53 protein-coding genes (2 of these 53 only partly in view) are annotated in these 57,283 nt (G+C 69.3%); 25 read left to right on the top strand and 28 right to left on the bottom strand.

Going from position 1 to position 57,283, the window contains the following annotated elements; genetic code table 11:
* Positions 1-1,081, bottom strand: partial view of an FAD-dependent oxidoreductase gene (locus IG98_RS0114405; RefSeq protein ID WP_030911423.1) — the 5' portion only. 293 nt of this gene lie to the left of the window's left edge; 1,081 of the gene's 1,374 nt are visible here — the first part of the coding sequence; the start codon lies at positions 1,079-1,081; its stop codon lies off the left edge, out of view.
* Between the two features lie 885 nt (positions 1,082-1,966).
* On the opposite strand from IG98_RS0114405, the gene IG98_RS0114400 reads away from it, so the two are divergent.
* The 4 genes from IG98_RS0114400 to IG98_RS0114385 all read left to right on the top strand — a co-directional run bounded on the left by IG98_RS0114400 (position 1,967) and on the right by IG98_RS0114385 (position 6,961).
* On the top strand, positions 1,967-3,340 hold the full coding sequence (locus IG98_RS0114400; RefSeq protein ID WP_030911420.1) for an ABC transporter substrate-binding protein: 1,374 nt from the start codon (positions 1,967-1,969) through the stop codon (positions 3,338-3,340).
* A gap of 72 nt (positions 3,341-3,412) precedes the next feature.
* On the top strand, positions 3,413-4,330 hold the full coding sequence (locus tag IG98_RS0114395) for a carbohydrate ABC transporter permease (protein WP_030911417.1): 918 nt from the start codon (positions 3,413-3,415) through the stop codon (positions 4,328-4,330).
* Between the two features lie 15 nt (positions 4,331-4,345).
* Entirely contained in the window at positions 4,346-5,326 is a 981-nt protein-coding gene (locus IG98_RS0114390) for a carbohydrate ABC transporter permease (protein ID WP_084195350.1), read from the top strand.
* Between the two features lie 39 nt (positions 5,327-5,365).
* Positions 5,366-6,961: a glycoside hydrolase family 13 protein gene (locus IG98_RS0114385; RefSeq protein WP_030911411.1), complete on the top strand. Its 1,596-nt coding sequence runs from the start codon at positions 5,366-5,368 to the stop codon at positions 6,959-6,961.
* 87 nt (positions 6,962-7,048) lie between these two features.
* Here IG98_RS0114385 and IG98_RS0114380 read toward each other — a convergent pair whose 3' ends face one another.
* A complete protein-coding gene (locus IG98_RS0114380) occupies positions 7,049-8,218 on the bottom strand; it encodes an MFS transporter (protein ID WP_030911408.1) in 1,170 nt (389 codons plus the stop codon).
* Between the two features lie 29 nt (positions 8,219-8,247).
* Positions 8,248-9,006 carry a DeoR/GlpR family DNA-binding transcription regulator gene (locus tag IG98_RS0114375; protein ID WP_157594321.1) on the bottom strand — a complete coding sequence of 253 codons (759 nt, stop codon included), beginning with the start codon at positions 9,004-9,006 and terminating at the stop codon, positions 8,248-8,250.
* 57 nt (positions 9,007-9,063) lie between these two features.
* Between IG98_RS0114375 and IG98_RS0114370 the strand changes: the two genes are divergently transcribed.
* Positions 9,064-10,047 (top strand): helix-turn-helix transcriptional regulator, encoded by a 984-nt coding sequence (locus IG98_RS0114370; protein WP_030911401.1) that lies wholly within the window; start codon positions 9,064-9,066, stop codon positions 10,045-10,047.
* A gap of 116 nt (positions 10,048-10,163) precedes the next feature.
* Here the strand turns inward: IG98_RS0114370 and IG98_RS0114365 are convergent, their stop codons facing one another.
* Complete coding sequence (locus IG98_RS0114365) at positions 10,164-10,373, bottom strand: hypothetical protein (RefSeq protein WP_030911397.1); 210 nt, start codon at positions 10,371-10,373, stop codon at positions 10,164-10,166.
* 186 nt (positions 10,374-10,559) lie between these two features.
* On the opposite strand from IG98_RS0114365, the gene IG98_RS0114360 reads away from it, so the two are divergent.
* Together IG98_RS0114360 and IG98_RS0114355 are read left to right on the top strand one after the other, a co-directional pair.
* Positions 10,560-13,271: a helix-turn-helix transcriptional regulator gene (locus tag IG98_RS0114360; RefSeq protein ID WP_030911394.1), complete on the top strand. Its 2,712-nt coding sequence runs from the start codon at positions 10,560-10,562 to the stop codon at positions 13,269-13,271.
* A gap of 3 nt (positions 13,272-13,274) precedes the next feature.
* Positions 13,275-14,156 (top strand): alpha/beta hydrolase, encoded by an 882-nt coding sequence (locus IG98_RS0114355; RefSeq protein WP_030911391.1) that lies wholly within the window; start codon positions 13,275-13,277, stop codon positions 14,154-14,156.
* A gap of 161 nt (positions 14,157-14,317) precedes the next feature.
* On the opposite strand, the gene IG98_RS0114350 is transcribed toward IG98_RS0114355, so the two are convergent.
* Positions 14,318-15,463, bottom strand: a complete 1,146-nt coding sequence (locus IG98_RS0114350) for an RNA polymerase sigma factor (protein WP_030911388.1) — start codon at positions 15,461-15,463, stop codon at positions 14,318-14,320.
* Positions 15,460-15,867 carry a YciI family protein gene (locus IG98_RS0114345; protein WP_030911385.1) on the bottom strand — a complete coding sequence of 136 codons (408 nt, stop codon included), beginning with the start codon at positions 15,865-15,867 and terminating at the stop codon, positions 15,460-15,462. The genes IG98_RS0114350 and IG98_RS0114345 overlap by 4 nt, the downstream gene beginning before the upstream one ends.
* Before the next feature lie 530 nt (positions 15,868-16,397).
* Between IG98_RS0114345 and IG98_RS0114340 the strand changes: the two genes are divergently transcribed.
* The gene (locus IG98_RS0114340) at positions 16,398-17,192 is read left to right on the top strand and encodes an MOSC domain-containing protein (protein WP_030911382.1); all 795 of its coding nucleotides are present in this window, start codon (positions 16,398-16,400) and stop codon (positions 17,190-17,192) included.
* A 150-nt stretch (positions 17,193-17,342) separates the two neighbouring features.
* Here IG98_RS0114340 and IG98_RS0114335 read toward each other — a convergent pair whose 3' ends face one another.
* The gene (locus IG98_RS0114335) at positions 17,343-18,503 is read right to left on the bottom strand and encodes an MFS transporter (RefSeq protein WP_030911379.1); all 1,161 of its coding nucleotides are present in this window, start codon (positions 18,501-18,503) and stop codon (positions 17,343-17,345) included.
* A gap of 272 nt (positions 18,504-18,775) precedes the next feature.
* On the opposite strand from IG98_RS0114335, the gene IG98_RS0114330 reads away from it, so the two are divergent.
* Entirely contained in the window at positions 18,776-19,924 is a 1,149-nt protein-coding gene (locus IG98_RS0114330) for a macrolide family glycosyltransferase (protein WP_030911377.1), read from the top strand.
* A gap of 18 nt (positions 19,925-19,942) precedes the next feature.
* Here the strand turns inward: IG98_RS0114330 and IG98_RS0114325 are convergent, their stop codons facing one another.
* The gene (locus tag IG98_RS0114325) at positions 19,943-20,716 is read right to left on the bottom strand and encodes an SDR family NAD(P)-dependent oxidoreductase (RefSeq protein WP_030911374.1); all 774 of its coding nucleotides are present in this window, start codon (positions 20,714-20,716) and stop codon (positions 19,943-19,945) included.
* Between the two features lie 14 nt (positions 20,717-20,730).
* Positions 20,731-21,210 carry a MarR family winged helix-turn-helix transcriptional regulator gene (locus IG98_RS0114320; protein WP_037970280.1) on the bottom strand — a complete coding sequence of 160 codons (480 nt, stop codon included), beginning with the start codon at positions 21,208-21,210 and terminating at the stop codon, positions 20,731-20,733.
* A 116-nt stretch (positions 21,211-21,326) separates the two neighbouring features.
* Between IG98_RS0114320 and IG98_RS0114315 the strand changes: the two genes are divergently transcribed.
* The 4 genes from IG98_RS0114315 to IG98_RS54270 all read left to right on the top strand — a co-directional run bounded on the left by IG98_RS0114315 (position 21,327) and on the right by IG98_RS54270 (position 28,064).
* Complete coding sequence (locus tag IG98_RS0114315; protein WP_030911368.1) at positions 21,327-24,572, top strand: efflux RND transporter permease subunit; 3,246 nt, start codon at positions 21,327-21,329, stop codon at positions 24,570-24,572.
* 182 nt (positions 24,573-24,754) lie between these two features.
* A complete protein-coding gene (gene purB / locus IG98_RS0114310; RefSeq protein WP_030911354.1) occupies positions 24,755-26,185 on the top strand; it encodes an adenylosuccinate lyase in 1,431 nt (476 codons plus the stop codon).
* Between the two features lie 35 nt (positions 26,186-26,220).
* Positions 26,221-26,970, top strand: a complete 750-nt coding sequence (locus IG98_RS0114305) for a GNAT family N-acetyltransferase (protein WP_030911352.1) — start codon at positions 26,221-26,223, stop codon at positions 26,968-26,970.
* A 125-nt stretch (positions 26,971-27,095) separates the two neighbouring features.
* Positions 27,096-28,064 carry a DUF4037 domain-containing protein gene (locus IG98_RS54270; protein ID WP_281178478.1) on the top strand — a complete coding sequence of 323 codons (969 nt, stop codon included), beginning with the start codon at positions 27,096-27,098 and terminating at the stop codon, positions 28,062-28,064.
* Positions 28,065-28,094: 30 nt separating this feature from the next.
* Here IG98_RS54270 and IG98_RS0114295 read toward each other — a convergent pair whose 3' ends face one another.
* On the bottom strand, positions 28,095-28,406 hold the full coding sequence (locus IG98_RS0114295) for a DUF3817 domain-containing protein (RefSeq protein ID WP_030911348.1): 312 nt from the start codon (positions 28,404-28,406) through the stop codon (positions 28,095-28,097).
* 256 nt (positions 28,407-28,662) lie between these two features.
* On the opposite strand from IG98_RS0114295, the gene IG98_RS0114290 reads away from it, so the two are divergent.
* The gene (locus tag IG98_RS0114290; protein ID WP_030911345.1) at positions 28,663-30,576 is read left to right on the top strand and encodes an ABC transporter ATP-binding protein; all 1,914 of its coding nucleotides are present in this window, start codon (positions 28,663-28,665) and stop codon (positions 30,574-30,576) included.
* 190 nt (positions 30,577-30,766) lie between these two features.
* Positions 30,767-31,021: a helix-turn-helix domain-containing protein gene (locus IG98_RS0114285; protein WP_030911342.1), complete on the top strand. Its 255-nt coding sequence runs from the start codon at positions 30,767-30,769 to the stop codon at positions 31,019-31,021.
* Positions 31,022-31,063: 42 nt separating this feature from the next.
* Here IG98_RS0114285 and IG98_RS0114280 read toward each other — a convergent pair whose 3' ends face one another.
* On the bottom strand, positions 31,064-32,158 hold the full coding sequence (locus IG98_RS0114280) for a tyrosine-type recombinase/integrase (RefSeq protein WP_245651554.1): 1,095 nt from the start codon (positions 32,156-32,158) through the stop codon (positions 31,064-31,066).
* Between the two features lie 749 nt (positions 32,159-32,907).
* On the opposite strand from IG98_RS0114280, the gene IG98_RS0114275 reads away from it, so the two are divergent.
* The 6 genes from IG98_RS0114275 to IG98_RS0114245 all read left to right on the top strand — a co-directional run bounded on the left by IG98_RS0114275 (position 32,908) and on the right by IG98_RS0114245 (position 37,411).
* Positions 32,908-33,672, top strand: coding sequence for an amidase family protein (locus IG98_RS0114275; protein ID WP_084195348.1), 765 nt, complete (start codon positions 32,908-32,910; stop codon positions 33,670-33,672).
* A 190-nt stretch (positions 33,673-33,862) separates the two neighbouring features.
* Complete coding sequence (locus IG98_RS0114270) at positions 33,863-34,732, top strand: universal stress protein (protein WP_030911332.1); 870 nt, start codon at positions 33,863-33,865, stop codon at positions 34,730-34,732.
* A gap of 36 nt (positions 34,733-34,768) precedes the next feature.
* Complete coding sequence (locus IG98_RS0114265) at positions 34,769-35,431, top strand: CBS domain-containing protein (RefSeq protein WP_030911330.1); 663 nt, start codon at positions 34,769-34,771, stop codon at positions 35,429-35,431.
* A 181-nt stretch (positions 35,432-35,612) separates the two neighbouring features.
* The gene (locus tag IG98_RS0114255; protein WP_030911326.1) at positions 35,613-35,840 is read left to right on the top strand and encodes a PLDc N-terminal domain-containing protein; all 228 of its coding nucleotides are present in this window, start codon (positions 35,613-35,615) and stop codon (positions 35,838-35,840) included.
* Positions 35,841-36,410: 570 nt separating this feature from the next.
* Positions 36,411-36,551: a hypothetical protein gene (locus IG98_RS50475; RefSeq protein WP_157594320.1), complete on the top strand. Its 141-nt coding sequence runs from the start codon at positions 36,411-36,413 to the stop codon at positions 36,549-36,551.
* Between the two features lie 392 nt (positions 36,552-36,943).
* Entirely contained in the window at positions 36,944-37,411 is a 468-nt protein-coding gene (locus IG98_RS0114245; RefSeq protein WP_030911323.1) for an SRPBCC family protein, read from the top strand.
* Between the two features lie 137 nt (positions 37,412-37,548).
* On the opposite strand, the gene IG98_RS52510 is transcribed toward IG98_RS0114245, so the two are convergent.
* From IG98_RS52510 to IG98_RS0114195, 9 genes are all read right to left on the bottom strand, one after another.
* Positions 37,549-37,752, bottom strand: coding sequence for a hypothetical protein (locus IG98_RS52510; protein WP_211263981.1), 204 nt, complete (start codon positions 37,750-37,752; stop codon positions 37,549-37,551).
* A complete protein-coding gene (locus IG98_RS0114230) occupies positions 37,749-40,508 on the bottom strand; it encodes a cation-translocating P-type ATPase (protein WP_037970274.1) in 2,760 nt (919 codons plus the stop codon). Before IG98_RS0114230 ends, IG98_RS52510 begins: the two co-directional genes overlap by 4 nt.
* A gap of 714 nt (positions 40,509-41,222) precedes the next feature.
* Positions 41,223-41,429 carry a hypothetical protein gene (locus tag IG98_RS0114225; protein ID WP_030911317.1) on the bottom strand — a complete coding sequence of 69 codons (207 nt, stop codon included), beginning with the start codon at positions 41,427-41,429 and terminating at the stop codon, positions 41,223-41,225.
* Between the two features lie 109 nt (positions 41,430-41,538).
* Positions 41,539-42,579, bottom strand: a complete 1,041-nt coding sequence (locus tag IG98_RS0114220) for a LacI family DNA-binding transcriptional regulator (RefSeq protein ID WP_030911315.1) — start codon at positions 42,577-42,579, stop codon at positions 41,539-41,541.
* Positions 42,580-42,704: 125 nt separating this feature from the next.
* Entirely contained in the window at positions 42,705-42,974 is a 270-nt protein-coding gene (locus IG98_RS0114215) for a hypothetical protein (protein ID WP_030911312.1), read from the bottom strand.
* A 142-nt stretch (positions 42,975-43,116) separates the two neighbouring features.
* A complete protein-coding gene (locus tag IG98_RS0114210) occupies positions 43,117-43,665 on the bottom strand; it encodes an NUDIX domain-containing protein (RefSeq protein WP_030911309.1) in 549 nt (182 codons plus the stop codon).
* Between the two features lie 19 nt (positions 43,666-43,684).
* Positions 43,685-44,047: a DUF952 domain-containing protein gene (locus IG98_RS0114205; RefSeq protein ID WP_037970271.1), complete on the bottom strand. Its 363-nt coding sequence runs from the start codon at positions 44,045-44,047 to the stop codon at positions 43,685-43,687.
* Positions 44,048-44,099: 52 nt separating this feature from the next.
* Complete coding sequence (locus IG98_RS0114200; RefSeq protein WP_030911304.1) at positions 44,100-44,660, bottom strand: GNAT family N-acetyltransferase; 561 nt, start codon at positions 44,658-44,660, stop codon at positions 44,100-44,102.
* A 57-nt stretch (positions 44,661-44,717) separates the two neighbouring features.
* Complete coding sequence (locus IG98_RS0114195; protein ID WP_030911301.1) at positions 44,718-45,044, bottom strand: DMT family transporter; 327 nt, start codon at positions 45,042-45,044, stop codon at positions 44,718-44,720.
* A 300-nt stretch (positions 45,045-45,344) separates the two neighbouring features.
* Between IG98_RS0114195 and IG98_RS0114190 the strand changes: the two genes are divergently transcribed.
* Complete coding sequence (locus IG98_RS0114190; RefSeq protein WP_030911298.1) at positions 45,345-46,271, top strand: serine protein kinase RIO; 927 nt, start codon at positions 45,345-45,347, stop codon at positions 46,269-46,271.
* A 192-nt stretch (positions 46,272-46,463) separates the two neighbouring features.
* Complete coding sequence (locus IG98_RS0114185) at positions 46,464-47,441, top strand: PLP-dependent cysteine synthase family protein (protein ID WP_030911295.1); 978 nt, start codon at positions 46,464-46,466, stop codon at positions 47,439-47,441.
* Positions 47,442-47,681: 240 nt separating this feature from the next.
* Here IG98_RS0114185 and IG98_RS0114180 read toward each other — a convergent pair whose 3' ends face one another.
* The 7 genes from IG98_RS0114180 to IG98_RS53295 all read right to left on the bottom strand — a co-directional run bounded on the left by IG98_RS0114180 (position 47,682) and on the right by IG98_RS53295 (position 54,281).
* Positions 47,682-47,897 (bottom strand): hypothetical protein, encoded by a 216-nt coding sequence (locus IG98_RS0114180; RefSeq protein ID WP_051752103.1) that lies wholly within the window; start codon positions 47,895-47,897, stop codon positions 47,682-47,684.
* Between the two features lie 161 nt (positions 47,898-48,058).
* Complete coding sequence (locus tag IG98_RS0114175; protein WP_030911290.1) at positions 48,059-48,895, bottom strand: S1 RNA-binding domain-containing protein; 837 nt, start codon at positions 48,893-48,895, stop codon at positions 48,059-48,061.
* A gap of 10 nt (positions 48,896-48,905) precedes the next feature.
* On the bottom strand, positions 48,906-49,448 hold the full coding sequence (locus IG98_RS0114170; RefSeq protein ID WP_030911287.1) for an HAD domain-containing protein: 543 nt from the start codon (positions 49,446-49,448) through the stop codon (positions 48,906-48,908).
* The gene (locus IG98_RS52505; RefSeq protein ID WP_211263979.1) at positions 49,445-51,865 is read right to left on the bottom strand and encodes a site-specific integrase; all 2,421 of its coding nucleotides are present in this window, start codon (positions 51,863-51,865) and stop codon (positions 49,445-49,447) included. The genes IG98_RS0114170 and IG98_RS52505 overlap by 4 nt, the downstream gene beginning before the upstream one ends.
* Positions 51,862-52,692 carry a tyrosine-type recombinase/integrase gene (locus IG98_RS0114160; RefSeq protein ID WP_245651553.1) on the bottom strand — a complete coding sequence of 277 codons (831 nt, stop codon included), beginning with the start codon at positions 52,690-52,692 and terminating at the stop codon, positions 51,862-51,864. Before IG98_RS0114160 ends, IG98_RS52505 begins: the two co-directional genes overlap by 4 nt.
* Before the next feature lie 475 nt (positions 52,693-53,167).
* On the bottom strand, positions 53,168-54,073 hold the full coding sequence (locus IG98_RS0114155; RefSeq protein WP_051752072.1) for a tyrosine-type recombinase/integrase: 906 nt from the start codon (positions 54,071-54,073) through the stop codon (positions 53,168-53,170).
* Between the two features lie 25 nt (positions 54,074-54,098).
* Positions 54,099-54,281, bottom strand: a complete 183-nt coding sequence (locus IG98_RS53295; protein WP_030911274.1) for a hypothetical protein — start codon at positions 54,279-54,281, stop codon at positions 54,099-54,101.
* Positions 54,282-54,754: 473 nt separating this feature from the next.
* On the opposite strand from IG98_RS53295, the gene IG98_RS0114145 reads away from it, so the two are divergent.
* Entirely contained in the window at positions 54,755-55,492 is a 738-nt protein-coding gene (locus tag IG98_RS0114145; RefSeq protein WP_030911270.1) for a dienelactone hydrolase family protein, read from the top strand.
* Between the two features lie 608 nt (positions 55,493-56,100).
* On the top strand, positions 56,101-57,063 hold the full coding sequence (locus IG98_RS0114135) for a radical SAM protein (RefSeq protein ID WP_030911264.1): 963 nt from the start codon (positions 56,101-56,103) through the stop codon (positions 57,061-57,063).
* 146 nt (positions 57,064-57,209) lie between these two features.
* Here the strand turns inward: IG98_RS0114135 and IG98_RS0114125 are convergent, their stop codons facing one another.
* Positions 57,210-57,283, bottom strand: partial view of a L,D-transpeptidase gene (locus tag IG98_RS0114125; RefSeq protein WP_051752071.1) — the final stretch only. 1,114 nt of this gene lie beyond the right edge of the window; only the last 74 of its 1,188 coding nucleotides appear in the window; its start codon lies off the right edge, out of view; it ends in the stop codon at positions 57,210-57,212.

Here is a 57,283-nt window from a genome sequence, read left to right as displayed (position 1 = left end):
TCTCACCGACCGGCTCGAACCCGGCCCGTGCCGCCTCCGCGGTCGTCAGGCCGGTACGCGCCACCTCGTACTCGCAGATCTTGGACACCGCGGTGCCGACGACCCCCGGGAAGGAGGCGTAGCCGCCGCCGATGTTGATACCCGCGACACGCCCCTGCTTGTTGGCGTGGGTGCCGAGCGCGATCGCGACGGGTTGCCGGGAGACCAGGTGGAAGGTCTCGACACAGTCGCCGGCGGCCCAGACGCCCTCCGTCCGGGTCCGCATCCGCCGGTTGGTCCTGATCCCCGAGGTCTCGCCGACCTCGATGCCCGCAGCCTCGGCCAGCGCGCTGTTGGGCCGGGTACCGAGCCCCAGGACGACCAGGTCCGCCGGCAGGCTCAGGTTCTCGGTGCGGACCGCGGTGACGTGCCCGCCCGACTCCTCGAATCCCTCGACGCGCTCGCCGAGGTGCACCCGTATGCCCAGGTCGCGCAGTGCGCCGGCGATGAGGGCGCCCATGTCCGGGTCGAGCGTGCTCATCGGCTGGTCGGCGGCGTCGACCAGCGAGACCTTCAGGCCGCGCCGCACCAGCGCCTCGGCCATCTCCAGGCCGATGTAGCCGCCGCCGACCACCACCGCCTCGCGTGGTTTCCTCTCCAGGGCCCGCAGCAGCGCGATGCCGTCGTCCAGGGTCTGCACGCCGTGGATGCCCCCGGCGCCGGCCCCGGGCAGGTCGGGGCGGCCGGGCACGGCGCCGGTGGCGATGACGAGCTGGTCGAACGGCTCCCAGCCGAGGTCGCCCTCCCTGCCGCGTACGGCCACCGCGCGCCGGTCGAGGTCGATCTCGACGACCTCGCTGCGCAGCCGCAGGTCTATGTCCAGCTTGTCGCGGAACACCTCCGGGCGCCGGCTGACCAGGGACTCGACGTCGGTGACCTCACCGCCCACCAGATAGGGGATTCCGCAGGCCGAGTAGGAGGCGTGTGCGCCCTTCTCGAAGGCGACGATCCGCAGATCGTCGGGCCCGCGCCGGTCCCTGGCCTGGGAGGCGGCGCTCATTCCCGCGGCGTCGCCGCCGATCACCACCAGTCGTTCCGTCATCGTCTCCCCCTCGTGGACCGTCGATGCTACGGCTTCCACCGCGTGGTGTGCTCAAACGGCCATCCAGGCCTGGAACTCCCCTGGCCGCGGCCAGGGGCAAAGTAGGTGTTGATCGTGTTCGGCCAGGGCGCGGTGGAGGGATCTTCTCTTCGCAGGGGGTCACCGCCGCTCCCAGGGTGAGGACCGCGCTGGCTCCGCCGCCGTGGCGGTGTGCGACTTCCTTGACGATGGCCAGGCCCAGGCCAGAGCCGGGCGGGCCGCGGGTGGCGATCGCGCGGTAGAAGCAGTCGAAGACACGGGCGATCGTGCCGGAGACGTCCCAGCCAAGGGTGTGGGGCAGCTTCACCGGCAGCACGGTTCGCAGCATCCCCGACCGCAGCGCCGTCTCCGAAGGATTGAACGAGGTGGCGGCGACCCGGATCTGGCGTTCCACTTTGGACAGTGGTCCCTGAATGCAGGCGCGGGCGCGCAGGCGTACCTCCCGCCGCCTGAACCGGTCCGCCACCTGAGTGAACGCGTCATCCCACCCGGCCTGCGGACGAGAGGCCCCGTGCCCACGCGCGCTTTCGAGTGTCCACGCGGGAGTCGGACGCCGCTCCCCGCGGCCTGGACCCTCCTTCGGGCGGTACGGCTTCAAGCAACCGTTTTCTGAAAGTTCTGACAAGAAAATGACGTCATCAAGCATCTTCTTGCAGCCGGATGACTCCATTCCGTGTCGTCTCGATATAGCCGCAGGTCAGATTGGGTTTTGGCTCGCGGCGAAGTGTTACGGCGGGATGGCCGACCGATCACTGTCACTTTTTTGCATCTGAACTGACGAACTCTTGCTACTTTCTGCACGCCTCTATATGTTTCTCGCAACCGACCCGCCAAGGAGTGCCTCGGATGAAATCCCCCAAGCTCTCGATGCTGCTCGCCGCAGCCATCGCGCTCACCGCCGCCGGTTGTGGCAACGACGACAGCGGATCCAAGGCCGCCGAAACCAGTCCGAGCGCCGCTGGGGCCGATGCTCCGGTCACGATCTCCGTCGGCTGCCAGCCGCCGAAGAGCAACCCGCTGGAGCGAACCGCCTGGGACGAGGACGTCGCCGCGTTTCAGAAGCTGCATCCGAACATCACGATCGACAGCAAGGACGCCTTCCCCTGCATCAACCCGGACACCTTCCAGGCGAAGCTGGCCGGCGGCACGATGGAGGACGTCTTCTACGTTTACTACACCGATGTCAAGAAGATCATCGCCGCGGGCCAGGCGGCCGACATCAGCCCGTACGTCGGCGGCGTCACCAAGCTGGGCGACCTGCGGCCCGACGTCATGAGCATCTTCAGGGAAGGCGACAAGATCTACGGCCTTCCCAGGAACAACTACTCCATGGGCCTGGTCTACAACCGCAAGCTGTTCACCCAGGTGGGTCTCGACCCCGCCGCGCCGCCCAAGACCTGGGCCGAGGTGCGGGAGGCCGCGAAGAAGATCTCCGGACTTGGTGCCGGATATGTCGGATTCGGCGAGTACAGCGCCGGCAACACCGGCGGCTGGCACTTCGCCGCCTCCCTCTACGGGCGGGGCGGCGAGATGGTCACTCCCGACGGTAAGACCGCGGCGTTCAACAGCCCGGAGGGCAAGGCCGTCCTGGAGAACCTCAAGACCATGCGCTGGACCGACGACAGCATGGGCACCAAGCAGCTCCTCCAGTGGGAGGACCTGATGCGGATGATGGGCGGCGGCAAACTCGGCATGATGATCGGCGCCCCGGATGTCGTCCAGACGGTCAACAACGACTTCAAGGGCAAGTTCGAGGACTACGGGGTCACCGCCCTGCCCGAGGCCAAGGCCTCACTCAACGGCGGCGACGGCTACATGATCAACCCCAAGGCCACGCCCGAGAAGATCAAGGCCGCCATGCTGTGGCTGGAGTTCCACGAGCTGACCCCGGGCCAGGGCCAGTTCAACTACGCGCGCAGCAAGCAGCAGGGCCGCCCGGTCGGCCTGCCGATCCCCGACCTGTACGGCGACGCCGCGCCGGGCAAGGAGATCACCGAGTTGCGCAAGGCGAACGCCACGGTGCCGGTGGAGAACTTCACCCCCTTCGTCGAGGGGTCGGCGACCATCCAGAACAAGCTGGAGCCGCCGAAGTCCCAGGAGATCTACGCGATCCTCGACGTCCCCATGTCGGCGGTGCTGACCAGGCAGGACGCCGACATCGACAAGCTCCTGGCCGACGCCGAGGCCAAGGCCAACAAGGTGCTGGCGAAGTCGAGCTGATCTGCTGCCCTCCCGGGGTGCCGGCCCGTCGGCCGGCACCCCGGCACTCATGTCGAAATCGGGAGTCGACCGATGACCACAATGACCGTGAAAGGTGCACGGCGGCGGGGACCGGGGGCGTTCCGGCGTGGGCTGCAACGCAACCTGACCGCCTACGGGTTCCTCTGCGCGGCGCTGATCTGCTTCGCCTTCTTCTCCTGGTACCCCATGGTGCGAGAGGTTCTGCTCAGCTTCCAGCAGACGAACTTCGTCGACGACCCCACCTGGGTCGGCCTGGAGAACTTCCGCACCGTGACGGAGGACTCGGCGTTCGCCGACGCGTGGCTCAACACCCTCGCCTTCACCGGCCTGGCGCTCGTGTTCGGCTACGTCATCCCCTTCGTGGCGGCGATCGTCCTCAACGAGCTGCGACACGCGCGGGCCTACCTGAGGTTCATCGTCTACCTTCCGGTGATGCTGCCGCCGGCCGTCGGGGTGCTGCTGTTCAAGTGGTTCTACGACCCGGGCGCCGGACTGTTCAACCAGATCCTGGAGCTGGCGCACCTGCCGGCCCTGAGCTGGCTGGACTCCACGGACACCGCGCTGATCTCCCTCGTGATCGTTTCCACCTGGATGAACCTGGGAACCGGCACGCTGATCTACCTCGCCGCGCTGCAGAGCATCCCGAGCGAGCTGTACGAGGCCGCCGAACTGGACGGTGCCGGGCTCTTCAAGAGGGTCTGGCACGTCACGATCCCGCAGACCAGGCTGATCCTGCTGGTGATGCTGCTGCTGCAGATCGTGGCGACCATGCAGGTCTTCATCGAGCCGTACCTGCTCACCGGCGGCGGCCCGGAGAACGCGACGCTCACCGTCGCCTACCTCATGTACCAGTACGCCTTCAACTTCGGTGACTTCGGCGCCGGAGGTGCGCTCGGGCTGATGCTCATGGTCGTGCTGATGGTGTTCTCCGCCTTCTACCTGCGCCTGTCGCGGGACAACCAGAGCTAGGGAGGAGCCGAGCCGATGTCGAACCTCACAGTCCACCCACCTCGCCCCGTCCCCGCCCGGCCACCGGAGCGGGGCTCGGGGAAGAAGACCAGGCGGACACGTGCGGCCAAGGAGGCGCCCAGGGAGTTTCGCAGCCTGGTCTCCCCGCACACGCTCAACACCCCGCGCGGGCGGCTGATCTACCGGATCACGCTGACCCTGGTGGTGGTGGTCTTCACCGCCGTGTTCGTGTTCCCGCTCTACTGGATGGTCACCGGCGCGCTGAAGACCCCCGAGGAGCTGGCGCAGATCCCGCCGAGTTTCTTTCCCACCTCCTTCGACTTCGGGGTGTACGCCGAGGCCTGGGACCAGCTCGACCTGGGACTCTTCCTCACCAACACCGTCGTCTACGCCGGTGGCGCCTGGCTGTTCACACTGGCCATCGACGTCTCGGCCGCCTACGCGCTGTCCAAGCTGCGGCCGGTGCTGGGCAATGTGGTCCTGGCGCTGATGCTGGCCACGCTCATGATCCCGCCGATGGTCATCCTGCTGCCCGCCTATCTGACGGTCAAGGACATGCCGATCTTCGGCTGGGACCTGCTGAACACCCCGTGGGTGATCTGGTTGCCCGCGGCGGCCAACGGGTTCTTCATCTTCCTGCTCAAGCGGTTCTTCGACTCGATCCCCCGGGAGTTGCTGGAGGCCGCCCAGATCGACGGCGCCTCTCCGGCCCGCATCCTGTGGTCGATCGTGCTGCCCGTCTCCCGGCCGATCCTCGGAGTGGTGTCCATTCTCTCGGTGGTCAACGTCTGGAAGGATTTCGTCTGGCCGCTGCTCGTGTTGCCGGACGGGGACAAGATGACGATCAGTGTGGGCATCGCCTCGCTCTCGGCGCAGATGCCGCAGAACGTGCTGATCGCCTCATTGGTGATCGCGAGTATCCCGACCATGGTGGTCTTCTTCATCTTCCAGCGCAGCATCATGGCCGGCCTCACGGCCGGCAGTCTCAAGGGCTGACCTCGTTACCCACTTTCAACCGCAAGGAGTGGTTCCAGCATGTCCGGCAGCACCTTCCCGGGAGCGACCCCGGACCCCGAAGCATGGTGGCGGGGAGCCGCGATCTACCAGGTCTATCTCCGGAGCTTCGCCGACGGCAACGGCGACGGGATCGGCGACCTCGCGGGGCTCCGCGCCCGCCTGCCATACCTCTCCGACCTGGGCATCGGTGCGATCTGGCTCAACCCCTGGTACCCCTCGCCGATGGCCGACGGCGGGTACGACGTGGCCGACTACCGTGACATCGAGCCATCGTTCGGCACGCTCGCCGAGGCGGAGGAGTTCATCGCCGAGGCGCATGCCCTGGGTATCAAGACGATCACCGACATCGTCCCCAACCACGGCTCCGACCAGCAGAAGTGGTTCATGCGGGCACTGGAGGCCGGGCCCGGGTCGCCCGAGCGTGAACGCTTCCTGTTTCGCGAGGGCCGGGGAGCGGGCGGTGAGCTGCCGCCCAACGACTGGCAGTCGATCTTTGGCGGTCCCGCGTGGACCCGGGTCGCCGACGGCCAGTGGTACCTGCACCTGTTCGCCCCCGAGCAGCCCGACTTCAACTGGGCCAACCCCGAGGTCGTCGAGGAGTTCCACGACGTGCTGCGCTTCTGGTTCGACCGGGGCGTGGACGGCATCCGGATCGACTCGGCCGCCCTGCTGGTCAAGGACATGGACGGCGAGGGGGAGGAGGCGTACACCGACCTCGACGGCGTGCACGACATCTACCGGGGCTGGCGCCGGGTGGCCGAGGAGTACGACGATCGGATCCTGATCGGCGAGGTGTGGCTGCCCGACCAGGAGCGCTTCGCGCTCTACCTGCGCCCCGACGAGATGCACACCGCGTTCAACTTCGACTTCCTGGCGTGCGCCTGGGACGCCGCCGCGCTGCGCCGGTCGATCGAGGAGACCCTGGCCACGCACATCCCGCTGGGCGCGCCCCCCACCTGGGTGTTGTCCAACCACGACGTGACCCGCCCGGTGACCAAGTACGGCAGGGCCGACACCTCCTTCGACCACGCCGACCGCAAGCACGGCATGCCGTCGGATCCGGCGCTGGGCGAGCGGCGGGCTCGCGCGGCCGCGCTGCTGGCGATGGCGCTTCCCGGCGGGCTCTACGTCTACCAGGGCGAGGAGTTGGGGCTGCCGGAGGTGGAGGACCTGCCGGACGAACTGCGCCAGGACCCGATCTGGGTCCGTTCCGGCCACACCGATCCCGGCCGTGACGGCTGCCGGGTGCCACTGCCCTGGTCGGGTGACGAGCCGCCGTTCGGGTTTGGCGCGGGACAGCCGTGGCTGCCGCAGCCGCCGGAGTGGAAGGCACTGACGGCCGAGGTGCAGGCCGCCGACCCGGCGTCCATGTTCACCCTCTACCGCACCGGGCTGCGTCTGCGTCGTGAGCTGCTCGGTGACGGCACACTGGCCTGGCTGGAGGTGGGGGAGGGGGTGCTGGCCTTCCGCCGGGAGTCGGGCCTGATCTGCGTGGTCAACCTCGGCGCGGAGCCGGTCTCCCTACCGGAGCACGAGTCGATCCTGCTGGCCAGCGGCCCGATGGAGGGGGACAGGCTCCCCTCCGACACCGCCGTCTGGCTCCGGGTGATCTGATCCCTGTCCGAAGGCCCGGAACACGGGGCCGTCGCTGACCGGCCGAGTCTCACTCGGCCGGTCAGCGACACCGTCCACTATTTTGATCTACTTTGTAAAGGGCGTGGTCCTGAGCGCCCCCGCGGTCAGAGCAACAAAAAAAGCCAGCAGGGCGGGAATCGCCAGCGCGCGAGGCAGGCCCATCAACTCGGCGGCACCCCCGATCAGCACGGGTCCGGTGAGAAATCCCGCGTAGCCCAGGCTCGACACCCGGGCCAGCGCCTGTCCGGCGCGAGCCGGGTCGCGGCGCCCGGCCGCGGAGAAGACCTGGGGGACGATGCAGGACAGGCCTGCTCCGAAGCAGCCGAAACCGATCACCGCGGCGACCTGATGGCCGGCCAGCAGAGCCAGGCCGAGTCCGGAGGCGGCCAGCACGCCGCACGCGCGCACCAGGTTCACCGGCCCCAGCCAGGCGGCCAGCCTGTCACCGGCGAACCGGCCGGCGGTCATCATGACCGAGAAGGCGGCGTAGGCGGCCGCGGCGAACCCGTCGGAACTGCCGAGGCTCTCGCTCAGGTAGACGGAACTCCAGTCGGCCGCGGCTCCTTCGCCGACCATGCAGCAGAAGGCCAGGACACCCAGCAGCAGCACCCCTCCACCCCCGCCGGACGCCGGCTCCGTTCCCGAGGGGACGGCCTGTGCGGTCAGGGGGAGCGCCCAGCGGGCCGCCCAGAGCGCGAGCGCGGCGATCACCACGGCGAGCGCGGCGAACGTGGCTGCCGGGCTGAACGAAGCCTGGGCGAGCAGTCCTCCGGCGGTGGCACCGAGGAACCCGCCGATGCTGAACACCGCGTGGAAGGACGACATGATCGGCCGGCCCATGGCCTGCTCGACCTCGACGGCGTTCGCGTTCATCGCGACGTCCAGGGTGCCGTGCGCCGCGCCGAAGAGGAACAGCGCGATGGCCAGGCCGGCCAGGTTCGGCATATGGGCGGGCAGGACCAGCACCACGCTCTGGGCGAAGGCCATCGGCAGCATCACCTTGACGCTGCCGTAGCGGTCGACCAGATGGCCGACCACCTGCATGCCGGCGATCGCCCCGGCGGCGATGCCGAGCAGCGCGATGCTGAGCTCGCCCTCGCTCAGTCCCAGTCCCTGCTTGATCGATGGGATGCGTGCCGTCCAGGTGCCGATGGCCATGCCGGAGAGCAGGAAGAGCAGGTAGATCGCTACCCGGCCGCGCAGCAGCGCGGTCCGGTCGAGCGGGGTGACATGCACGGGGGAGGGCTCCAGTCAAGTGGTGCGGATCAGACGGTGCGGACGGCGACGCCTGCCGCGATCATGGCGTCGTGCTCGGCGGGGGGGAGCGCGGTGTCGGTGACGACCATGTCGAGGCGGTCCAGTGGGCAGACCGCGCCGAACGCGGTGCGGGTGAACTTGCCGGAGTCGGTGGCTGCGACCACGCGCCTGGCGGAGGCGATCGCGGCCTGCTTGACGGCGACGTCGGACAGGTCGTGGGTGGTGAGGCCGTGTTCGGCGGACAGGCCGCAGCAGCCGATGACGGCGGTGTCGAAGCGCAGGGAGCGGATGGCGCTTTCGGTCAATGAGCCGGTGAAGCTCAGTTCACCGGGGCGGACCTCTCCGCCGGGCAGCACCAGGCGGATCCGGGGGGCGGTGCTGAGCTCGGCGGTCACCTGCAGGCAGAGCGGCAGGACTGTCAGGCGGCGGTCACGGATCGCGCGGGCGATCTCCAGGGAGGTGGTGCCGCTGTCGAGCAGCACGGCTTCGCCGTCGGCGAGCAGGGTTGCGACCTCGTTCGCGATGCGTCGCTTGGCTTCGGTCGCTTCGCGTTCGCGGACCACGAAGGGTGGTTCCTCTCCGCGCAGTAGCAGGCTCACCGCGCCGCCGCGGACTCGTCTGACCACGCCTTGCTGGGCGAGTTCGTCGAGGTCGCGGCGGATGGTCATCTCTGAGACCGTGTGCTCGGTCGCCAGTTCGGCGACGGAGACGGCGTCGTTGGTGCGCAGCGCCGACATGATCGCGCGAATGCGATTGTTACCTTCCACGTGTTCATTTGAACATTGGCTGTGTGAGATTGGCAAACGTGCGGAACAATGGCGGCCATGCGCGCGAGTCGTCTGCTCTCCCTCCTGCTGCTCCTGCAGACGCGGGGGCATTTGACGGCCACCGAGTTGGCCAGGGAACTGGAGGTCTCCGTCCGCACGGTCTACCGTGATGTCGAGGCGCTGTCGTCGGCGGGGGTGCCGGTCTACGCCGACCGTGGGCCCGCCGGTGGATATCGCCTGCTGGACGGCTATCGCACCCGCCTCAACGGCCTGACCGCCGAGGAGGCCTCCTCACTGTTCCTGGCGGGGCTGCCAGGTCCCGCCTCCGAACTGGGGTTGGCCGAGGTCGCGGCGAACGCCGAGCTGAAGATGCTCGCCGCGCTGCCCCCCGAGCCGCGCTTCCATGCCGCCAGGATGCGTGAGCGCTTCCATCTGGACGTGCCCGGCTGGTATCGCGACGCCGACGAGGTTCCCTTTCTGGGGGAGGTCGCCGAGGCGGTGTGGGAGCAGCGTCCGTTGCGCATGACCTATCGCCGCTGGGGGCCTCGCGACGTCGAGCGCCTGGCACACCCGTACGGCCTGGTTCTCAAGGGCGGGTCGTGGTACATGGTGGCCGTCGCCGGTGAGGGGGAGCCGCGTACCTACAAGGTGGCGCGGATCGTGAGTGCCGAACTTCTGGCGGGGCGTTTCGAGCGTCCCGCCGATTTCGATCTGCCTGGGTTCTGGCAGCGCTATGCGGCCGGCTTCCGTGAGCGGATGTACACCGGTGAGGCGCTGGTGCGGATGGCGCCCGGCGCCGAGGGGATGCTGCGGTACACGGTGGGCGCCGAGGTCGCCGAGGTCGCGCTCGCCGCCGCGGGCCCGCCCGACGAGCGCGGCTGGGTGGTGCTGCGCCTGCCGACCGAGTCCGTCAGGCACGCCCACTGGCTGCTGCTGCGCCTGGGCGCGGACATCGAGGTGCTGGAGCCGCCCGAGTTGCGTGAGCGGATGGCCACCACCGTCGCCGACCTGGCCGCGCTGTACGGCCCGAGTCCTGGCTGACCTTGTCTCGGTGCCTTGGCTCCGGCCGGTGGCCGAGACCTCGGCGGCCCCGAGCGCGGCCCCGAGCGTGGTCGCGGTCGTCGTGGCGTGGTCAGGGATTGTCTTTTGGGCCGGGGTCATGGGCTGGTGATGATTCCGCGAGGGGGGAGCTCGAACCGGCCGTCGAGGATGATGCTGTCGCCGATCTTGATGCCCGCGTTGCAGGCGCTGCTCTGGGTGGTGACACGCAGGTGGCCTTGGTCGTCGATGACGATCGTGCCGTCGGGGTTGGAGTAGGAGGCGTCGGCCTGGCCGGGTTTGCCGTCCGGCCCGGCGATGGTGAGCACGCAGCCGTTCCTGCTCTCGACTGTGACGGTAGCGTCACCATCGTGACGCAGCGCTACTGTGCCCCCGGCGACGGCGGCCCGGGCGCCGGGTCGACGAGGGCGGCTCCGACCTCGCGCAATCGGTGATCCGTGAGAAGCGGCTCCGGTGTGGACGGGGCGGCGTGAAGGTCTCCTACAGTGATGTTCGTGCTTTACGGCAGATCCGCGGAAATCAGCGCACTCGACGAGGTGATCGCGCGGGCTCGCGACGGCTCCGGCGGTGCGGTGGTGTTGCGGGGCGAGGCAGGCGCGGGCAAGACCGCCCTGCTCGACGCGGTGGCCGTGCGAGGCGGCGCGATGTGCGTGCTACGGATCACCGGGGTCGAGCCCGAGTCTGACCTCGCGTTCGCAGCGCTGCACCAGATGCTGTGGCCGGTGACCGGCTCGCTCGACGAGCTGCCCGAACCGCAGCGCGACGCCGTACGCGCGGCCCTGGGGCTTGCCGCGGGCAGTGCCGGCGATCGGTACCTGCTGGGGGCCGGTGTGCTCTCGCTACTGGCCGAAGCCGCCGCGCCGGACGGGCTGATCTGCGTGGTCGACGACTTCCAGTGGGTCGACCGGGCCTCGGCCGACGCATTGCTGTTCGCCGCCAGGCGGCTGGGGACGGAACGGATCGCGATGTTGCTCGCCGTGCGCGGGGACGCTCCGCTCAAGGGTGTGCCGCTGACGGTGGAGGTGCGTGGCCTGCCCGGAGCCGCGGCGGCCGAGATGCTGGAATCTCGCTACGCTGTGCCGCCCGGTGTGGCACGGGAACTCGTCACGCTGACCCGCGCGAACCCGCTGGCTCTGGGCGAGATCGCCGCTCGCCTGACGCCCGCGCAACTGGCCGGACGCGAACCGCTGCCCGACCCGCTTCCCGGTGGTGTCCGGCTCTTCGGCGATCGCGTGGCCACGTTGTCCGCCGCTGCCCGGCTGCTCGCTCTGGTCGCCGCCGTGGAGGCTGACCTCGGCCTGATCCTGCGCGCCGGCGACCGGTTGTCCGCCGGGCAAACGGTAGGGCCCACGGTAGGGCCCGGGGAGACCACGGTGGGCTGGGCTGGGCGGATGGCGTTGGCGGAGCTGGAGGAGTCCGGGCTGGCCGAGCTTTCGGGCACGCGCGTGCACTTTCGCCATCCGCTCGTCCGGTCGGCGGTGTATGAGGTGGCCACTCCCGCCGACGTCCGCCGGGTGCATGCCGTACTGGCTGAGCTGTCCGAGGGGGAGCGCCGCGCCTGGCACCTGGCCGGAGCCGCCATCGGCCAAGACGAGCGGGTCGCCGGCGCGCTGGTAGCCGCCGCGGAGCGGGCGCGTGACCGCGGTGGGTACGGCGATGCCGCCACGGCCCTTGCCAGGGCTGCCGAGCTGACCCCCGAGCCGCGCGCCCGGGCCGTCCGCCTGAAGGACGCCGCCGTCGCGGCCTGGCTCGGCGGTCGCCCGGGGCAGGCGGAGTCGCTGCTGGCCGAGGCTCGCGAACAGGTCGGCGCGGATGCCGACCTGGCCATGGAGATCGCCCGGCTGCGGGGCCGGTTCGAGCTGAACTCGGGCAGCGCCGCCGAGGCCGTACGGATCCTGGCGGCAGGCGACAGCCTGGACATGCTGGCCGATGCCATGGAGGCTGCCTCCTACGTCGGCGACACCGCGGCCGTCGTCGAGCTCGGACGGAGGGCGGCAGCCCACCCCGAGGGGTTCTTGCGGGACACGGTGGCCGGGATCGGCCTGACGCTGGACGGCGACGCCGCCGGACCGGGCCTGCTGCGGCGGGCACTGGCGCGGGTCGAGGAGCTGGGGGAGGCGGCGGAGTATCTGTGGGCGACGGCCGCGGCCAGCCAGCTGGGCGAGTCGGATCTGGCCACTGAGATGGCCGGGCGGGCCGGGCGAGTGGCCAGGGTGTCGGGGATGACCGGGCAGCTGCCCGTCGTACTGGAGTTCGTGGCGACCGCCGAGCGCATCGCCGGTCGGCTGGCGCGCAGCCAGGCCCTCTCCGAGGAGGGGCTGGCGCTGGCGCGGGAGGCCGGGTACGAGAACACGGTGGCCGCCCACCTGGCCAACCTGGCGGCGCTGGCGGCGCTGCGCGGCGAGGAGGAGCTCTGTGAACGGCAGGCCCGCGAGGCGCTGGCCATCGCCATCTCGCACCGGGTGGGATTGCGCGCGGGGATGGCCGCGTACGCGCGGGCGCTGCTCGACCTGTGCCTGGGCCGCTACGCGGCGGCGCACGACCGTTTCACGGCCATCGCCGCGGCGGGACCGGGCACTGGGCATCCGGCCGTGGTGTGGCGGATGACGCCGGACCGCGTCGAGGCCGCCGTGCGCGTGGGCGACGAGCAGGGCGCGCGGGCGGCGCTGGTCGCGTACGAGCGGTGGTCGGCGCACGCCGCGACGCCCGAATCGCGCGCCCTGCTGGCTCGCTGCCGGGGCCTGGCCGACTCCTGCGAGGACGCCTTCGGCGAGGCGCTGCGGCTGCACACCAACCCGTTCGAGGCGGCCAGGACGGCCCTGCTGCTGGGGGAGCGCCTGCGCCGCGCGCAGCGGCCGGGCGAGGCGCGGGCGCATCTGCGGATGGCGTGGGAGACGTTCGAGCGGGCGGGCGCCCGGCCGTGGGCGCGGCGCGCGCAGGACGAGTTGCGGGCGGCGGGTGAGAGCGGGCAGGCCCCGCCCGTGGCCGTGCTCGACGTGCTGACCCCGCAGGAGCTGCGCATCGCGGGCCTGGTCGCCGACGGGTTGTCGAGCAAACAGATCGCCGCCCGGCTCTTCCTGAGCCCGCGCACGGTCGAGTACCACCTGTACAAGATCTATCCGAAGCTGGGCATCGGCTCCCGTACGGATCTGGCGCGACTAGTGGTTCTACAGAAGGCGCCCGTAGCCGAAGACGGCATGCTGTGAGACATGCGAAACATGAACATCTGGAGTGAGGAGTTCGGCGCCGAGACGGACACGCCGATCCTGTTGATCATGGGGTCGATGTCGCAGGGCGTCATGTGGCCGGACGAGTTCGTCGGCCGCCTGACCGCCGGAGGCCGCCGGGTGATCCGGTACGACCATCGTGACACCGGCATGTCCGGCACCGTTGACTTCGCGACCGAGCCGTACACGTGGGATGACATCAAGAGCGATGTCTACCGCGTGATGGACGCCCACGGCCTGGAGAGCGCGCATCTGGTCGGCCACTCGGCGGGCGGGCTGCTCGGCCAGCTCATCGCGGTGGAGCGGCCGGAGCGGGTGCGCTCGCTGAGCGTCATCGCCTCCTCGCCGCTCGGCGGTGGTGAGGGCCAGGTGCTCGTGCGGGCCCTGACGGGGCAGCCGCAGCCCGAGGGCGCTCTACCGGCGCCGGCGCCGGAGTTCGTGGCCTTCTACCGCGCGCTGATGGCCGCCCCGCCGCCGCAGGACCGGCGCGCGCTGATCGACGGCATGATCGCCGAGCAGCGCGTGCTGCACGGCACCGGGCTGCCGTTCGACAAGGACGCGGCGCGCCGGCTGCAGGAGCGGATCTACGACCGGGCCCGCGACCTGTCGGCGGTGGCCAACCACCGGCTGGCCGCGGCGGCCGGCCCCGACTTCGAGCCGGTGGGTGTGCTGCACCGGGTGAAGGCGCCCACGCTGGTCATCGAGGGCAGCCACGAGCCGGTCAAACCGGGTCACGGCGCGGTCATCGCCGAGCAGATCCCGGGGGCGCGGCTGATGATCGTGGCGGGCATGGGCCACACGCTGCCGCCGGAGGTGCACGAGGAGTTGGCCGCCGCCATCCTCGCGCATACAGGGCTTGATTGACAGCGGAACGGTCAGTGGCGTCAGCGAGCCGACGCGGGCGGGGTTACCGCCATCCACCGACCCGCAGGAGGGTGGGATCGAGGATCGGCTGCCTGCCGCGTGCGACCAGATGCCGTTTCCTGATGGGGAGCAGGGCCGCCGGAACGCTGAATGCCCGCCGCTCAACTGCGCAGCCGCGCGTTGAGTCGTGCGGCTTGGCGCGTGAGGTGGTCGCGTTCGGGGAGGCTGGGCGCCGATCGGGCGGCTTCGGTGTAGAGCCGTGCTGCGGTCACCGGGTCATCGTCACGCTCGTGGAGGTACGCCGCGACGGCGGTGTGGCGGGGCAGGGCGGGGTCGAGCCCCGCCAGGGCGGCCAGGCCGGCCCGCGGGCCGTCGGCCTCGCCGACCGCGACGGCCCGGTTGAGGCGGGCCACCGGGCTGTCGGTGAGGCGCACCAGTTCGTCGTACCACTCGACGATCTGCACCCAGTCGGTCTCCTCGGTCGTCCGGGCGTCGGCGTGCAGCGCGGCGATGGCGGCTTGGGTCTGGAACTCGCCCAGGCGGTCGCGGGTGAGGGCTGTCTGGAGCACGTCGACGCCCTCGGCGATCAGGCGGGTGTTCCACAGGTTGCGGTCCTGCTCGGCCAGGGGCACGAGCCTGCCGTCGGGGCCGGTCCGTGCCGGGCGCCGTGCGTGGTGCAGCAGCATGAGCGCGAGCAGGCCCGCGACCTCCTCGTGGTTGGTCTTGGCCGCCAGCCGGCGAGTGAGCCGGATCGCCTCGCCGGCGAGGTCGACGTCGCCGGAGTAGCCCTCGTTGAAGACCAGGTAGAGCACGCGCAGCACCGTGGCGACGTCGCCGGGCTGGTTGAATCGGACGCCCGAGACGGTCCGTTTGGCTCTGCTGATCCGCTGGGCCATGGTCGCCTCCGGCACGAGGTAGGCCTGCGCGATCTGAGGCGTGGTCAGGCCGCCGACCGCGCGCAGCGTGAGCGCGACGGCCGAAGCCGGTGTCAGGGACGGGTGCGCGCACAGGAAGTACAGCTGGAGCGTGTCGTCCGCCATCTGGCTCGGGCCGGGCATGGGTTCGCCCTCGACGCGTACCTCGCGGTGCCGTCGGGAGGTATCGGCGCGGGTGGCGTCGAGGAACTTACGCCAGGCCACGGTGACCAGCCAGCCCTTGGGGTCTTGCGGCGGGTCGTCCGGCCACCCGCGCACGGCCTCGACCAGGGCGTCCTGCACGGCGTCCTCGGCCGCCGCGAAGTCGGCTCCGCGACGGACGAGAACACCGATCACCGCGGGCACCAGCTCCCGCAGCAGCGACTCGTTCACTCGGTTGCCGTGGGCTGCTCGGCGTAGAACGGGCGCACCTCGAGCCACTCGTGGATCGGCTTGCCACCCGCACCCGGAGCCGCGGACAACTCGTCGGCCAGTTCGAGCGCCCGCTCGTAGGTCTCGACGTCGATCACCATCCAGCCGGCGATCAGGTCCTTGGTCTCGGCGAACGGGCCGTCGGTGACCGGCGGCCGCCCCTCGCCGTCGTAGCGGACGAACGTGCCCTTCGGGGAGAGCGCCTGACTGTCGACGAACTCGCCGGTGCCCTCCAGCCGAGCGGCGAAGTCACGCATGTACTGCATGTGGGCCGAAAGCTCCTTTGGCGTCCACTGGTCCATCGGCACGTCGTTGACCGATGCCGGCGCGCCCCGGTAGTGCTTGAGCAGCAGGTACTTGGCCATCAGGTTCTCCTCAGTGTGATACGGCCCATTGTGGCCGTGTTCACTGCGGGGACGAAGCCGCGCTCGGGTTCTCGACATCCCAGCGCGACATTTCCTGGCGGACTTCAAAAGACTTCGCACACTCCCGGGCGCCCCGGATGGGCACGGGGAGGCCCTTGGTGTCCAAGGCGCGAGAGGCCGCTGCTCGCCAGGCGCTCCGGTGATCGTCCAGTCGGGGGCGATGGCGTAGGCCGGGAAGCCGGCGAGCGCGTCCAGCAGTCGCTGCACGTGGCCGGGCGCCACCTGGCCGACCGGTTCGGAGGCCGAGGTGGGCGGCCGGGCGGGCACCGGGCGATGGCACGGCCCGCACCCGCCTGGACCTGTTCACCGCCGTCTGTGAGGCCGCCACCCCCGCCGTGCCGGACGCCGATCCGGCCCGGATCGAGGAGCAGGCGAAACCCACATCCCGCAGGGGGCCCGGCCCCCCGCTCCGGATGCCCCGTGGACACGCTCCCATACCTCAGGAGAGCGCTTTCTCCTATCCTTGTGCAATGGAACTAGCGGAGATCCGCACCTACCCCCTCAAGTCCACCAAAGGCATCTCCCGCCCATCCGCTCAAGTCCTCCCCTGGGGTCTGGAGGGCGACCGATGCTGGGCCGTGGTGGACCCGCTGGGAGAACTGATCTGGGTGGGCGAACACCCCCGGCTCCTCTCGGTTTCGGCCGTCGAGACCCCCGAAGGCGGCCTTTGCCTGTCGGCGAAGGGCATGGGCGAACTCAAGGTCCCCCCGGCCACCGGCGACACGATCCCGCTGGGTTGCTCCAACCTCGACCGAGCCGTGCTCGCCCACGCCGACGCCCATGAATGGTTCACCCGCCTGCTCGGCAAGCCCGCTCGCCTCGTCCGGCTGGACGATCCCGGATGCCGGACCATCACCGAGGAACACCGCGGCCTCTGGGACGGCCCCCTCCTGCTCGTCTCCAGGAGTTCGCTCCAGCGCCTGGACGGCTGGATCGCCGAAGGCGCCATGGAACGTCAGGAGCACCCCCCAGACCCCCTCGATGTCGCCCGTTTCCGGCCCAACGCCGTCATCGACGGCGCGGAACCCTTCGCGGAGGACGCCTGGACGTCGGTCCGCATCGGCGAGATCGACTTCGGTGTCTCGGAGTTGTGCGACCGCTGCGCCGCCACCATCTGGGATCCGGCCACTCAGGACCGCGGCAAGGAACCCCTGAGAACCCTGGCCAGACACCGCCACTGGGATGGAAAGACCTGGTTCGGCATCCGCCTGGTGCCCAGGAACCTCGGCGAGCTGAGAGTCGGCGACGAAGTCCGGCCAGGTTAGCCGGTCAGGCGCTTCAGGGCAGCCTTCAGGTGTGCCGGCGGTCCATGACCGCGGCGTAGCGCTCTGGGATGCGGCCGGTCATGGCTGCTGGTGTTGCTGCCGGGACTCCCCAGGACTCTCTTCCAAGAACACGGACCGCCTGTTTGTCGATCATGACGATCGCGGGTGACGGAGTGCTCCGGCGGAGGCCGCCATGAAGGCCGCGAGCAGGACGGGAATCCCCAGGGCGGCGGGCAGGCCGATGAGTTCGGCGGTGCCGCCGATGATGGCGGGTCCGGCGACGAGCCCGGCGTAGCCGACGGTGGCGACCTGGGCGATGGCCTGCCCGGCACGGGCCGGGTCGTGGTTTCCGGCGGCGGAGAAGACCTGGGGAACGATGGTGGCCAGGCCTAGGCCGAACAGGGCGAATCCCACGAAGGCGACGAGGGTCTGGCCGACGAGCAGGGCGGTGCCGAGGCCGAGGGCGGCGACGAGCCCGGAGTAGCGGACCAGGCGCACCGGGCCGAACCGTTGGGCGAGGTGGTCTCCCGCGAAGCGGCCGATGGTCATGGTGGTGGAGAAGACGGCGAATCCGGCGGCGGCGACGGCCTGGGGGGCGCCGAGGTTCTGGAAGAGGTAGACGGCGGTCCAGTCGTTGGCGGCGCCCTCTCCGACGAGTCCGGCGAAGGCCACGACTCCCATGAGGATGATCCAGCTGGTCCATGGGGCGCGACGTGGGGTGGTGGCGTGGGTGGCCGGGGGTGGAGTGGTGGGGAGGAGGTGGCGCCGGGCGTACAGGGAGGCGAGGGCGAGGGGGATGCCGACGGCGGTGAGGGTGGTGGCGGCACTGAGGTCGAACCAGGCGAAGAGTCCGCCGATGCCCGCGCCGATGAGTCCGCCGATGCTGAACATGCCGTGGAAGGAGGACATGATGGGGCGGCCGTAGGCGCGTTCGACTTCGACGCCGTGGGCGTTCATGGAGACGTCGAGGGAGGCGTTGACGAGGCCGAAGAGGAAGAGGGTGGCGATGAGGGCGGGCAGGGTGGTGGCGTAGCCGGGGGGGATGACGGTCAGCGAGGTGGCGATGGCGGCGGGGGTGAGGAGGCGGGCGCTGCCGAGGCGGTCGGTGAGGCGTCCGGCGAAGCGCATGCCGGTGATGAGTCCGATGGCCACGGCGAGGAGTCCGTAGCTGAGCTGGCCGTCGCTGAGGTCGAGGGTGTGTTTGACGGCGGGGATGCGGGCGGCCCAGGCCCCGGAGACGGTGCCGAGGAGGATGAAGAAGTAGGAGACGGCTCGGCGGGCGTTGGTGGGGTGTTGGTGTGTGGTGGTCATGAGCGTCCCCGGGTGTGTTGGATCCGGGGCGTTATTCAATCATGGTGGGGTGTTGGTGTGTGGTGTGTGGACCGGTGGTGTACAAGGGGGGAAGGCCGGTGACGTCGGCGGTTGGTGTGCGGCAGGGGGGTGGGGAGGTGTACAGGTTTTTGTTGCGCGTCCCTGCGGCAGGTTTCGTTGTCGGGGTGCCGGCACACCGGTTTGCCGTGTCCTTTTCGCCGTAGACCGGAAATGAGTGATCTGTCTTGTCCCGTCGCCGTGCCCATATCGCGATGGTCGGCATCCCCGCCGTCAGTCACGTTCTGCCCAGCCTGGAGGTCATCCGTGAGCTGGTGGTTCGCGGCCACCGGGTGACCTACGCCAACGGTTCGGCGGTGGCCGACCTGGTCACGGCCACCGGTGCCGAGTTCGTCCCCTACGGTTCGGTCCTGCCGGTCGCCGACAACGACTGGCCGGATGACCCGATCGCCGCGATGGGCGTCTTCCTGGACGACGCGGTTCAGGTCCTTCCGCAGTTGCGTGCCGCCTATGACCATGATCGTGCGGATCTTTATCTGTACGACATCGGCGCCTATGCCGCGCGTGCTCTCGCCGAGGCGCAGGGCCGTCCTGTCCTGCAGTTGTCCCCGACGTTCGTGGCGTGGGAGGGCTATGACCAGCAGGTCGCGGCGTCGTTGTGGGAGCTGCCGGGGGCTGATGCCTACCGGGCGAGGTTCGCGCGGTGGCTCGCCGGGTGTGGCGCCTCCACCATGGATGTGGATGTTTTCTCCGGTCGTCCCGCGCGGGCTCTGGCGTTGATTCCCCGGGCCATGCAGCCGCACGCGGATCGGGTGGACGCCGATGTGGTGACGTTCGTCGGTCCCTGTTTCGGCGCGCGGGCAGGGCAGGGGGTCTGGAGGCGTCCGGTCGATGCCGAGAATGTGCTGCTGATCTCTTTGGGGTCGGCGTACACGCGCCGGCCGGAGTTCTACCGTCAGTGTCTGGCGGCCTTTGGTGGTCTGTCCGGCTGGCATGTTGTGCTCCAGATCGGCAGGTACACCGATCCGCGGGAACTGGGGGAGGTCGCGGCCAATGTCGAGGTGCGTTCCTGGGTGCCTCAGCTGGCGGTTCTGGAGCAGGCCGACGCGTTCGTCACCCATGCGGGTATGGGGGGCAGCAGTGAGGGGTTGTTTGCCGGGGTTCCCATGGTCGCGGTTCCGCAGGCCGTGGATCAGTTCACCAACGCCGACCGGCTTGTCGAGTTGGGGGTGGCTCGCCGTGTCGATGCCCAGGATGCCACCGCGGTGAATTTGCGGGCGGCTTTGGAGGACCTTGTCGGTGATGTGGAGGTGGCCCGGCGTTCGGCGTCGTTGCGTGCCGAGGCGCGTGCCGAGGGGGGCACGGTGCGGGCTGCGGATCTCATCGAGGAGATGCTGGGCTGATCTTGACGGGCGGTTCGCTCAGTGGACGGAGAAGCCGCCGTCGACGCAGATGGCCTGGCCGGTGATGTAGGCGCCGGCGTCGGAGGCGAGCAGGAGGGTGATGCCGGCGAAGTCGGCGGGGGTGGCGTTGCGGCCGGTCATGGAGCGGGCGGCGAGTGCTTCGACGCGGCCGGGGATGGCCTGGGCGGGTTCGGTGAGGGGGGTGAGGACGAAGCCGGGGATGATGGTGTTGGCGCAGACGCCGTGGGGGGACCAGGCTTCGGCCTGGGAGCGGGTGAGGCCGGTGATGGCGGCTTTGGAGACGCCGTAGGCGCCGCTGTCGCCGAAGGCCCTGTGGGATTGCTGGGAGCCGAGGTTGATGATGCGGCCCCAGCCGCGCCGGGCCATCCGCGGGCCGAAGTGCTGGCCGAGGAGGTAGGGGGCGGTGACGTTGACGGCCATGGTCTGGTGGTAGTCGTCGTCGGTGAGGTCGGCCATGGGGTGGCGGATGTTGTTGGCGGCGTTGTTGACCAGGATGTCGATCTCGCCGAAGTGGGTGGGGGCCTGGTCGCGGATGCGGGTGAGGTCGGCGGGGTCGGCGAGGTCCGCGCTGATGGCCGCGGCGCTGATGGCGTGGTCGTGGAGTTCGCCGAGGGTGCGGGTGAGGTGTTCGGTGCGGCGGGCGACGATGACGACGGCCGCGCCGGCGCGGCCGAGGGTGTGGGCGATGGTGCGTCCGATGCCGGAGCTGCCGCCGGTGACGAGGGCGGTGCGGCCCGCGAGGGAGAAGAGGTCGTTGGCAGGGCTGATCATAGCGACAAAACCTATCATCCCACCTTTTCGTGGGGAGGGTGATTCCGCAGGGTGGAGGCGGTCCGCTGGATCTTCTCCATGAGGTTGGACAGGTCGCGCAGGGTGTCGGTGTCGAGGTGGTACAGGATGCGGCGGAAGTCGGCGAAGCCGGCGTCGGCGATCTGCTCGGTCAGGGCCAGGCCGGCCGGGGTGAGCCCGATGCGCCGGACCCGGCGGTCGTGGGGGTCTTCGCGGCGGTCGACGAGGCCGTGGGCGACGAGGCGGTCGACGATGCCGGTGACGGTGCCGAGGCCGACGCCGAGGTGGCCGGCGAGGTCCTGGCCGGAGGCGGAGTCCTGGCAGGACAGGAAGATGACGACCTTGAGCTGGCGCATGGTCAGGTTGGAGTCGAAGAGGGGTGAGGAGGGCCGGTGCTGGGCGAACAGTCGTCCCAGGTCGCGCTGGATGGCACCGATCTGGTCGATCAGTTGTTCGCGGTTGTCGTTCACGCTCACCTCTCGCTTCCTGAGAAGGTTATCAGGAACGGTAAGCTTCCTTAAATATTCGTATGAGGCGAAGTGTTAGTCTGGGGCGAATCTTGTTGTGACATCCATTGAGGAGTCCCGCCCCCATGACCTCCTTGGCCAGGTTGAGCCTCGCCAACCGCAGCCTCGTCATACTGATCGCGCTGGTGCTCAGCGCGTTCGGTGTCTTCGCGATCCCGTCACTGAAGCAACAACTGCTGCCCTCGCTCTCGTTCCCGGGGGCGTTCGTGGTGGCCCCGTACCCGGGCGCCTCTCCCGAGATCGTCGAGGAGCAGGTCACCGAGCCGATCGAGAACAGCTTTCAGGGGCTGGAGGGTGTCACGAAGGTGACCTCGACCTCTCGGGAGGGGATGGCGCAGATCCAGGTGGCGTTCGAGTACGGCACCGACATCGACGCCTCGGTCTCGAAGATGCAGCAGGCATTGTCGCGGATCAAGACGCAGCTGCCGGCGCAGGTCGACCCGCAGGTGCTGACGGGCGGGACCGACGACATTCCGGTGGTGCAGCTGGCGGTGGGCGACAGCGGCGACCAGCGGGCCATGGCCGAGCGGCTGCAGCGGCTGGTGGTGCCGGAGCTGCAGGGTATCGAGGGAGTGCGCGAGGCGGCGGTGACGGGCACCCGCGACGAGGTGGTGACGATCACCCCGGACCTTGGGAAACTGGCGTTGCTGGGCCTGGCGCCCACGGCGGTGGCCGACCTGCTGCGCGCCAACGGCCAGCCGATTCCCGCGGGCAGCCTGACCGAGGACAAGGTGTCGCTGACGGTGCAGGTCGGCGCGCGGGTCTCGACTCTGCAGGAGCTGAAGGACCTCTACCTGACCCCCGCGGCTCCGGCGCAGGCTCCCGCGCAGGCACCGGCGCAGGCACCGGCGCAGGCACAGCCGGGAGGCGCCCGGCTTGGGGGCCAGCAGGCTCAGGCTCAGCGCCCGGCGCCGGCCCCCGAGCCGGTGCGGCTGGGCGAGGTGGCCACGGTGGAGCGGTCGCTGGCCGAGGGCACCTCGCTGACACGCACCAACGGGCAGCCGAGCCTGGGCGTGGTGGTGACGATGAAGCCGGACGGCAACGCGGTGGCGATCTCGCACGCGGTGCGCGAGAAGATACCCGGCTTCGTGCGGGCGATCGGTGACTCCTCGCAGGTGACGGTGGTCTTCGACCAGGCGCCGTACGTGGAGCGGTCGATCCATGACCTGACGACCGAGGGGCTGCTGGGGCTGACGTTCGCGGTGCTGGTCATCTTGGTCTTCCTGCTGTCGGTGCGCTCGACCCTGGTGACGGCGGCCTCCATCCCGCTGTCGGTGATCATCGCGTTGATCGCACTGTGGGTGGGTGACTACTCGCTGAACATGCTGACGCTGGGCGCGCTGACGATCGCGGTGGGCCGGGTGGTCGACGACTCGATCGTGGTGCTGGAGAACATCAAGCGCCACCTCGGCTATGGCGAGGCCAAGCGCAAGGCGGTGCTGGAGGGGGTGCGTGAGGTCAGCGGCGCGGTGACGGCCTCGACCCTGACGACCGTCGCGGTGTTCGTGCCGATCGCGGTGGTGGGCGGCATGGTGGGGCAGCTGTTCGCACCGTTCGCGATCACGGTGAGCGTGGCGCTGCTGGCGTCGCTGCTGGTGTCGCTGACCGTGGTGCCGGTGCTGGCCTACTGGTTTTTGAAGACGCCGCTGCTCTCGCCCGAGCAGGCGCGGGCGGTGCGCGAGGAGGCCGAGGCCAAGGAACTGCGCAGCCCGTTGCAGCGGGCGTACCTGCCGGTGTTGCGTTTCGCCACCCGGCGGCGGTTGGTGACGCTGCTGGTGGGGGTGGTGGTGTTCGCCGCGACGATGGGGCTGGCCGGCCGGCTGGAGACCAACTTCATCGACTCCTCGGGGCAGGACACGGTCTCGATCAGCCAGCGGATGCCCGCGGGCACGGATCTGGCGACGACGGACGCCGCGGCCAAGAAGGTCGAGGAGGTTTTGAAGTCGCTGGAGGCGGTGGGCGACTACCAGGTGAACGTGGGTGCCGGTGGCGGGCTCCAGGGCCTGACCGGCGGTGGTGGTGGCGACCGGGCCTCCTACTCGCTGACGATCAAGGAGGGCGCCGACGTCGAGGCGTTGCAGGACACGCTACGCGAGCGGCTGAAGGGGCTCTCCGACGTCGGGGAGATCACCGTGGGCGGCGCTCAGGGCGCCCCCGGCGGTTCGACCGACCAGTTGCAGGTGATCGTGCAGGCGCCGGATGTGGCGGCGTTGCGTACGGCGACCGAGACCGTGCGCGCGGCGATGGCGGACCTGGGCGGGCTGCGGGACGTGGGCTCGAACCTGGAGGCCGGCGCGCAGCGCGTCGAGGTGCGGGTCGACCGTCAAAAGGCCGCTGCCAGGGGGTTGAGCGAGACACAGATCGGGCAGCTGGTCGCGCAGCGGTTCCGCGGGATGCCGCTGGGGGAGCTGACGCTGGACGGGCGCGCCGGCACGGTGGTGCTGCGGGCCGGTGAGGCGCCCGAGGATCTCAAGGCGGTGCGCGCGCTGACGCTGCCGACGGCGGCGGGCATGGTCAGGCTGTCGCAGGTGGCCGAGGTCGCCAAGGTCGACGGTCCCACGCAGGTGACCCGGATCGACGGTGCGCGCAGCGCGACGGTGTCGGGCACGGCCGTCGGCAGCGACCTGGGTGCCGTGAGCACCGAGCTGACCGCGAAGCTGGACAAGCTGACGATGCCCGCGGGGGCGAGTTTCACCGTGGGCGGGGTCAGCGCCGACCAGGCCGAGGCGTTCGGGCAGCTGGGGCTGGCGATGCTCGCGGCGATCGCGATCGTCTTCATGATCATGGTGGCGACGTTCCGGAGCTTCGTGCAGCCGCTGATCCTGCTGGTGTCGGTGCCGTTCGCGGCGACCGGTGCGATCGGGCTGCTGCTGGCCACGGGCACGCCGCTGGGGGTGCCGGCCCTGATCGGCATGCTGATGCTGATCGGCATCGTGGTGACCAACGCGATCGTGTTGATCGACCTGATCAACCAGTACCGCGAGCAGGGCATGGGCATCGTGGAGGCGGTGATCGAGGGGGGCCGGCGACGGCTGCGGCCGATCCTGATGACCGCGGTGGCGACGATCTTCGCGTTGATTCCGATGGCGCTGGGGCTGACCGGTTCGGGTGGGTTCATCTCCCAGCCGCTGGCGATCGTGGTGATCGGCGGGCTGCTGTCGTCGACGCTGCTGACGCTGGTGCTGGTGCCGACCCTGTACGTGATGGTGGAGCGGCTCAAGGAGCGGCTGCGGCTTGCCGTCAAGGACGGGGGCTCGCGGCCGGAGCTGAAGGTCTACGACAAAGACGAGCTGGCGCCGGCCAGGCAGTAAGGTCGCCGACCGGGCCCGAAGCAGGCCCGAGACAGGCCCGTGAGCCGGTCGTCGCACGGTGCGCACCGCGCGACGACCGGCTTTTCCCGTTGCCGCCGGGCCCGCTCCGGCAGGCGCGCCCGCCCGGCTCCCAACCCTGGGCGGGGCGGGGCGGGCGGGCGGGCGGAATATACTGACGCAACGTGACTGCCAAGCCGCGTATCCCCAATGTCCTTGCCGCCCGCTACGCCTCACCGCAGCTGGCCCGCCTGTGGTCCTCCGAGTACAAGGTGGTGGCCGAGCGGCGCCTGTGGCTGGCCGTGCTGGCCGCGCAGGCCCGGCTGGGGGTGGACGTCCCGCCCGAGGCGGTGGCCGACTACGAGAAGGTCGTCGAGCACGTCGACCTGGAGTCGATCGCCGCCCGTGAGCGCGTCACCCGCCATGACGTCAAGGCCCGCATCGAGGAGTTCAACGCGCTGGCCGGGCACGAGCAGGTGCACAAGGGCATGACCTCCAGGGATCTGACCGAGAACGTCGAGCAGCTGCAGATCCGCGACAGCCTGGTGCTGGTGCGAGACCGGTGCGTGGCGCTGCTGGCCGGACTGGCGGCGCTGGCGGCCGAGCACTCGCAGCTGGTGATGGCCGGGCGTTCGCACAACGTGGCCGCGCAGTCCACGACGCTGGGCAAGCGCTTCGCCTCGGCCGCCGACGAACTGCTGGTGGCGTTCTCCCGGCTGGAGGAGTTGATCGGCCGCTACCCGCTGCGTGGCGTCAAGGGACCGGTGGGCACCGCCCAGGACATGCTGGACCTGCTGGGCGGGGACGCGGCCAAGCTGGGCGCGCTGGAGGACGAGGTGGCCGCGCATCTGGGGTTCGCCCACCGGCTGACCAGCGTGGGACAGGTGTATCCGCGCTCGCTGGACTACGAGGCGCTCACCGCGCTGGTGCAGCTGGCCGCGGCGCCCTCCTCGCTGGCCAAGACGATCCGGCTGATGGCCGGGCACGAACTGGTCACCGAGGGATTCGCCCAGGGGCAGGTGGGGTCCTCGGCGATGCCGCACAAGATGAACACCCGCTCGTGTGAGCGGGTCAACGGGCTGACGGTGATCCTGCGCGGGTATGCGTCGATGGCCGGGGAACTGGCGGGCGACCAGTGGAACGAGGGCGATGTGTCGTGTTCGGTGGTGCGCCGGGTGGCGTTGCCGGACGCGTTCTTCGCCTTCGACGGGCTGGTGGAGACCATGTTGACGGTGCTGGCGGAGTTCGGCGCCTTCCCCGCGGTGATCGCCGCCGAGCTGGAGCGCTACCTGCCGTTCCTGTCCACCACGAAGATGTTGATGGCCGCGGTGCGATCCGGGCTGGGCCGCGAGAGCGCCCATGAGTTGATCAAGGAGCACGCGGTGGCCTCGGCGCTGGCCATGCGCGAGGGCGCCGGCGGCAACGAACTGCTCGCCCGCCTGGCGGCCGACGAGCGCTTCCCGCTGGATGGGGCGGCGCTGGAGGGCCTGCTGGGCGAGCCGCTCTCCTTCACCGGGGCGGCCACCTCGCAGGTGGCGGCGGTCGTGGCCCGCGTGCAGGAGGTCGTGACCCGCTACCCGCAGGCGGCCGCCTACCGGCCCGGGGCGATTCTCTGAACAGCGCGCCGGGGGCGCCGAGGGTATTGCGCGAGGTGGCCGAGGTCGCCGCCGCCTGCGGCGGCGACCCGCTCGTGCTGTGGGGTGCCCAGGGGATGGCGCGGGGGGTACGGGCCTGGGCGCTGGGGGAGGCGGTCGCGGTGGCCTGTCCCGATCTCAACCGCCGCGACCGCCTGACGGTGTGCGGCGAACCCGAGCAGGTGGCCGCGCTGGCGCAGTGGGCGCTGGAGCGGGTCGGCCCCTCCTACCGGGTGGTGGGCAGCCGGGCACTGGTAGGGCAGGTGGCCGCCTGTTCACCGGGGCTGCGCCTGCTGGGCGCCTTCGAGTGGATGGACACCCACCGGCTCAGCCCCGTCCTCAGCCCCGTCCTCAGCGCGGGACCGGGGCGGGCACGGCGGCGGGCGCGGTGGCTGGACCCGAAGGAGGACGACGAGGTGAGCGCCCTGCTCGCGGCTGCGGCGCCCTCCTCGTGGGCGGCGCCCGGGGTGGCCGGCGTACGCCGCTGGGCGGGCGTGCGCGACGAGGACGGCGTCCTGGTCGCGGTGGCCGCCGACGCCTGGTCCTGCCCGCAGGTGGGCTTCGTCGCCGGGGTCGCCACCGCCGCGCGCCGTCGCGGCGCCGGGTACGGCGAGGCGGTGTGCCGCCTGGCGCTGGGCGACCTGCTCACCGCACACGGCCGCGTCGCGCTGATGGTCGACACCGCCAACCACACCGCGCTCGCCCTGTACGGGCGGCTGGGCCTGCGCCTTCGCCCGCTGGCCGCCGCGGCCCTGGACGGTGCCTGAGACCGGCCTTTGGGCAGGGGCGGGAAAACCTGGTGCGGGGCGAGGGCGCGGCGGGCAGAGTGGACGAAATGATGTCTGGTTTCATACCTGGTCTGGAGCTTTCTCGTACTTTCTACACCCAGATCGTGCGGCCGATCGTGGCCGAGGTGCCGCACAGTGCCGCGCTGGTCGGCGCCGGTTCCGAGGTACTGGCGTTCGACACCGAACGCTCCACCGACCATGACTGGGGTCCTCGGGTGGTCCTCTTCGTCGAGGAGCGCCGGATCGAGCAGGTTCGCCGCGCCGTCGACGGCGGCCTGCCGGAGGTTTTTCGCGGCTACCCCACCGCTGTGACCGGTGCCGGTGGGCACGGCGTGTACGTCGGTGACGCGGCGGCCTGGTTCACCGGGCGGCTCGGCTTCGACCCGCTGCGGGGGGTGAGCCTGCTGGACTGGCTGTCGACCCCCTGGCAGAAACTGGCGGAGGTCACCTGCGGGGAGGTCTTCCACGACGGCCTGGATGTCCTGGAACGTGTTCGCGGCGCGCTGCGCTGGTACCCGCCGGATCTGGAGCGCTACGTGCTGGCCGGGCAGTGGAGGCGCCTGGCTCAGCAGGAGGCCTTCCCCGGGCGGTGCGGGGAGGTCGGCGACGATCTGGGCTCGGCGCTGGCCACCGCCGGCCTGGCCCGCGATCTGATGCGCCTGGTGCTGTTGCTGCGCCGCCGCTACCCGCCGTACGCCAAATGGCTGGGCAGTGCCTTCGCGCGCCTGTCGGGTACGGCCGAGCCCGCAGAGGCTCTGTCGGCGGCGGTGGCGGCCACCGGGTGGCGGGAGCGCGAGGAGCATCTGGGGACGGTCTACCGGCGGGTGGCGGCCCTGTACAACCGGATGGGGGTGGGCCCGGCGCTGGAGGGGAGTCTGCGGGCGTATCATCGGCGGCCCTTCCAGGTCATCGACGCCGGCCGGTTCGCCGACGCCCTCAGCGGCGCCATCGTCGACGCCCGGGTGCGGGCGCTGCCCGCGGTGGGGTCGGTCGACCAGTTCGGCGACTGTGCCGACCTGCTGGCCGATCCGCGGCGCTGCCGGGCGGCCACCCGCGCCATCCTGGATCTGTGAGGCCAGGCCGGAGCGATCAGGCCGGAACGATCAGACGGTGGCCGGTTCGCGGCGGGCGAACATCCGCCGCTCGAACCACAGCGTGGCCAGTGGCGGCACCGCGCACACCAGGCCGACGACGAGTGTGCCCAGGCTCCAGCGGGCCTGGCGGGCGGCGACCAGCAGTGCGACCAGGTAGAGCACGAACAGGGCGCCGTGCACCGGCCCGAAGATCTTCACCCCGAGGTCGCCGGTGGCGGTCACGTACTTGAAGTACATGCCGATGAGCAGTCCCGTCCACGAACACGCCTCGGCGAACGCCACATAACGGAACAGACGCAGGGCGAGCGGCAGAGTCGGCACGGCGAAGTACACCTCTCCTCAAAAGGGGTGATCCGAAAATGAGATATCCGGGCGGATCGGGCAATGGCCTTCAGCCTATGGGGGTGGAGGGCCGGTCGGCCCGCCGGGGGAGCGCCGACGTCGGCGAAAGAGCCCGGAACACAACGACCCTTGACCTCAACCAAAGTTCAGCTTCTAGGGTCGTGTCGTGACCGCGCCGGTGGTCTCACCCCCAGAGCGCGGGAAACCGGGACCCCAGAAAGCACGGTGATGTGTGATGAGCATGGAAATGGCCGCCTGGCATTCGCTGTACGGCGCGATGAACGCCCAGCGCGACCGGCGGCCGTTCTCGGCCGCCACACTGCGGCGCGTCGCAGCCTTCGCCCGCCCGCACCGCGCCCTGCTGGCCTGGTTCCTGCTGCTGAGCGTCGTCTCGGCGGTGCTCGCGGTGGCCACCCCGGTGCTGGCCGGGCAGGTGATCGACGCGATCGTCACCGGCGCCGCGGTGGGTACCGTGGCAGGGATCGCCGGGCTGATCGCGGTGATCGCGCTGGCCGAGGCGGCACTGGGCCTGGTGACCAGATGGATGTCGGCGAACCTCGGCGAGGGACTGATCCTGCGGCTACGCGGCGCCGTCTTCGACCACGTACAGCGCATGCCGGTCGCCTTCTTCACCCGCACCCGCACCGGCGCACTGGTCAGCCGGTTGAACAGCGACGTCATCGGCGCCCAGCGCGCCTTCAGCGACACCCTGTCGGGGGTCGTGGGCAACCTGGTCACCCTCACCCTGACCCTGGCGGTGATGATCGGCATCTCCTGGCAGCTGACCGTGCTGGCGCTGGTGCTGCTGCCGGTGTTCGTGCTGCCGGCCCGGCGTGTCGGCGCCCGGCTGGCCTGGCTGGAACGCGAGGCCGCCGACCACAACGCGGCCATGAGCACGCAGATGACCGAGCGCTTCTCCGCGCCCGGCGCCACCTTGGTCAAACTGTTCGGCCGCCCCGAAAGGGAGTCGGCCGAGTTCCTGGCACGGGCGCGGCGGGTACGCGACATCGGGGTACGCACCGCGATGGTGCGCTCGGTGTTCGTCACCGCCCTCACCCTGGTCTCGGCGCTGGCACTGGCCCTGGTGTACGGCCTGGGCGGCTTCTACGCGCTGAGCCGGCAGCTGGAGCCGGGCGCGGTGGTGGCGCTGGCATTGCTGCTGACCCGCCTGTACGCGCCGCTGACGGCGCTGGCCGGCGCCCGGGTGGAGGTGATGAGCGCCCTGGTCAGCTTCGAGCGGGTCTTTGAGATCCTCGACCTGAAACCCCTCATCACCGACAGGCCGAACGCCAAGACCGTGCCCGAGGGGCCGCTGAGCGTGGAGTTCGACCAGGTCGGTTTCGCCTACCCGTCGGCCGAGAAGGTGTCGCTGGCCTCGCTGGAGGAGGTCGCCGCCCTGGACGCGCGCGGCGGCGAGGCGGTGCTGCACGAGGTGTCCTTCCGCGCCGAGGCCGGGCAACTGGTCGCGCTGGTGGGCTCCTCCGGAGCCGGCAAGTCGACGATCGCGCAGCTGCTGGCCCGCCTGTACGACGTCGACAGCGGCGCGGTACGACTGTCGGGGGTGGACGTGCGCGAGCTGTCGGCGGCCTCGATCCGCCAGACACTGGGCATGGTGACCCAGGACGGGCACCTGTTTCACGACTCGATCCGGGCCAACCTGCTGCTGGCCCGGCCGGAGGCCGAACCCGGGGAACTGTGGGAGGTGCTGCGGCGCGCCCGGCTGGCCGACCTGGTCGCGGCGCTGCCCGAGGGCCTGGACACCGTGGTCGGCGAACGCGGCTACCGCCTCTCCGGCGGTGAGCGCCAGCGACTGACCATCGCCAGGCTGCTGCTGGCCCGGCCGCGGCTGGTGGTGCTGGACGAGGCCACCGCGCACCTGGACTCCACCTCCGAGGCCGCGGTGCAGGAGGCCCTGGCCGAGGCGCTGGCCGGCCGGACCGCGCTGGTCATCGCCCACCGGCTGTCGACGGTCCGCGCCGCGGACCTGATCCTGGTCATCGAGGACGGGCGCGTCGCCGAGCGCGGCACGCACACCGAGCTGCTGGCCGCCGGCGGCCGCTACGCCCAGCTGCACCGCACCCAGTTCGACCAGCGGACCGCCTCCAGGCAAGACCTGGGGGAGGAGTTCTCCGCCGTACCCGCCCGCTGAGCGTCGCCCGCACCGTGCCGGGCAGGGTCACGCACCCCCCGCGTCCTCACGGCGGGGGGCAGCAGGCGCGGCCCGTCGGTCCGCCCCGCCGCGTGCACCACGTGGCCGCTGTCACCCGGGCACCCACCCGGCACGCCCGCGGTGATACACCGGTAGCGGTATTATTAGCACGCTTGCTAGGATCCGGCACATGGTGCGACCCCCGCTGACCGAACTTGACCGCGAACGAGGCCACCGCCTGGGCACGCTCCTGCGCCAGGCACGCGGCACCCGCAGCATGACCGAGGTCGCCGCCGCCGCGGGCCTGTCCGCCGAAACCCTCCGCAAGATCGAAACAGGCCGCATCCCCACCCCGGCCTTCTTCACCATCGCCGCGCTCGCCGCCGCCCTCAACATCTCCCTGGACGTGCTGGCCGAGGTGTGCGCCGACGAACGCGCCGCCTGACCCAGCCACCACCTGCGGCAACGGGGACACGCCCGGCGCCGGCTATGCCGACGCCGCAGGCCCAGACCTTCGCGCCCCCTGGGCGGAGACCGATCCCGACGCCCCCGCGCCGCGGACGGCCGGGCCGCGCAGCAACGGATGCGAACGCATCGCCACCTCCAGCTCCCCGGGCAGCTCATCGCGGTAACGCCCCAGCGTCGCCAGATCACTGTGTCCCAGAACCCGGCGCACCGCGTCCATGTCCACCGCGTCGGCCAGCAGATGAGTGGCCGTGGTGTGCCGCAACCCGTGCGGCGTCACCGAACGACGCCGATCGGGGTCCACCCCCCGCTGCACCCGGTCGATCACCGCCTGCACATCCCCGCGCGCCAGACGCCGGCCCCGCCACGACAGCAGCAACGCCTTGTCGGGGGAGGCGATCCGCCCCCGTGCCAGATAGGCCTCCAGCACCAGCGTCACATCACCGGGCAGCGGCACGTCCCGGGTCTTACCGCCCTTACCGAAGATCCGCCAGTAACGCACCCCGTCGTTGGTGTAGAAGTCCTCCACATTGGCCCGCACCAGCTCCGACACCCGCGGCCCCATCGTCGACAGCATCAGCACGATCAGCCCGTCGCGCAACTCGGTGTTCTGATCACGACGGCGCCTGCGCCCCGAGCCCGCCGCCTCCTTCGCCGCCACCCCCTCCGGCCCGCCGCCCAGGTCACGTGCCGCACCGATCAACCCCTGGGCCTGCTCACGGGTCAGCGCCCGCCGCTCCGGCCGCAGCCCCCCGCGCTCCCTGGCCGTGACCGTCGCCATCGCCATCGGATTGACCTGCACCCATCCGACCAGCACCGCGTGCTTGAACAACGCCGACACCGAGCGCCGAAACCGCGCCTGCGAGGAGGCGGACTGCAACGCCCCCGAGACGGCCTCCGGCTGTGAGCGCCGCCGCCCGTCCGGCTTGCGCGCGAAGGCCAGCAGAACGGCGTCCACCTCCTCGCCCGTCAGGTCATCCAAGACCACCTCCTCGCCGACCAACTGCACAAAGGTGGTCACATCACGCGCGTACACCTCCGCCGTTGACATCGACAACGCACCGGTCAGGGTCCTGGCCCGCACCAGCTCCACGTAACGGTCGGCGCACTCACCCACACTGAGACGATTCAGATCAGCCGGCCGCATGATCCCGACAACACCCCTTTCCGTATCCAACCCACCCCGGGGGGAGGGGAGAGGCCGGTGACCGACCGGGGGAGAGCGGTCTTGCGCCCGCGCCCGGGGGATCACCGGTCATGTCCATGCCCCCACGGTAGAGGAGTAGCCGCTCCGCGAAGCCCTGGCGAAAGTCCGTGCACCCGCGCATCATGCGAGATGCCGGTGGGTCCGCCCCACGTCGCGTCACGGCAGACGTTGCGGCCACCACACGGCGATAACCCACCCCGCAAACACTTGCGCCTGCCGGGGGAGTACGCCACATTCCTCATCGGAGGAATACCGGCTCATGATCACTAACATAGGCAGTGGGTGTCCAAGAACGGAAACTCCCTTACTTTGCGACCGGTGACACAGACCGGGCGGAGAGCCTGAGTGACCGTGTCACCTACAAGATCGCCAGTCTGCTTCAAACCCTTTGACTCTCACATTCAGACCCCGCTCGCCCGGACGGAGAAGCTCGGCGGCAGCCGGAGGCCGGAGCACACCCGCAACGGGACGGCCGGCCGTGTTCACCGATCCCGACGGCAACGCCGTCGGCCTGCTGGACCGGTAAATCCGTTCGACCGCCAGGGCCGACAACCGCCACGATGAACCTGATGTTCCGAGCGTAGTAACACCTCGACTCCACCAAGGGGATGGTCGCCGACCACCCCCCAGTCATCGATGTGCGAAACCAAGGACTCATCATGCAGATTCACGAATACGCGAGCTTTGACGCCATCGGCCTCCGTGACCTCATCAAAGCGGGACAGGTCACCGCCGCCGAGGTCGAGGCCGTCGCCCGAGAGGCCATCACGATCGCGGACGCCGTACTGAACGGGCTGGCGCTACCCCCGTTCGATCCCGCGCTCGGCCACGTTGCGGACGGCCCCCTGGCCGGGGTGCCGTTCCTGATCAAAGACCACGGACCGGTAGCCGAGGGCGTGCCGTTCTTCCTCGGCAGCCGGGCACTACCGGGCATCCTCGCCCAGCGCGACACCGACCTGATGACCCGCTTCAAGGTCGCCGGACTGGTCACGCTCGGCCTCACCACCGTGCCGGAGATGATGCTCAGCTTCTCCACCGAATCCCTCAGGTACGGACCCACCCGCAACCCCTGGGATCGTGATCACGGCGTCGGCGGATCGAGCGGCGGCGCCGCAGCCCTGGTCGCGGCCGGCGCCGTCCCGCTCGCGCATGCCAGCGACGGCGCCGGATCCATCCGGGTCCCCGCGTCCTGCTGCGGGCTGGTCGGGCTCAAGCCAAGCCGGGGCCGCACCCCGTGCGGTCCCGACATGGGCGAACCGATGCTCGGCATGGCATACGAATTCGGGCTCACCCGCACCGTCCGCGACGCCGCCCACCTGCTTGACGCCGTACACGGGCCTGGCATCGGCGACAAGTACACCGCGCTGGAACAAGCCATACCCTGGCACCGGCGAACCCCGGCCTTCTCCGTCGGGAGAAGTTGACCAGCGGCGCGACCATCACCCCTGATCGAAAATGCCTTCAACCGCCGACCGCCCGGCACCGGACCCCGTTGATCTCGAAAGCGGGCCGTGAGGGGCGAAAGACCCTGTCCTCCCGCGGCGGGATCAGGACCTGTGGCCCTGGGGCCGGGCCTTCCGACGGGGTCTGATGGGAGAAGAAGGGAGAACAGCCATGTCTGCTCTGATCATCGCCGGAACCGACGGCTCCACCGGCGCGACCGCCGCCGTCGAATGGGCCGCCGACGACGCCGCTCGTACGGGCCTGCCGCTGCGCATCGTCACCGCCGTGCACCGCTGGCCGAACGACCTCTCCAGGTTCGTCGCCCCCGACGGAGAGGACCTGATGACCAGGGGCGCCCGCAGGATACTGGACGAAGCCGAGGCGACGGCACGCACCCGGCACCCCGCCATCGAGGTGAGCACCGCTCTGATCGAGGGCTTGCCCCCGGTGGTCCTGCGTGACCAGGGACAGGACGCCACGGAGATCGTCATCGGCAGCCGAGGCCTCGGCGGGTTCGCTGGAGCCGTCATCGGTTCCGTCAGCATGCACGTCGCCGGACACGCGCACTGCCCAGTCGTCGTGGTCCGCCCCGGCCAGGTGCCGACGCACGGCGAGATCGGCGAGATCGGCGAGATCACGGTCGGCATCGACGACTCCGACGCCTGCGAACCCGCCCTCGCCTACGCCTTCGAACAGGCGAAGCTGCGCGGCTGCACGCTACGCGCGATCTACGCCTGGCAACTGCCCGTGCACGCCTACGCCCCCGAGATCGCCTACGACATGGACGAGATCCGCATCGCCCAACACGCAGTCGTGGCCGACAGACTCGCCACCTGGCAGCAGAAGTATCCCGAGGTGAGCCTCATCGAGAACGTCCGGTGCGCGCACCCGGTCGAAGCGCTCACCAAAGCCTCCACCGGCAGCGACCTGCTCGTCGTCGGCTCCCACGGTCGCGGCGCCCTCGGCTCACTGCTGCTGGGCTCGGTCAGCCGGGGCGTCCTGCACCACGCGCACTGCGCCGTGGCAGTCGTCCGCTCATAGGAACGCTCAAAGGAATCACGAAAACGGAGGAAGAAGATGCCGATCAAAGTGAGTGACGTGATGGGCCGCACCGCCATCGCCGTACGGCAGGACGCGGGCTTCGCCGACATCGTGAAGGTGATGCGGCGCTTCGCCGTGGGCGCGGTGACGGTCATCGACCTGGACCGCCGTCCGATCGGGGTGGTGTCCCAAGACGACCTGCTGCTCAAGGAGAGCGACACGATGCGCCACAGCATCTCGATCTTCGAGAGCACCGCCCGCCGCCGCGAGCACGACAAGGCCGCGGCGGTCATGGCGAAGGACCTGATGACCTCACCCGCGATCACCGTCACCCCGGGCATGCCCGCCCGGGACGCGGCACGACTCATGCACGACAAGAAGATCGAACAGCTCCCGGTGATCGACCCGGTGACCGGCCGCATCGCCGGCATCCTGCACCGATCAGGCCTGCTGCGTGTCTTCGACCGCCCCGAGGCCGAACTGCGGGCCGAGGCCGAAGCCGTCGCCCGCGACCTGACCGGAACCGACGTGGCGATCGGCGTCGAGAACGGCGTGGTGACACTCGAAGGCAAGGTCGAACACCGCTCACAGGCCGTCCGGCTCATCCAGGCGATCCGCCGCCTCGAAGGCGTCATCGACGTCACCTCGCGGCTCGAGCACGGAAACGACGACCTGCTCGTCATCCCGCCACTGCTGTAGACCGCCGCCATGAAAGGAGGCGACGCGTGGACGACGGTCACCTCACCTTCATCCTCCTGGTCGCGCCGGGCCCGCCTGGAGGCGGGCCCGGCGAATCCCCTGCCTCGACGACCATGGGGGAGGGGAACGGTCTCAGGTGGTTCCGCATCGAGCCCGTGCCGCTCTCAACGAAGGAGCACTTATGACACGTTCGCACAAGCGCTGGCGTGACCTCTCCGACCGGCAACGGGCGGCGATTTTGACGCTGGTCTCCATAGAGCTGTCGCTCACCGCCACGGCGGCCACAGACCTGTGGTGCAGGCCCGCTGGGCAGATCCGGGGACGTAAGGCGCTGTGGTGGCCGTTGCTACTCGTCCAGCCCCTCGGCCCGATCGCCTACCTCATGCTGGGCCGCACCTCACCCCATTAGCCAGTGCGACGTTCCTTACCGGAAGTACGGAGACATATTAGTATAAATCTACATTGTAAAGGCGTTTGGTAGATTTAAGACAAAACAAGACAAAACGGACTAAAGGCAGCCAGCAAATACAGAATCGGCCGGCGGTTCGGTGCTTGCGTCAAGGACAGCCATCCGAGTGGGGGAGCGGGACCTGAAGGTGGACTACGCGCTCAGTGAATGAGGCCCGGGCTCGTATCGCCGACGGCGTGCCTCCCAACACCCGGCACGTATGAGCGTCAACATCCGCCCACGACGGCACCACGGGGGAGTGACGGACCAACTACGCGACCGCATGCTGTTCGCGTTGCCGGCCGAAAGCGGGATGAGACTCTGCGGATCGACGACTTCGTCATGGGCCGTACGGTGCCCGGGTCAAGCTGCTCAAGGCGCGTCATGTCCTGGAACGGCTGTGCGCCGGGCCGGCCATCCAATGGCGGCGTATCGAACAACTTCGCCGGTGGTTCATGTCGCTGCGAGAGGTCGTTGCCGACGAGGCCGATAAGGAACACTGCGGACAAAGTGTTTCTCGTCTTGGCGGCGATGATCGTTCGGCTCAAGAGCGTTCATCGGCAGGAGGCGGTCGGGCTGCGTCAGGCGTTGGAGCGGGCGCACGGCGAGAACCTGATCCTGCGGCGGGAACCGACCTGTCGCGGCTGGAGCCGGCTGGGCAGGAGTTTCTGATACCAGACAGAATCAAGCTTCTGTCTGGTATCCAGTTAATAGTACAAGTGTGTCGTCCTTCACCCCAATCGTCTTACTTCAAGGGTCCCGCGTGATTCTGTGTTCATCTCGCTGCATCTGTGCAGCGAAGACCGCTTTGCGTAGAAGTCGCTCTTAGCCGATTCGTGTGACCATGATTGCTAAGCCGCCTTGCGGTCATGGTCGTCTCAAATGATCTACATCGACCTACCCGGTGTCGCAATTGGTCCGCTTCGGTTCTGCAGTCGTCTCACTTGACCTGCTTGGTGATCATGGTCTTCTCAAGCGATCTGCTGTGTCGTCAGGGCAAATATTCGCTTTGGCGGACAAATATGGGCAGGTCAGCTGACATGTCGCAGCCTTAGACTTAGCGCATGCCGCGCTTCGAGGTCGTTACGCATGTCATCGCGCCGCCGGATCGGGTCTTCGACATCTCGCTGGACGTGGGCGTCCATACCACCTCGATGGCGGGCTCGTCCGAAAAGGCGGTCGGCGGAGTGACCGCCGGCGGCCTGGGGCTCGGTGAGAGCGTCACCTGGCAGGCGCGACACCTCGGCATCCGCTGGCGGATGACTTCCACGATCAGCGCTTACGACCGGCCGGGATATTTTGTTGACGAGCAGGTGACGGGCCCGTTCAAGCACTGGCACCACGCTCACCGTTTCCAGTCCGACGGTCATGGCGCCACGGTGATGAGCGACATCATCGATTTCGCCGCACCTCTTGGTCCTCTGGGGACCATCGCTGAAATCCTGGTCCTCCGCCGCTACATGCGCAGGTTGATCCGAGTCCGGAACCAGCACGTCAAACAGGTTGCCGAAACCGCTCCCGCAGCCGAGTGATGATCTGCCACGTTAGACCACATCGTGTGAGGCAGCTTGAGCATTCCGTTGAGATGGACCAGACCTGGATGGGCCGCTTCATCGACTACGCGACCGCCAAGCTGGGCATGGTCGACGCCCTGTGAGCCCTTGTCGAGTCAGGCGTCAATCCCTACGCCTTCGGCGCGACCGACATGTTCGCCGGCCTCACCGGCATCGCCCTCGCCTCGGGAAAACCCGAACAGCGCGAGCAGGCCGAACGCCTCCTCGACCGCACCTTGGACGGGCTGAGCGCCGCCCGGCACCGATGACCTTGATTGGAGGCCCCCCTCCCCTGCTCTGTGGTCGATGTGGTTCTTCACGACGGCTCCTTGCCGGCCTGGGTGGGGCGCGGCTGACCGTGCCGGCGTAGCAGCCAGCGGCGGCCCTCGTCGGCGCCCCAGACGATCAGGGGAAAGAAGGCGACAAAGACCAGCATGTCCAGTGTCAGCGCGGCGGTGCTCAGCAGCGCCTGAAACGGCGGGGTGTAGATGAGCACGGCGGCCAGGGCCAGTTCGAAGGCGATGCCCCACAGCAGCAGGGGGTTGGAGGTGATGCCGATCGAGCGCAGGGAGGCGTGTTCGGTGCGGGCGGCGAACGCCGTGCCGATCTGGCCGGTGATCATGCCGAGGAAGGTCATGGTGGTCGCCTGGCGGTAGGCGTGGTGCAGGGGGCTGCCGGGGTCGGTGGGGTCCCCCGGGTGCCAGCCGGCCCTCAGTAGCACGTAGAAGAAGCCGGCCATGGAAAGGGCGGCGCAGATCACGCCGAGGAACAGCCAGGCGCGCAGCAGCATGGAGGGACGGATGACGCTTTCGGAGCGGCTGCGTGGGGGGCGTCGCATGAGGCCGGGTTCGGCGGGCTCACGGCCGAGTGCGAGGGCTGGGAGGGTTTCGGTGCCGACATCGAAGGCCAGTAGTTGCAGAACGGTCAATGGGAGCGGGATGGTGCCGCCGGCCAGGGCGAACACCAGGAATGGGACGACTTCTGGGGTGGTGTGGGCGAAGATGTAGCAGATGAACTTACGGATGTTGTCGTAGACTTGGCGGCCTGCTCTGATCGCGGCGACGATGGTGGCGAAGTTGTCGTCGGTGAGCACCATGGTGGAGGCTTCGCGGGCCACGTCGGTGCCGGAGCGGCCCATGGCCACGCCGATATCGGCGCGGCGCAGCGCCGGGGCGTCGTTGACCCCGTCGCCGGTCATCGCCACCACGTTCCCTTCTGCTCGCAGTGCGTCGGCGATTCGCAGCTTGGCCTCGGGTGAGCTCCGCGCGAAGATCAGTTGCCGGTGTTCGCGGAGCAGTCTGTCGAGGTCGTTCTCGCTCATGGCGTCAAGTTGCTCGCCGGTGATCACGCTGGGATGCTCTCCGACGATGCCCACCTGCCGGGCGATCGCTGCCGCGGTCATGGCGTGGTCTCCGGTGACCACGATGATGCGGATCCCGGCGGTATGGCAGTGCGCGACCGCCTCGGCGACCTCGGGGCGCGGTGGGTCGTGCATCGCCACCAGGCCGAGCAGGGTCAGTTCGCGTTCGGCGTCTTCACGTTGTGACGGGGGTGGTTGTGCCGGGTCGAGGCTGCGTGTGGCGACGGCGAGTACCCGCAGTCCCCGGCGGGCGTGGGCGTCCACCGCCTGTTCGACGTCGCGGCGTCGTGCCGGGGTGAGAGACTGGATCTCGCCGTCGCTTTCCATGATTGTGGAGCAGTGTGGAAGGACTGCCTCGGGAGCTCCCTTGGTGTCCACCCACACGCCGTTGTCGCGTTGGTCGATGGTCGACATCCGCTTCAGCGCCGGGTCGAAGTGGAACTGGTGTAGTCGCTGGGTGGTTTGTCCGGTCGGTGCTGGGGATGCCCCGAGTTCGGCGGCGGCCCGCAGCATTGCCGTCTCGGTGGGGTCGCCCATCAGGGTGCCGGCGCTGTCGCGTTGGGCGTTGTTGCACGCCACCGTTACGGTGATCAGTTCGCGGAGTGCCGGATCGCGAAGTCGGTCGTCTCCTGCTCCCCCGCTGTGGGGGTCGTAGGAGCCTGCCGCGGTCCAGAAGGTGGTGACGCGCATGCGGTTTTCGGTGAGCGTGCCGGTTTTGTCGGTGCAGATCACGCTCGTCGAGCCGAGCGTTTCCACCGCGCTCAGCCGTTTGACCACGGCTCCGCGGCGGACCAGGTCGCGTACGCCGAGTGCCAGTGCCAGCGTGATCACCGGCAGTAGGCCTTCCGGTACGTTGCCTACCAGCAATCCCACCGCGAACACGACCGCGTCGCCCAGCGGAAGGTGCGCGCCGAAGGTCGCCACCGGGATGAATGCCGCTCCGGAGACCACCGCGATCGCCGCGATCAGCCACGCCACTTTGCGGACCTGGCGCTCCAGCGGGCTTTCCTCTCGCTCGACGCGTTCCGACAGGGCCGCGATCCGTCCTAGTTCGGTGTGCATTCCGGTGGCGAACACCACCGCCCGGGCCTGTCCCCCGGTGCACATCGTTCCGGAGAACACCAGGTCGCGGGCCTGGAGCATGCCGACCCTGGTGTCGGCCAGGTCCGCGGAGCGAAGCACCGGTATCGCCTCGCCTGTCAGCATCGACACGTCCACCTCGATGCCGCCCTCGATGAGGCGGGCGTCCGCTGAGATCCGGTCTCCTTCCTCGATCACCAGTACGTCACCGGGGACCAGCTCCGATGCCGGCGTCATCTGGGGCTGTCCGTCACGGAGCACTCTGGCCTGCACCGGCAGGTAGGCGGCCAGTGTCTCGACCGCTCGCTCGGCCTGTACCTCCTGTGTGAACGCGAATGCGGCATTGATCATGATTACCACCGCGATTGCCACCGCCACCGCGGTGATGCCCGCCGTCCACGCCAGGATCGCCGCCGCCCACAGCAGCAACGCCAGTGGGTGGGTGAACTGTCGCGCCAGCTCTCGTGGCCATTGCCGACTGCCGCGGCGGCGAAGCTCGTTGGGGCCGTGGTGGGTCAGCCGTCGTGCCGCCTCCCGCGACGACAGTCCCGACCGGGCGCTGCGTAGATCACGCAGCAGCAACTCCAGTCGCTCGGTTGGATCAAATCCCGGCGCGGGCTCTTCGGCCTGGCTCATCGATCGTGTCCCCTGTTGCCGTCTGGCCGCCGGTGAGGTGTGGCTTTGCGAACCGGCCGCAGCGCGACGCCGGCCATGACCGCAACAGCGTTCTCGGTCCCGGGTCGTGGCCACAGGTCGGGCGGAAATGACAAGGTCACTGGCCGGTCCCCCTTTTTTCCCGAACGTCGCAGCTCGTACTGTCAGCTCGGGGGAGGTGAAGCCGCAGTTCGACGCTATGATCTCGGCCTTGCCAGATCGCACTTTTCGGTGCCGTCGTAGTGAACGGCGTGTCGTCGCTGTCGCATGAGCGGCCTTGAGCCGATTGGGTGAGGCGACCTTTTGGTGTGCCTGTGTCCTTTTCGGCGATGGCGTCTTGGGGGTAGTCCGGTGAGGGGGGCCAGGCAGGCCATGACGGTGCCGGTGCGGCCCACTCCCCCGTCGCAAGCGACTTCGACACCGAGGCCTGTTCGTGCGTGTGTGCAGGCGGGTGATGGAGCGGGCGGCCGCGTGCCGGTCTGTCGGCAGCGGGAAGTCCGGCCAGCGGATCCATTCGTGGGGCCAGTGCAGGGTGTTCTGGTGGCGGCGAAGGCGTGCGGAGCCGAGGTAGGTCGCTGTGTCGGGGGCCGGTCCGGTGGGGACGGGGTTGCTGTGTGACCCGGACGCGCCGGAGTTGGACGAGAACGACGACAGGGGCGGAACCGGGGCCCACCAGCGAGGTCACGGCACCTGGCTCTAGGTTGCCCGTGGGGCGCCGTAGCGCAGGCCGTCGAAGAGGAGGGCGGTGATCTGTTGGGCTTCGCCCAGCCAGCCTTCCGTCGCGCGCGTTTCGCAGATGCCGCCCAGTGCGCGAAGCAGGGTGGAGCCGGTGACGCCGGCGCTGCGGGCGATGTCCTCGACGTGCGCGTCGGTGTCGCCGCCGAGGAACGCCTCCCGCGCCACCGGTTCTTCCTCGCCCTCGCCTCAAAGCTGTATCTGTTGGATTCTTCGCTGGATCGGGCGGTCCATCGCCGATCTGCGGTCGTCGTTGAGGGTGCTCCTCAGCCTGGGGTCAGCCGGATTGGCGGGCGCCGGTGCTCTCGCGGACGACGAGTTCGGGTTCGATCATGCGGTGCGGGGTGGCGGTGCGGCCGTCGATACGTTCCAGGAGCAGCCGGAAGGCCAGGCGGCCGACCTCGGTGAAGTTCTGTCGTACGGTGCTCAGCGGTGGCCACAGGTAGGGGGCCTCGGGGACGTCGTCGAAGCCGACCACGCTGACGTCCTGGGGGACTCGGCGGCCGGCTTCGCGCAGGGCTCGCAGCACGCCGGTGGCCATGTGGTCGTTGGCGGCGAAGATGGCCGTGACCTCGGGGTCGCGGGCCAGTTGCCTGCCCGCCTCGAAGCCGGAGCGTGCGCTCCAGTCGCCGCGCAGGGGGTCGGGGATCTGGCGGCCTTCGGCGCTCAGGACCGAGCGCCAGCCTTCGACGCGGGTGCTGGCGTCGATCCAGTCCTCGGGGCCCGACAGGTGCCAGACGGTGTCGTGGCCGAGGCTGAGCAGGTGTCTGGTCGCTCGCACGGCTCCGGCCGCCTGGTCGACGGCGGCGACGGGGACGGGGAGGCTCTCACGGGCGCCGACCACGACGGCGGGCAGGTCGGGCGGCAGGTGGTGCAGGCCGTCGGCGGCCGATTCGTGGGGGGCGACGATGATGACGCCGTCGACGGACTGGAAGCGCAGCCGGTTGACGGCCTCGGCGATGGAGCGGCGGTTGAGGGTGGTGACGTTGACGATGGTGACGAGGTAGTCGTGGGTTCGGGCGGCCTGTTCGATGCCGTGCAGGGTGGAGGCCGGGCCGTACAGGGTGGTGTCGAAGCTGACGACCCCCAGGGCGCCTGAGCGGCCGGTGACCAGCGAGCGGGCGGCGAAGTTGGGGCGGTAGCCGAGTTCGCGTACCGCGTCCAGGACGCGGGCGCGGGTGTCGGGGCGCACCTTTTCCGGGGTGTTGAGAACGCGGGAGACGGTCATGGCTGAGACGCCCGCGCGTGCGGCGACGTCTTCCATGACGGTGGCTCTGGGCCGCTCGGAGAACGTCTGTCCGGATACCTGCTGGGTCACCCTGTCCGCCTTGTCGAAGTTACTCCAAGCGTATCCGAGTGTTTGCGCTAACAGTTCGGAGGCGGGGCCCCGCGGGAGGTGTTTTCCGTGGGAGCGCTCCCTTTTGCATCGGGAGGACGGAAAGGTCAGTGCGGAGGGGGCGGTGTGAGCTTCCTGACGAAGCGGGCGGCGGCACGGTGGCTCATACCGGTCTCGCCCCGGACCAGGAAGACGGCCTGGTCGATCTGGCCGGTGGCTTTCAGGTCCAGGACCCGTTCCACGAGCTCGGGGCCGATCCCACCCCCGACCAGCGTGTTTCTGGGGTGCTGTGCCGCCCGAACCGTGAGGACGATCAGGGCGATGACCACCGCCACGACGACCGCCGTCAGAAGGAGAACGACGATCGGGTTCGACATGAGCCAAGCGTATCGTCACAAGGTCATCGCGTGTGTGCCGGAAACGACTGGATCGTGGTGGTTCTTCGGGCGCGGAGTCCCCGCGGTGGCCGAGCCGTCCGGCGGCCGGCCGGCAACGGTCCGGCCGGCTCTCGGCGGGCTCTCAGGCCGCCCCGCGCAACAGGAACATGGTGTAGGCGGCGATCGAGCCGCTGTCGGTGATCGCGCCGCGCAGGATCATCCGCTCCAGTTCCGTCCGGGAGACCCACTCCTGGCGCATGTCCTGCTCGGTGTGCTCACGGTCGGGGGTGCCCGCGGTCAGGTCGGTGGCGAGAAAGATGTCGAAGTGCTGGCCCGTCGTGCCGTGGGCGTTGTCCAGGCGGCCCAGGTGGGTCATCGAGGCGGCTCGCAGGCCGGTCTCCTGGGACAGTTCGGTGTGCGCCGTGACCAGGGGCGAGGGGCTGTCCTTGACCCCGCCCTGGGGGAAGTTCCAGGTGCGCCGCCGCACCGGGTAGCGGTACTCCTCCACCAGGTGGAAGCCGTCGTTCTCCATGGGCAGCACGAGGGCGAAGTCGATCTGGTCCACCACGCCGTAGATGCCGTGGGAGCCGTCGGGACGTTCGATGCGGTCCTCGCGCACGCTCATCCAGGGGTTGGTGTAGACGACCGTCGAGTCGAGAGTGCGGATCGTCGGTCCGGGTACGTCGGTCATGGCGCGCAGCTTACTGCTGTCACGGCTCCGTTCGAGGTGCGTCGGCCTGATCGGGCGGGCCGGAGCCGGGTGGGACGAACGGCAGGACGGAGGTCACCGCGGCGACCGGTAGCGGCCCGTAGATGTGCGGGAAGGCCTCGGGTGAGTCGGCGGGCACCTCCATGCGCACGTCCAGTCCGCGCGGGTCGACGCTGAGCAGTACCAGGGGGGTGGTGACGTCGCGGTAGAAGCGCTCCACCACTCCGCGTAGCTGTTCGTGGCTCGCGCAGGCGTGGATGAAGCCCTCTTCGTCCAGGGTGCGGCCGAGGGTGGAGATGCGGTACTCCCCCGCCCGCAGGGCGGCGTCCCAGTCGGCGGCCAGGGCCAGATGCAGGATGGTCATCGCAGACATGGTGCCCTGCGGGGGGGCGTTCTTCAACTCAAGGCGGGGAGCGTCACTGCCGGGCGCGCCACTCCCGCTGCAGGATCGCGTAGTCGAGCTCGCTGGTCCATTCGCCCTTGACCATCTCGTTGTCGACCAGGTGTGCCTCGCGGCGCATGCCCAGTTTCTCCAGCACGCGGGCCGAGGCCGCGTTGCGGGCGTCCAGGCGTCCGATGATCCGGTGCAGGTCGAGGCCGTCGAATCCCAGTTCCAGCAGGGCCAGGCCCGTCTCGGTGGCGTACCCCTTGCCGTGGTGGGCGGGGTGCAGGACGTAGCCGATCTCGCCGCTGCGGTGGGTGAGGCTGTGCCAGATCAGCATGCCGTCGCCGAGCAGCTCGCCGGTGGCGGCCAGTTCCACCGCCAGTGTCAGGATCTGGCCCTCTTCGAGTAGTTCCGTTTGGGTGATCTTGGTGTGCAGTGCCTCGTCGGTCTGCTCCCGGCTGCGTGGTTCCCAGTACAGGTAGCGGGTCACCTGCGGCAGTGACTGGATGGCGTGCAGGGCGTCGAGGTCGGCCGGGGTGTAGGGGCGCAGGATCAGGCGGTCGGTCCGGATGGGGTAGGTGGGTTTCAGCACCGGGTCAGGGTAAGGCAGGTGTTCGGTGGCGGGCGAGGCGTTATTTCCGGCCGGGCATCAGTGGGGGCTGCCGGCCAGATTGAGCACCACGACTCCGCCGATGATCAGGATGATGCCCGTGATCTTGGCCAGGTTGATCGTCTCGCCGAGGAACAGCACGCCGATCGCGGCGATGGCCGCGGTGCCGGCTCCGGCCCAGACCGCGTAGGCGGTGCCGACCTCAAGTTGTAGTCTCAGCACCTGGGCCAGCAGGACGAAGGCGGCGGCGTAGCCGGCGACGACCAGGACGGCCCAGCCCTTGTGGGCGAAGCCGTCGCTCAGTTTGAGGGCGGTGGTCGCCACGATCTCGGCGATGATCGCCCCAGCCAGGATCAACCACGCCATGACCACTCCCCCGAAATCTGCACGAACGTATGATTTCATCCGGTCCGGTGTTCCGAGACCGCGCCGGTTGTCCGGCGGTGCGGGCGGAGGTCTCACACAAAGGGATGCAGGAGCTCCGGCTGAGCCCGACCGCACGGTCCCAGCTCCGGTAAATACGTTGCGGGGTCCGAACGGGTGGGGCATGCTGGGTCGATCGAGCGGCGGAGAGCGCTGCCTGGACTAAGGAGGGCTGACGGATGGCCATCACTGCGCTGCGGCATGTCCGCATCAGTCCCACCTCTTTGTTCAGGAGCACACCCGTTGTCTTCCGAGTACGAACTCTCTGATACCTACTCCGACTCCGACCTCGAGTCCCGCCGGTCCGAATTCACCGGTGATGAGTCCCGGCCAGATCCGGCCGCAGCCTTCGTCTTCACGTTCCATTCGGTCGACGAGGAGCTGCGCCCGGATCAGCGGTGGTCCACCTGGCTGGAGGTCGAGCGCGGTTGTCGCGGCCCGGAACCACGCCCCTCGTGGGTTGTGACGGAACAGGCTGCGATCGACACCGAGCTCGGCATCCTCAAAACCGGCAAGGAAGCCGACGTCTTCCTGCTCGAACGGGCCGTCGAAGCCATCGGCGACAACCCGGCGAAGTCCTCGCTGCTGGCCGCGAAACGGTACCGCACCGAGGAGCATCGGTCCTTCCACCGCAGTACGTCGTACGTTGAAGGCCGCCGTACCCGCAACAGCCGCGACAGCCGGGCGATGGCGAAGAAGACCTCGCACGGCCGCAGTGTCGCGGCCGGTCAGTGGGCATACGCCGAATGGGACGCCCTCAACCGGTTGTGGAAGGCCGGCGTCCCGGTGCCGTATCCCGTGCAGGTGGACGGCACCGAGCTGCTGATGGAGTTCGTCGACGACGGCGAGGGCGGTGCCGCGCCCCGGCTCGCCCAGGTCCGGCCGTCGAAGGAGCTGCTCGGTGTGTACTTCGAGCAGCTCCGCAACGGCATGCGTGAACTGGCCCGCGCGGGGCTCGCGCACGGCGACCTTTCGCCGTATAACGTCCTCGCGCAGGCCGAGCGGATCGTGATGATCGACCTGCCCCAGGTCGTCGACATCGTCGGCAACCCGAAGGGCATGGACTTCCTGATGCGCGACTGCCACAACATGGCCACGTGGTTCACGAACCGCGGGCTCGAGATCGACGACCAGGAGCTGTTCGCCGACCTGCTCACGATGGTGTTCTGATCGCCTTCTGCACGACAACACATTTCGGCTGTGGCTGACCGAGAGTACCCGGTGACGGCGCAGTCGGCCCACCGCCTGGGCTGATCGGGCAACCGCGACAGTCATTTCAGGGGAGCGCGCGCGGATTCCCTGACCCGCTCGCTCCTGGCGAACGGGCGCGGTCTTTTGAGCCGCGCCTGGCATGGTGGGACGGTGAATTGGAACACGCGAGCGCTCGAAGTGCTGGCGGTGGGTAAGCCCACCCCGCTGATTGGCTTTTCGGTATCGGCGCCCGGGATCAGGCTGCTGCTGAAGGACGAGTCCGCGCAACCGACGGGGAGCCTGCGGCACCGGCACGCCAGAGCACTGTTCCACCGGGCCGTGCTCGACGGGTCGGTCACCGAGGGGGTGACCGTGGTGGAGGCGACCGGCGGCAACGCAGCTGTGGCGCAGGCCTGGTTCGCGCGGCGGCTCGGGCTGCTGTACATCGTGGTCATGCCGGGCGAGCGCAGCCAGGCGCGGGCGCGGCCGGTGGAGGAACTGGGCGGGGAGTGCCGATTCGTAACGCCACCGCTGGCGATCTACAACGCCGCTCGGGAGATCGACGGGCACTTCCTGGACCAGTTCGGGCGGGCCGCGCCGCACGACCTGGCGGAGGAGCTGTTCGGGCAGGTGCGGCCGGACTGGGTGGTGACGGGCGCGAGCACCGGCGTGACCTCGGCCGCCCTCGGCCAGTGGATCCGGACCCACGGTGAGGACTGCCGGGTCGCGGTGGCGGATCCCGAGAATTCGGCCTACTTCCCGGGATGGACCTTCGACGTGTCCGACTACGGCACCGGGATGCCCTCGCGGATCGAGGGCATCGGACGGCCGCGCGTCGAGCCTGGCTTCCGGCCTGACCTCGTGGACCTGGTCGTCCCCGTGCCCGACGCGGCCAGTGTGGCGGCGGCCCGGCACATCCGCGAGGTGACCGGGCTGCCGGTTGGCGCCTCGTCGGGCACCGCGTTGTGGACGGCGCTGGAGCTGGTGGAGCGCATGCGGGCCAGGGGCGAGACCGGCACGGTGGTGTCGCTGATCGGCGACGCGGCCGATCGACATCTGGCGAGCTGTCACGACGACGGGTGGGCCGCCGGGAAAGGGCTGGACGTCGGACAGTACACGGGCACTCTGAGGCAGCGCACCAGCTTGTGACCTGCATCGGCGTGCGGCTTGTGGTAGGCGGACGAGCGGGGAGGTGTTGACGGACTTCGGTGACTTGCCAGCCCGGCCGATCGATTCGCCAGCTCTCACACGCCCTCAGTAGAGCACGCGAGCGGGCCCGGCGGACAAGTCGAGCTCGGCGACGGCCTGCGTAGCCACCAACATCGCCCTGGGTACCTGCTGTGGTCGAAGGTGCTATCTGAACTTGACCGATCTTGGCAACCTGGATGCTCACTGCTCGGGCTCCTGTCTCCTGCTGGGCGGCAGGGATGGGATGCCGAGGCTGACGACCGACCGTCTTGCTTGGCGCTCAGCCTCGTCGCGTTTCGTGCGAAGGAAGGTGAGGGTCAGGTCGATGCCTTCGGTCTCACCGATCCAGCCCTCGGCGTCGGCGCGTTCGCGACGGGCGAGGAGATCGGTTTCGATCTCGTTGAGCCGGTCGAGCATCTTGGGGTTGACGTTGAGCATCGGGCAGCGGATGCAGGCTTAACCGAACTGATCTTGATCGGCTGGTGGAGTGACGGCTTCAGAGCCTGGTGACGGATGGTGACTGACTGAGCCTGTTGGTCTTGGGTCTTCGGCGTGTCGCGGGGATGCTGCCAGCGTACTCATTGGAGCGCTGAGCGGCGGCGGCGCGATAGAGCGAGCCGGCGTCGTGGCAGGTCGATGTCAGTGACGATGACCGTGACCTCCTCGCCTTCTTGGACTACTTGGTCAGGTGTCTCGATGGGTGCGGTGGAGAGCTCGCTGAGGTGAATCAGGCCTTCGATGCCGTCCGCGACGCGGACGAAGGCTCCGAAAGGCACCAGTTTGGTGACCGGGCCGTGCAGGATCTGCCCAACGTGAATGTCGCGGGCGAAATGCTGGAAGGGATCAGGTTGGGTGGCACGCAGCGACAGCCGGGCCTCACCGTTGGTGGTATCGAATGTGATGACTTCGCAGGTGATGTGCTGTCCCATCGAGATGATCTCGGACGGGTCCTCGAATCTGCTCCAGGACAGCTCGGGCATGGTGATGAAGCCGACGCCGGGGAAGACGGGATGCTTCGGTCCGTCGTCCAGGTCGACGAAGATGCCGAAACGCTCGATAGCCGCCACGGTGCCGGACAAGCGCTGTCCCGCTCGCAATGCCTTGAGGAACGCCCATAGTTGGGGGTTCTCGACGGCTGCCCGGGAGAGCAGGACTCGCCCGCCCTGAGAATCGACGGCGATGACCTCGGCAGAGACCCGATCGCCCACCTGCAGGATCCCACCAGCCGAACGTTGGAAGGACTGCCAGGAAAGATCAAGGGAGCCGATGACGCCGACCGGAGCGGCGACGAAGCCATCAAGGAGCACCGTTGCCCCCGATCGCGTGACGTCGGCCACGGTGCCGGCGAGGGTGTCGCCAACGTTCACGGTCGCCATGAACGCGGCAAGAGCCTGATTGTCTTTCACCGTCCCCATTTCAAGGCTTTCAGGAGGCATTCGATGGCGGAGTGGCGTCGATGCTGCGTAGCCACTTCAGGAGAGCGCGATAGTCGGCCTCGGTGATGCCGCTGCTTGGGTTGATTCGCTGCAGTAGAGCGGGCCCGGGATGGTGCGCGGAGACCCAGGCGCGGTCTTTGTTGGTGATCTCGTCATCGAGCCAGGCGAAAGGGCGTCCTGCCGCCCAGGTGACGAGGGTGCGGGTCTTCCAGTGCAGGCCGTCGCGTTCGTCCTGCTGCTCGGTCTCGGGCGCCTCGGGCCAGCCGACGATCGCCAGCTGAGGCAGACCGAGGCGTGGTGCGATGCACTCGTTGGCGTCGTCCATCCAGCTGGTGGCCCAGACCAGTTCGCAGGGCAGCGTCATCAGCCGGGCTCCGTGGTCGGGATTGATCCTGGACAAGAGCGGATTTGCCTCGACGTGCGGCGAGGAGACGGTCGGGTAGGTCGGATACTGCTGCGACGGAGCGCCGAAGGGGATGAGTGGTCCGTCGACGTCGAGGAAGAGCAGCGGACGCTGTGCGGATCCGGTCACGGCTGCACGATATCGGGAGTGGTGGAAGCGTCGGTGAATCGTCCGGCTGTCTTGCGGATGCTGGGCATTCCGAGGTTGACGGTGCTCGTGCGAACAGTCGCTTCATGCATGGCTTGAAGCTTCTGCTTCGCTGCCGCGAGGGTGGTCTCGATGGCGGCGACTTCGCCGAGCCAGCCCTGTTGTTTAGCCTCGGCGAGCCGGTCGATGAGGTTGGCGTGGATTTCTTCGAGCCGGGGCTTCTGAGCTGGGTCAACGCGAAGGAGTGGGCATCTGACACAAGCGTTTTCATGCGCACAAGGGGTTGCATAGTCGCGTCCGCATATTCCGAGCGCGACTTTCCGCAGCTCGAAATGGGCGAGAAATTCTTCCCATTCGCCGGCGGTGAGGTCGCGATATTCCTCGCTGGGCCGTTCGGCGCGACGGCGGGCGATGAACGCGCGGTGGTGGGTGATGACGTCGTCGGGGTAGATCGCGGCGTAGCCCATCGTGGTGTCGAGCAGGGCGTGTCCGCAGATCTTGGCGGCGATGTGGGGTGGGAGTCCGGAGCGCAGGGCGTCGGTGACGAAGATTCGACGGAAGTCATGGGGCCGCCATTCGAGGGGTTGTCCGGCGATGGTGATCTGCGCGGCGGCGGAGGTGGCGATCAGGCATTCGCGGATGTAGCTGCGGGTCAGGGCACGATCCTCGGAGCCGTAGCGGCGTTGGAACAGGAACGGCATCGGCGCGCTCCAGGTCTGTTCGAACACGTCGTAGGCGGAGACGAGGGGCATGGCGGCGTTGCCGCGCCGGACTCGGAAGATGATCGCGGTGAGAACCTCCGCGAGCTCAGGCGAGACGAGCAGGAGTCTCTCGGCATCGGTCTTGGACGGGGCAACCTGCAGCATGGGGACGACTTCACCGGTGGTTGGCAGAGTGTAGGCGACGAAGCTGTGGTGGGTGAGTTCGAGCATCTCCTCAATCCGGATCCCGGTCGCGCGCAGCACCTCGACCGTCGCCCAGGACCAGAACGCGGCCTCCTCTTCGTGGGTGAGGCTGCGCTTCTTGCCGGTGGCGACCTCGATGACGTAGACGCGTCCTGACGGCCCTTGCCGGCACCGCTGGAACGCGCGGCCCTCGACGGTGAAGACCTCGCCTTCTGGCGTGGCCCGGGCGGTGCTGATCAGGTGTTCGGCAGCTTTGCGCTGTTGTTCGACCGCGCGTAGCAGCGCGGGCATGAGCGGGAGCTGGGTTCGGGTGCGCTGGTCCATCCGCGACTTGACGCCGGACCTGGACTTCTTGGTGGCGCATTCGCTGGCTTTGATCGGGCAAGGGACTGCCCACTTGGCCCAGCGGGCGGGGTCGTCGAGGGCCCAGCGGGCGAGGTCCTCGTAGAAGGCTTTGACGAAGACCAGTTCGCTGCGGAAGTTGATGCGCGGGCGGATCGGGTTGCCGTCGGCATCGCGGATATAGGCGAGCCGCTCTTTCCATGCCCGGGAGACCTCTGGCGGCAGGTGCAAGGAGTCGATGCCCGGGTGGTGGAGCTCCAGGTCGCGCCAGAACAGTCGGCAAAGGTTGCGGGCGATCGAGCGGAGCGAGGTGTGGTCCAGGTCGGCAGCCCGCTCGGTGAGGTAGTCGATCATCAGGTTCCGGATCGGCCGGCACTCGATGCCGTACTTGTCGACGACCTGCTCGATGCTGGGTCGGGCCTCGATGCGCAGCGCCCGCAGCCGCGGTGGAGCGGTGGCGGGCAGGATCCCGGTCTCCTTCAGCAGCGCGTAGAACAGCGGCCGTCCGGCGCTTCCCCGGAAGTGATGTTCCTCCAGGGTGGCCGTCAGTTCGACGCAGTCGCCGACGGTGATGTCCGCGACGACGCCACCCTTGTGGATCACTATCCAGGTGAGCTTGTTCATCGCGTCTGAGCGGGCCCATCCGATCGCGTCCTGGGCGTGCTGTTCAAGCCGGGTGAACCCTTCGGGATCGAGCACCTGACGTGCCTCGGCCAGCATCAGCGCCAGGCGCTGCCGCAGGAGCCACCGGTAGGTCGGGCGGATCACCTGCCCGACGATGAGCAGGGTGAGCCCGCCGATCAGCTCGTCACGGCGGAACCGTCGCGTGTCGCTGCCCAGAATCGGGTCGGTCCAGTCCTGCCCGGCGGCGTCCGCTCCGCTGGCCAGCCAGCGGTCCTGCCAGGTGTCGCCAGGCTGTTGTTCCAGCCAGTCCAGGAGCTTGATCAGCCCGCGTCGCCGGGTCAGGTCACGCCTGACCGTCTTGGTGTCGGTGAAGGTGGCCAGCAGCCGCGTCGTCATGGCCTGGCGTTCCTGCCGAGCCTGCCACCACCCATCAGCCAGCGGACGTGCCTGCCACTCCGACGGAGGCTCCGGCAGGGTTTGCTGCGCGGTCCCGTCCGCGGGGCCGTCATGGATCTTGCGAGGCATCATGCCTCCCCGGTGATCTGCGACGTGCCGAACAGAGCGGCCAGGACCTCGGGCCGATACCCAGGCGCAGGTGGCGCCGGGAGCGACGGGGGCCCGCTGCGCTGCCGCTCATGGTGGGCCAGGACGTGGCTGATCACCTCGTCCGGGGCGGGATTCGTGTAGATCTCCGTGGTGGTGATGTGGGCGTGCCCGAGCACCCATTGGACGTCGGCGAGCGTCAGGTTCGGGTCGCGGATCATCCTCTTGGCTGCGCTGTGCCGCAGGTCGTGAAGGGTCCAGTTGGCTCCGAGTATCTGGTTGGCCCGGGTGAACACCATTCTGGCCGCGTCGTAGGTGAGCGGCCGGAACGGTCGCCGCAGCGTCCACCACACCGGCTCGGAAGATCCCCGTGGGATCAAGCCGTGCATCTCCTGCTGGTAGAGGCGCAGCCAGACGAACGCGTCCGTCGAGGCGGGCAGATACTGCAACGCCTGGCTGCCCTTGCGGATCACACCGATCGTCTGATCCTCCGGGGCGACCAGCCCCTGCACGGCTCCCAGGAGCTCCGAGGCTCGGGCCGCGGTGGAGATGTAGAACGCGATGAGAGCGCGATCCCGGTTCGAGGTCAGAGCGGCGAACAGCTCGTTGAACGCCTGGTCCGGGATGATCCTCGGTGACGGCTTGGGCTCCTTGGGCTGGTAGGCGGCCCGCCGCGTCGGCTGACGGAACGGCTGCATGGGATTGTGGTGAGCGTTGACCCCGCCCTCTTCGGCGCCCTCGGCTGCCGGGAACGGGTTGACCAACGGCCGACCGTGCATCTCGCGGTGGTACTCATAGAACGAACGAATCACCGCCCGAGCATGGCGACGCGTCCGAGGAGCGTACTGCAACCCTGGCGTCGCCTTCCCAGTGAGCGAGTTCACCGTTCCGGGAGCCGGAGCATCAGGCCGACGAGGCCGAGACGGCTTGCGGACAGTCTTCAGCCACAGAGCGAAATCCCGGGCTTCGGCCCGACCCGCGGCATCCCATCCCACCCCGACCGCCCGCAGAAACCGAAACCAACCGAGCAGCTCGAAGGCGTACGACCTCAGCGACGTCGGCCGAGCGTCGTCAGCCAGCATGTGGTGGAGGAACTCGCTCACCACGGCGACTTCGACACCATGCTCATCCAGCAAGGCGTACGGCCGCAGCGGATCGCCCGTCTCCACGACCCGACCGACCCGATCCACCCTCAACGCCGCGACGTCCCGAATCCCGGGCTCTGCCATCCTCAGCCTCCGCGTGCCGACGACCTCAACGACACGCGATCACAACAGATCCAGCCGATCACCCGCAGTGACGATCAAACCACCACAGCCACGGAACCCGGCCACTCGCGCCTCGGCTTGACCGGCTCCGCCACGCACACCGACGACAAGTTAGTTCGGTCAACGGGACATGCTCGTGCTGGCATGGGGTGCCGTAGGGTCGGCCGCAGGAGCCCAGCTCGACTTTGCGCTTGTCGAAGTGTTCCTCGAACTCTTGCCATTCCTCGGTGCTGGTCTGGCGGTATTCGTCGCCGGGGCGCAGAGTACGGCGGTCAGCGAGGTAAGCGGTGTAGTGGCGGACGACGTCCTCGTCGAAGACGGCGACGTAACCGCGGGTGGTCTGGATGTTGAGGTGCCCCAGCAGAGCCGCGCCGATGTGGATCGGCAAGCCGCTGTTGACCAACTCGGTGGCGAAGATCCCGCGGAAGTCGTGCGGGGTGAACCGCACGGTCCGGAACTGCGGATAGTGCTCGGCGAGTTCCTCGCAGCGCCGTCTGAGCTGCTGCAGCACCGTGGCGGGAGAGATGACCCGCCGCGTGGAGCCGTGTTGGCGCTGGAACAGGAACGGCAGGGGCGCGCTCCAGATCTTGTCGTGATAGTCGAAGCGTTTGATCAGCTCGATCGTCCGGCCGTCGCGTGTGTGCCGCCGGATGATCGAGGCGATGACGTGGAACAACTCGGCGCTCATGGGGATCACGCGTTCGCGGTCGGTCTTGGAGGGGGCGATGACCTCGCCGTTGGCCCGCTGGTATTGGCGGACACTCAGGTGAGTGAGCTCGCACATCTCTTCGATGCGAACGCCCGAGTGGCGCAGGGTCTCGATGCAGGCCCACTCCCCAAACGCCTGCTCCTCGTTGGCCTCAACGTGGATACTCCGTCCCGCTTCCTCCTCAACGACTCGGACGGGCAGATGGCGCCGGCTCACTCCGGTGGTCGGACGAACTTCGGGCTTAACCACCGAACACCGCCTCGATGTCGGCGGCGGCGTAGCCGGAGGAGTAGCGCGGCTCGGGGCGCGGGCGGGCGTAGTGCTCGGTGAGCTTGTCGAACAGTTCCTCCACGCCGACCGTCAGGTAGCGGCGGGTGTATCCGCGCCACCTTGGCGACGGAGCCGACGCTCGGAACCTGTACACGGCCTTCCATCAGTTGGCGACGAAGGTCCACTTCACGCTCCTTGATCACGACGTAGATAGCCATGATCAACCAGGTGAAGGAAGTGCAGTTAACTGAGCGGAACGTGCGGACTCGTACGGGCGGTAGCCGTGGGCGTCCCGGATCTCCCACGCGTGCTCGTACGCCGTCCTCGACGCCGAGCTGCCCGGCCAAGGGTTCGGCCACCGGCCACGGCATCGCGAGCGGGTCCTCCAGGAACAGACCCACATACCGCACCGTGCACATCTGGAGCGCGAACCGGAGCTGATGGTGCTCCGCAAAAACCTGTTGGCGGACCACGGCGACCACTGCTAACCTGCCGGAGGCCGTGCGAGAGAACGAGGAGGTGGTACCCGTGAACGCGATATCGACATGGGTGCTCCCCTCCGGGGTCACGGTCGGACGATAGGTCGTCCGGGAGCGCCGTTCAAGAGCACTCCCGAAAGGCACGACCATGCGATTCACTTCCGAACAGCGCCTCGACGACGGCGTCCTCGAACGCGATTTCACCCTCGGTGAGATCCCCGGCATCTTGTGGACGCCCGAATCCGGATCCGCACCGGCGCCGCTGATCCTGGTCGGCCACCCCGGCGGGCTGCAGCAGATGCGCCCCCGACTGGCCGCCCGGGCCCGGCACTACGCGGCGGAGTACGGCTTCGCCGCAGCCGCCATCGAGGTCCCCGGGGGCGGCGACCGGCCCCGTTTGGCCGCCGCCGAGCAGGCCCGCGCCGACCTGCGGCGGGCGATGGAGGCCGGCGAACCGGTCGACGAGATCGTCGACGCCCTCGTCCTCCCGGTGGTCGAAAAGGCGGTCCCGGAATGGCAGGCCACCTTGGACGCTCTCCTTTCGCTGCCGGAGATCGGCGGCCCGGTCGGGTATGAGGGGGGAGTGATCTCCGTCGGCATCCGGCTGGCGGTGGTCGAGCCGCGCATCTCGGCCGCCAATCTGTTCGCCGGGAGTTTCGTGCCCGCCACCTTGTTCGAGGAGGCCCGCCAGGTCACCATTCCGCTGCAGGTCCTGCTGCAGTGGGACGACGAAGGAAACGACCGGCAGGCGGCCCTGGACCTGTTCGACACCTTCGGCACCAAGGAGAAAACGCTGCATGCCAATCTCGGCGGGCACACCGGTGTCCCGTCGTTCGAGATCGACGCCGGAGCCCGGTTCTTCGCCCGGCACCTGAGCCAGCGCTAGCCGCCGGCCGGCCCCGCCGTCAGGCCGACAGACGGTAGACGGTAGGCGGTCGGTCAGGACGCCACCACCATCGAGGACAGGCCCCGGCCCTCCTCGATGGTGGTGGCCGGCGGATGCACAACCGCCCCGATCGCGGCGGTACCGGCCGGTCGGGGCGGCGCTCGGCCACCAGCGCCTCCATCGGCGGGGCCCACGCCGTGAGGCATTCGGCCCCTGCCCTGCGGATCGCCGGGCAGACGACCGACGACGACCGACTCGGCCACCATCGCCCAGGCCGGGCCGGGGTTGGCGGCCGGCAGCCGGCCGTCTGTGAACCGAGCGCGGCATGGAGCATCACGCCACGTTCCACACCGAACGCTGGTCACAGGCCGTAGTGATTACTACGCAGGGCTACTTGGGGTCTCATCGCAGCGTCCCGGGCCGCGGGTTCGCCGGCCCCGCCGGCCACAACGCTGCGATCGACATCGGTCGCGGGGCGGTGAGTCACGCCGCCGGCGGCGCGGCCTGACCCGTGCATGCCATGCACGGGTCAGGAGCTGCGAGCTCGGCCCTTCAGGGCCGAGAAGCTGACTTGCGGGCGGTGTCGAAAGCGTGTTCCACTGAGCCGTATGCGATGGGACGCGCCTTCCCTGCTCGCCGTGCCGCCCGATGCCAGGCCGCGGATCGAGCGCTCCGCGCTGGTCAGGGTGCACGGGGCGCTGACCTGCTACGAGGTGCAGGCGCGCGCCGCGCTGGAGCGCGCGCCCGAGGGGTGGAGCCTCAGCCCCTACCGGGGGTGTGCCCAGGGGTGCCGCTACTGCTCGGTGCGCCGGGGGCATCGCTACCTGGGGCTGGACGTCGGCGGTGACTTCGATTCGCGGATCGTGGTGCGTACCAACATCGTGCGGCGGTTGCGTGCGGAGCTGGCCTCGCGCTGGGACGGCGAGCATGTCACGGTCGGGGTGGGTGGTGACTGCTACCAGGGTGCCGAGGACATCTACCGGTTGATGCCCGGCCTGGTCACCGCGTTGCGTGAGGCCGGGGCGCCGTTCACCGTGCACACCAAGAGCCGGCTGATTTTGCGCGACGCCGATCTGCTGGCCGCCACTCCGGGAGCGGGGGTGGTCGTCTCGGTCGCCTTCGTCGACGACCGGATCCGCCGCAGTGTGGAGCCCGGTGCCCACAGCGCGCAAAAGCGTCTGGAGCTGGTGGCCGAGCTGAACGAGCGGGGGGTGGCGTGCGGGGTGGCGATGGCGCCGATCCTGCCGCTGCTGACCGACTCCCCCGACCAGCTCGCGGCCACCGTGCGCCGAATCGCCGACGCCGGGGCCGTCAGTCTGGTCCCGCACGTGCTGCGCCTGCCTGCGGGGGCCCGTGAGTGGTATCTGGCCTGGCTGGGTGAGCACCATCGGGCGCTGGTGCCCCGCTACGGTGAGCTGTACGCCAAGGGGGCCGAGGCCGAGGCCGGCTACGTGCGTCGCGTCACCGACCAGGTCCTGCAGTTGGCCGCCCGCTACGGCATGGGGCCGGTGCGGCCCGAGCAGCCCCTGCCGCTGGCACTGCCCCGCCAGGCCCAGCTCACCTTGCTCTAGCCTTCCCGGTGCGGGGTCAGAAGTGTTCCGGCGGGTCGGGGTGCAGTTCGCGCTGCTCCAGCGACCATGTGAGGTTCTCGCCGGCCGCCGGCGCCACCGTCGCGTCCGGGGTACGCGGTGGTGGCGGTGCGGGGTCGGCCGCGGGGTCAGGCCAGGGCGCTGCCCTTCTTCCACTGCGCGTACGGCATCTGCCAGAAGCCCCAGCCGTTGTTCCACTCCA

Origin of the sequence: Streptosporangium amethystogenes, assembly GCF_000721075.1 — a bacterium.
Classification (GTDB): domain Bacteria; phylum Actinomycetota; class Actinomycetes; order Streptosporangiales; family Streptosporangiaceae; genus Streptosporangium; species Streptosporangium amethystogenes.
The sequence above is the reverse complement of the archived record's forward strand: the minus strand, read 5'-3'. Positions and strand labels throughout refer to the sequence as shown.

Bases quoted from the DNA above. Each gene is read 5' to 3' on its own strand.
- IG98_RS0114400 (WP_030911420.1), top strand. From the start codon at position 1,967: ATGAAATCCCCCAAGCTCTCGATGCTGCTCGCCGCAGCCATCGCGCTC.
- IG98_RS0114395 (WP_030911417.1), top strand. From the start codon at position 3,413: ATGACCACAATGACCGTGAAAGGTGCACGGCGGCGGGGACCGGGGGCG.
- IG98_RS0114390 (WP_084195350.1), top strand. From the start codon at position 4,346: ATGTCGAACCTCACAGTCCACCCACCTCGCCCCGTCCCCGCCCGGCCA.
- IG98_RS0114385 (WP_030911411.1), top strand. From the start codon at position 5,366: ATGTCCGGCAGCACCTTCCCGGGAGCGACCCCGGACCCCGAAGCATGG.
- IG98_RS0114370 (WP_030911401.1), top strand. From the start codon at position 9,064: ATGCGCGCGAGTCGTCTGCTCTCCCTCCTGCTGCTCCTGCAGACGCGG.
- IG98_RS0114355 (WP_030911391.1), top strand. From the start codon at position 13,275: ATGCGAAACATGAACATCTGGAGTGAGGAGTTCGGCGCCGAGACGGAC.
- IG98_RS0114345 (WP_030911385.1), bottom strand. From the start codon at position 15,867: ATGGCCAAGTACCTGCTGCTCAAGCACTACCGGGGCGCGCCGGCATCG.
- IG98_RS0114340 (WP_030911382.1), top strand. From the start codon at position 16,398: ATGGAACTAGCGGAGATCCGCACCTACCCCCTCAAGTCCACCAAAGGC.
- IG98_RS0114335 (WP_030911379.1), bottom strand. From the start codon at position 18,503: ATGACCACCACACACCAACACCCCACCAACGCCCGCCGAGCCGTCTCC.
- IG98_RS0114330 (WP_030911377.1), top strand. From the start codon at position 18,776: ATGGTCGGCATCCCCGCCGTCAGTCACGTTCTGCCCAGCCTGGAGGTC.
- IG98_RS0114325 (WP_030911374.1), bottom strand. From the start codon at position 20,716: ATGATCAGCCCTGCCAACGACCTCTTCTCCCTCGCGGGCCGCACCGCC.
- IG98_RS0114315 (WP_030911368.1), top strand. From the start codon at position 21,327: ATGACCTCCTTGGCCAGGTTGAGCCTCGCCAACCGCAGCCTCGTCATA.
- IG98_RS0114290 (WP_030911345.1), top strand. From the start codon at position 28,663: ATGAGCATGGAAATGGCCGCCTGGCATTCGCTGTACGGCGCGATGAAC.
- IG98_RS0114285 (WP_030911342.1), top strand. From the start codon at position 30,767: ATGGTGCGACCCCCGCTGACCGAACTTGACCGCGAACGAGGCCACCGC.
- IG98_RS0114275 (WP_084195348.1), top strand. From the start codon at position 32,908: ATGCAGATTCACGAATACGCGAGCTTTGACGCCATCGGCCTCCGTGAC.
- IG98_RS0114270 (WP_030911332.1), top strand. From the start codon at position 33,863: ATGTCTGCTCTGATCATCGCCGGAACCGACGGCTCCACCGGCGCGACC.
- IG98_RS0114265 (WP_030911330.1), top strand. From the start codon at position 34,769: ATGCCGATCAAAGTGAGTGACGTGATGGGCCGCACCGCCATCGCCGTA.
- IG98_RS0114255 (WP_030911326.1), top strand. From the start codon at position 35,613: ATGACACGTTCGCACAAGCGCTGGCGTGACCTCTCCGACCGGCAACGG.
- IG98_RS50475 (WP_157594320.1), top strand. From the start codon at position 36,411: ATGATCGTTCGGCTCAAGAGCGTTCATCGGCAGGAGGCGGTCGGGCTG.
- IG98_RS0114245 (WP_030911323.1), top strand. From the start codon at position 36,944: ATGCCGCGCTTCGAGGTCGTTACGCATGTCATCGCGCCGCCGGATCGG.
- IG98_RS0114230 (WP_037970274.1), bottom strand. From the start codon at position 40,508: ATGAGCCAGGCCGAAGAGCCCGCGCCGGGATTTGATCCAACCGAGCGA.
- IG98_RS0114215 (WP_030911312.1), bottom strand. From the start codon at position 42,974: ATGTCGAACCCGATCGTCGTTCTCCTTCTGACGGCGGTCGTCGTGGCG.
- IG98_RS0114210 (WP_030911309.1), bottom strand. From the start codon at position 43,665: ATGACCGACGTACCCGGACCGACGATCCGCACTCTCGACTCGACGGTC.
- IG98_RS0114205 (WP_037970271.1), bottom strand. From the start codon at position 44,047: ATGACCATCCTGCATCTGGCCCTGGCCGCCGACTGGGACGCCGCCCTG.
- IG98_RS0114195 (WP_030911301.1), bottom strand. From the start codon at position 45,044: ATGGCGTGGTTGATCCTGGCTGGGGCGATCATCGCCGAGATCGTGGCG.
- IG98_RS0114180 (WP_051752103.1), bottom strand. From the start codon at position 47,897: ATGCTCGACCGGCTCAACGAGATCGAAACCGATCTCCTCGCCCGTCGC.
- IG98_RS0114175 (WP_030911290.1), bottom strand. From the start codon at position 48,895: ATGGGGACGGTGAAAGACAATCAGGCTCTTGCCGCGTTCATGGCGACC.
- IG98_RS52505 (WP_211263979.1), bottom strand. From the start codon at position 51,865: ATGATGCCTCGCAAGATCCATGACGGCCCCGCGGACGGGACCGCGCAG.
- IG98_RS0114145 (WP_030911270.1), top strand. From the start codon at position 54,755: ATGCGATTCACTTCCGAACAGCGCCTCGACGACGGCGTCCTCGAACGC.
- IG98_RS0114135 (WP_030911264.1), top strand. From the start codon at position 56,101: ATGCGATGGGACGCGCCTTCCCTGCTCGCCGTGCCGCCCGATGCCAGG.